This is a genomic window from Streptomyces sp. ICC4 (assembly GCF_003287915.1).
GTDB lineage: Bacteria > Actinomycetota > Actinomycetes > Streptomycetales > Streptomycetaceae > Streptomyces > Streptomyces tritrimontium.
This window is the reverse complement of the sequence record NZ_CP030286.1, coordinates 1,882,747-1,936,928: the sequence shown is the minus strand read 5'-3', so window position 1 is coordinate 1,936,928 and position 54,182 is coordinate 1,882,747. Positions and strand designations below refer to the sequence as shown.

Below are 54,182 nucleotides of genomic sequence, written 5' to 3'. Positions count from 1 at the left end.
GACCCGTCGCTGACCCGCCCTCGCTCGACGGCTTGCCGGATCCCCGTCGGGGCGGGACAGCTCGCGCGGTGGACGCGGCCGAGGAATAGAATGGTGCAGAACGATCAAGGGGCAGGGGGTCGGACAGGGCAGGTGCCGGTATGGGCGAGTCCAGCGCGACGTGTGGTCAGTGTGGGGTAGAGGCCCCGCCCGCCGCTCGCTTCTGCCCCGGCTGCGGCAGAACCCTCCTCGGCGCCCCGGCTGAGCCGACCCCGGGAAATCTCGCGCAGGACGGCAGTTGGAACCCGGACCCCCGACCCGCGAACGGGGGCCACCCACCCCGCCCGGACCGCCCGCCACGCATGGACCCCTCGCAGAGTTCGGGGAACTGGCGGATCAGCGAGGCGATCCAGAGTGCGGTGTCGCCGGAGTTGTGGCCGGCGTTGTGGCCGGTGGTGTCGCCGGCGGTGCGGTCAGGCACGGAGGCTCCCGGGGGAAGAGGGGATGGCGGCGGGCCGGCCGTTGCGCCACAGGCGTCCGGCGCAGACTCCGTCGAACCAGCTCTCGGACGGCGCGACGGCCTCTTCGCACTCGCGCCGGACGGGGCAGGCGGCGCAGGCGCGCAGGGCGGGGGCCGCGTCCTTGGCCCGCCGCGCGAAGACGACGTCCGGGGGGAGGGCGGCGCACGCGGCGGAGGCCTGCCAGGGCGAGGGGGCGGTGTCGGGCGGGGCTGAGTACGGAACAAAGGGCATGGCGACTCCGCGACGGTGGGGCTGCCGTGGCTCACGGCCAGCCCACTGTTACACGTTGCGTGCGAGCACGCAATCAAGATCCCTCTACTTAAGGTGTGCCTAATTGGTGAAGGGTATAATTCTGTGCGCGCAAGCACGGTAGGCTGTGATCTCATGGTGCGGACTGCGGACTTGAGGAGCGGCACATGAGCACTCTCGAATTGGACGCGTTCGCGGCCTGGGTCGAAGGACTGATGCGGCAGCGCGGCTACGACATCGACAACCCCAGGGGCGGCGGCAAGTCGAGGATCGCCGACGAGGCGGGGGTCCACCGGGCCGCCGTCACCCGGCTGCTCCAGCGGCAGAGCATGCCCGACCTGGAGACGATGCGCCGGATCGCCCCGCTGCTGGGCGTCTCCGTGCGCGACATGCTGATCCGGTCCGGCCGGGTCAGCCCCGACGAGCTCCCGCTGGGCTCCCAGGACCTGCCGCCGGGCGGCAAGCCGCCGACCATCGACGACTTCGCCCGGTGGCTCGGGGTCCCCGAGGGCCGGCGCGAGGTCTTCGTCAAGGTCGTCAGCCAGTTCCTGGAGCCGGACGGGGCCGGGGGCGACGCGTCTTCTGATGCGCCGGCCGCCACGGAAGGCCGCCGCCGGGCGCGGGACTGATCCGCTCCGCCCGGGCGGAGCGGGCGGTGTCGGCCGCCCGCCCGCCCCGCCCGGACTTAGCACACGCGCACCACGTGCGCACATCGGAGGGACCACACCCCCGCTTCAGCCTTGTGGCGACTGGTCGGCGGGTCCTTCGCCGTCCTGCGGCGGGGGCTTTTGTTTTGACCGGAGTGGATGCGGTGGGTACGCTCAGACCTTGTGCCTGGGGTGTGCCTGGGCTCCTGTGCGTGTCCATCAACCGCACTTGAGCCGTATCAGCCACCGCGATTCATGCGTTTCCGTGCTTGCGTGGAAGTCCGCCGGATCCGACACACCCGACCGCGTGGGTCGGTAAATGTTCCAGGTTAGCTTCACTACACGGCACACAGAAACCGGAGAAGTAGTGCCTACGATCCAGCAGCTGGTCCGTAAGGGCCGGCAGGACAAGGTCGAGAAGACAAAGACCCCCGCGCTTGAGGCTTCGCCCCAGCGTCGCGGCGTCTGCACGCGTGTGTTCACGACCACCCCGAAGAAGCCGAACTCGGCGCTCCGTAAGGTCGCGCGTGTGCGTCTGACCTCCGGCATCGAGGTCACGGCCTACATTCCGGGTGAGGGACACAACCTGCAGGAGCACTCGATCGTGCTCGTGCGTGGTGGCCGTGTGAAGGACCTGCCGGGTGTTCGTTACAAGATCATCCGCGGTGCGCTTGACACCCAGGCTGTCAAGAACCGCAAGCAGGCCCGCAGCCGCTACGGCGCCAAGAAGGAGAAGTAGAAATGCCTCGTAAGGGCCCCGCCCCGAAGCGCCCGGTCATCATCGACCCGGTCTATGCATCTCCTCTGGTGACGTCGCTCATCAACAAGATCCTCATGAACGGCAAGCGCTCCACCGCCGAGCGCATCGTTTACGGCGCCATGGAAGGCCTCCGCGAGAAGACCGGCAACGACCCGGTCATCACGCTGAAGCGCGCGCTCGAGAACGTCAAGCCGTCCCTCGAGGTCAAGTCCCGCCGTGTCGGTGGCGCCACCTACCAGGTGCCGATCGAGGTCAAGCCCGGTCGCGCGGCGACCCTCTCGCTGCGCTGGATCGTGGGCTACTCCCGCGCCCGTCGCGAGAAGACCATGACCGAGCGCCTCATGAACGAGCTCCTCGACGCCTCGAACGGCCTCGGTGCGGCCGTCAAGAAGCGTGAGGACACGCACAAGATGGCCGAGTCCAACAAGGCCTTCGCGCACTACCGCTGGTAGTCCCAACCCACATCGAGACCGAGAGAAGACTGAGCCGATATGGCTACCACTTCGCTTGACCTGGCCAAGGTGCGCAACATCGGCATCATGGCTCACATCGACGCGGGCAAGACGACCACCACCGAGCGCATCCTGTTCTACACCGGTGTGTCTTACAAGATCGGTGAAGTCCACGACGGCGCTGCCACGATGGACTGGATGGAGCAGGAGCAGGAGCGCGGCATCACGATCACGTCCGCCGCGACGACCTGCCACTGGCCGCTCGAGGACGTCGACCACACCATCAACATCATCGACACCCCGGGTCACGTTGACTTCACGGTCGAGGTGGAGCGTTCGCTCCGCGTCCTCGACGGTGCCGTCACCGTGTTCGACGGTGTCGCCGGTGTGGAGCCGCAGTCCGAGACCGTTTGGCGTCAGGCCGACCGCTACGGCGTGCCGCGCATCTGCTTCGTCAACAAGCTGGACCGCACCGGCGCCGAGTTCCACCGCTGTGTCGAGATGATCAAGGACCGCCTCGGTGCGGTTCCGATCGTCATGCAGCTCCCCATCGGTGCCGAGATGGACTTCCAGGGCGTTGTCGACCTGGTCACCATGAAGGCGTTCGTCTGGTCCGCCGAGGCGACCAAGGGCGAGATGTACGACATCGTCGACATCCCGGACACCCACAAGGAAGCCGCTGAAGAGTGGCACGCCAAGCTGGTCGAGACGGTCGCCGAGAACGACGACCAGATCATGGAGCTGTTCCTGGAGGGCGTCGAGCCCACCGTCGAGCAGCTGCACGCCGCTGTGCGTCGCATCATCATCGGCTCCAAGGGTGACAAGGGCGCCACGATCACCGCGGTGTTCTGTGGCACGGCGTTCAAGAACAAGGGCGTTCAGCCCCTGCTCGACGCCGTCGTCCGCTACCTCCCCTCGCCCCTGGACATCGAGGCCATCGAAGGCCACGACGTCAAGGACGCCGAGGTCGTCGTGAAGCGCAAGCCGTCTGACGAGGAGCCCCTCGCGGCGCTCGCGTTCAAGATCATGCGCGACCCGCACCTCGGCAAGCTCACCTTCGTCCGGGTTTACTCGGGCCGCCTGGAGGCCGGCACTGCGGTGCTGAACTCCGTCAAGGGCAAGAAGGAGCGCATCGGCAAGATCTACCGCATGCACGCGAACAAGCGTGAAGAGATCGAAGCGGTGGGCGCCGGTGACATCGTCGCCGTCATGGGCCTGAAGCAGACCACCACCGGTGAGACGCTGTGTGACGACAAGAACCCGGTCATCCTGGAGTCCATGGACTTCCCGGCTCCGGTCATTCAGGTCGCCATCGAGCCCAAGTCCAAGGGTGACCAGGAGAAGCTGGGTGTCGCCATCCAGTCTCTCGCGGAGGAGGACCCCTCCTTCCACGTTCACTCGGACGAAGAGACCGGCCAGACCATCCTCGGCGGTATGGGCGAGCTGCACCTCGAGGTGCTGGTCGACCGTATGAAGCGCGAGTTCAAGGTCGAGGCCAACGTCGGCAAGCCGCAGGTCGCTTACCGCGAGACGATCCGCCAGACGGTGGAGCGTCACGACTACACCCACAAGAAGCAGACCGGTGGTACCGGTCAGTTCGCCAAGGTGCAGATCGCGATCGAGCCGATCCTCGAGGCCGACGGTCCGGCGTACGAGTTCGTGAACAAGGTCACCGGTGGCCGCATCCCGAGGGAGTACATCCCCTCGGTCGACGCCGGTGCGCAGGAAGCCATGAAGTTCGGCATCCTCGCCGGCTACGAGATGACTGGCGTCCGCGTCATTCTTCTCGACGGTGGCTACCACGAGGTCGACTCCTCCGAGCTCGCGTTCAAGATCGCCGGTTCGCAGGCCTTCAAGGAGGCCGCGCGCAAGGCTTCTCCCGTGCTCCTCGAGCCGATGATGGCCGTCGAGGTCACCACGCCGGAGGAGTCCATGGGTGACGTCATCGGTGACATCAACTCCCGCCGTGGCCAGATCCAGGCCATGGAGGAGCGTCACGGTGCGCGCCTCGTGAAGGGCCTCGTGCCCCTCTCGGAGATGTTCGGCTACGTCGGAGACCTCCGCAGCAAGACCTCGGGTCGCGCCAGCTACTCGATGCAGTTCGACTCCTACGCCGAGGTTCCCCGGAACGTCGCTGAGGAGATCATCGCGAAGGCCAAGGGCGAGTAACTCTTCCGAGTACACGCTTTAGGCTTGTCACCGGAGCCTCTGGGGCAACAGGAGCAACCCTCCCGTTGCCCCGGGGAACCGGCTATCCAGCAAAGATCACCTGGCGCCGATCTGTAAGGCGTACAGAACCACTCTCCAGGAGGACCCCGTGGCGAAGGCGAAGTTCGAGCGGACTAAGCCGCACGTCAACATCGGCACCATCGGTCACATTGACCACGGTAAGACGACCCTCACGGCCGCCATTACCAAGGTGCTGCATGACGCGTACCCGGACCTGAACGAGGCCTCGGCCTTCGACCAGATCGACAAGGCTCCCGAAGAGCGCCAGCGCGGTATCACCATCTCCATCGCGCACGTCGAGTACCAGACCGAGGCGCGTCACTACGCCCACGTCGACTGCCCGGGTCACGCGGACTACATCAAGAACATGATCACCGGTGCCGCGCAGATGGACGGCGCGATCCTCGTGGTCGCCGCCACCGACGGCCCGATGCCGCAGACCAAGGAGCACGTGCTCCTGGCCCGCCAGGTCGGCGTTCCGTACATCGTCGTCGCCCTGAACAAGGCCGACATGGTGGACGACGAGGAGATCCTGGAGCTCGTCGAGCTCGAGGTTCGTGAGCTCCTCTCCGACTACGACTTCCCGGGCGACGACCTTCCGGTCGTCCGCGTCTCCGCGCTGAAGGCGCTCGAGGGCGACAAGGAGTGGGGCGAGAAGCTTCTCGGCCTCATGGCTGCCGTCGACGAGGCCATCCCGACCCCGCCGCGTGACACCGAGCTGCCGTTCCTCATGCCCGTCGAGGACGTCTTCACGATCACCGGTCGCGGTACCGTCGTCACCGGCCGTATCGAGCGTGGTGTCCTGAAGGTCAACGAGACCGTCGACATCATCGGTATCAAGGAGACCAAGACCACCACCACGGTCACCGGTATCGAGATGTTCCGCAAGCTGCTCGACGAGGGCCAGGCGGGCGAGAACGTCGGTCTGCTCCTCCGTGGCATCAAGCGCGAGGACGTCGAGCGCGGCCAGGTCATCATCAAGCCCGGTTCGGTCACGCCGCACACCGAGTTCGAGGCCCAGTCGTACATCCTGTCGAAGGACGAGGGTGGCCGTCACACCCCCTTCTTCAACAACTACCGTCCGCAGTTCTACTTCCGTACCACGGACGTCACGGGTGTCGTCACCCTGCCGGCCGGCACGGAGATGGTCATGCCGGGCGACAACACCGAGATGACGGTCACGCTGATTCAGCCGGTCGCCATGGAGGAAGGCCTCAAGTTCGCCATCCGTGAGGGTGGTCGTACCGTGGGCGCCGGCCAGGTCACCAAGATCACGAAGTAATTTCGTGTTCTGACCTGGCAGCCCGCTCCGGCGGGTGCCTGGTTTGGCAGGGGCCCCTTCCCCGTCGTTCACGCGACGGGGGAGGGGCCCTTCGTCGTACGCCGGCCGGGTGGCGCGGGGCGCGGGCACGCGAAGAGGGCCGCACCCCCCGTGGGTGCGGCCCTCTTCGCGTACGTCGTGCCGAACGCCTCTGCGGTCAGCCCACCCGCAGGGACTCCGTGAACTCCAGGCAGGCGGCGTGGTCGGGCAGCAGTCCCGTCGCGATGGCGTCGGCCAGCGAAGGCGCGGCCTCGTCGCGGGCGGACAGCAGCGGGACGTCCGCGGGCCAGTCGATGCCGAGGTCCGGGTCGAGCGGGTGCACCGAGTGCTCACCGGTCGGGTTGTACGTCTCCGAGCAGAGGTAGGACAGCGTGGCGTCGTCGCTCAGCGCGCAGAAGCCGTGCCCCATGCCCTCGGGGATGTAGACGGCGCGGCGGTCCACGTCGTCCAGCCGGACGCCCTCCCAGCGGCCGAAGGTCGGGGAGCCGACCCGCAGGTCCACGATGACGTCCAGGACGGCGCCCCGTACGCAGGTGACGTACTTGGCCTGGCCGCGCGGCACGTCGGCGAAGTGGATGCCGCGCACCACACCGCGCTGGGAGACCGACAGGTTGGCCTGCGCCAGGTTCAGCGGGTGCCCGACGACCTCGGCGAGGCGGTCGAAGCGGTACCACTCCATGAACATGCCGCGCGGGTCGCCGTGCTGCTGGGGGGTGATCTCGAAGACGCCCTCCATGGAGAGCTCGCGGAACTTCATCGCGCGGCCTCCTCTTCGAGCAGGGTGATCAGGTAGTCGCCGTAGCCGCTCTTGGTGAGGGGCTCGGCCAGCGCGCGCAGCTGCGCGGAGTCGATGAGGCCCGCCCGCCAGGCGGCTTCCTCGATGCAACCGATCTTGAAGCCCTGTCGCTCCTCGATCACGCGCACGAACTCCGAGGCCTGCACCATCGAGACGAAGGTGCCGGTGTCCAGCCAGGCGGTACCGCGGTCGAGGATGGTGACATTCAGCTCACCGGCCTGGAGGTACGCGTCGTTGACCGCGGTGATCTCCAGCTCGCCGCGGGCGCTGGGCTTCAGGCCGCGGGCGATCTCGACGACCCGGTTGTCGTAGAAGTAGAGGCCCGGCACGGCGTAGCGGGACTTGGGCTTGACCGGCTTCTCCTCGATGGAGATGGCCTGGCCGTTCGCGTCGAACTCGACCACGCCGTACGCCGTCGGGTCCGCCACCGGGTACGCGAAGACCCGGCCGCCCTTGGAATCGGTGTGCTCCGCCAGACGCGTGCCGAGGCCGCTGCCGTGGAAGATGTTGTCGCCGAGGATCAGGGCGACGGAGTCGTCACCGATGAAGTCGGCGCCGAGCACGAAGGCCTGGGCGATGCCCTCGGGGCGCTCCTGGACGGCGTACTCCAGCCGGATGCCGAACTGCGAGCCGTCGCCGAGCAGGCGCTCGAACTGGTCGCGGTCGTCCGGGGTGGTGATGACGAGGATCTCGCTGATCCCGGCCATGACCAGCGTCGAGAGCGGGTAGTAGATCATCGGCTTGTCGAAGACGGGCAGCAGCTGCTTCGACACTGCCCGCGTCAGCGGCCAGAGTCGTGATCCGGTGCCGCCGGCCAAGAGAATTCCACGCATGGGCCCAACCCTATGCGAGAGCGCCGGAGGTACCAGTTCCGGGCCGGTAACGGTGTGGGCGGGCGGCCGTGGCCGTGTGGGCGGACGGCTAGACTGTTTGTATTATGCGCATCCTTGTGACCGGCGGCGCCGGCTTCATCGGTTCAGAATTCGTCCGCCAGCAGCTCGGTTCGGACCCCTCGGCCCAGATCACCGTCTTCGACAAGCTGACGTATTCCGGCGTCGAAGCCAACCTCGCCCCGGTCGCGGACCACCCCGGCTACTCCTTCGTCAAGGGCGACATCTGCGACGCGCAGGCCGTCGACCAGGTGATGCCCGGCCACGACGTCGTCGTGCACTTCGCGGCCGAGTCCCACGTGGACCGCTCGATCGCCGGCGCGGGCCCCTTCGTGATGACCAACGTCGTGGGCACCCAGGTCCTCCTGGACGCCGCCCGCAAGCACGGCGTCGGCCGCTTCGTCCACATCTCCACCGACGAGGTGTACGGCTCCATCAGCGAGGGCTCCTGGACCGAGGAGTGGCCGCTGGTGCCCAACTCCCCGTACTCCGCCTCCAAGGCCTCCTCCGACCTGCTCGCGCTGGCCTACGCCCGCACGCACGGCATGGACGTCGTCGTCACGCGCTGCTCCAACAACTACGGGCACTACCAGTTCCCGGAGAAGGTCATCCCGCTGTTCGTCTCGAACCTGATGGACGGCAAGAAGGTCCCGCTGTACGGCAACGGCGGCAACGTGCGCGACTGGCTGCACGTCTCCGACCACTGCCGCGGCATCGACCTGGCGATGCGCAAGGGCCGCGGCGGCGAGGTCTACAACATCGGCGGCGGCGTCGAGCTCACCAACAAGGAGCTCACCGGCGTCCTGCTGGAGGCCGCCGGCCTCGGCTGGGACATGGTCGAGCGCGTCGAGGACCGCAAGGGCCACGACCTGCGCTACTCGATCGACATCAGCAAGATCGGCTCCGAGCTCGGCTACGCCCCGCAGGTCACCTTCGAGGAAGGCATCGCGTCGACCATCGCCTGGTACCGCGAGAACCGCGCCTGGTGGGAGCCCCTGAAGGCCAAGGCAGCGCTGCAGAAGTGAGCGCCGCACAGGGAGCCGACCGCCCCGCGGGCGCGCGCTGGATCGTCACCGGCGCCGCCGGCATGCTCGGCCAGGACGTCCTGGCCGTCCTCAAGGACGCCGGCATCGAGGCCGTCGGCCTCGGCCGCGCCGACCTCGACATCACCGACCCGGCTTCGGTCCGGGCCGCGGTCGAGGGCTGCGCCGTCGTCGTGAACTGCGCCGCCTGGACCGATGTGGACGGTGCCGAGAGCGCCGAAGAGGCCGCCACCACCGTCAACGGCACCGGCGTACGCGTCCTGGCCGGGGCCTGCGCCGCGGCCGGCGCCCGCCTGCTGCACGTCTCCACGGACTACGTGCTGCCCGGCGACGCCTCGCAGCCGTACGCCGAGGACGCCGCGACCGGCCCGGTCAACGCGTACGGCCGCTCCAAGCTGGCCGGCGAGCTGGCCGTGGCCGAACTGCTGCCGCAGGACGGCTACGTGGTCCGCACCGCCTGGCTGTACGGCGAGCACGGCCCGAACTTCGTCGCCACCATGCTCAAGCTGGCCGCCCAGCGGGACACCCTGGACGTCGTCGACGACCAGCACGGCCAGCCCACCTGGTCCTACGCGCTGGCCCGCCGGCTGGTCGAGCTGGGGCAGGCGGCGCTGGACGGCCGCGCCCCCGGCGGGGTCTACCACGGCACCGCGAGCGGCCGGACCACCTGGTTCGGGCTCGCCCGCGAGACCTACCGGCTGAGCGGCCTGGACCCCGAGCGGATCCGGCCGACCGACTCCACCGCGTTCGTGCGCCCCGCGGTCCGCCCGGCGTTCAGCGTGCTCGCGCACGAGCGCTGGGCCGGGGCCGGGCTGGCCCCGCTCGCCGACTGGCGCGAGCAGCTGGCCGAAGCGCTGACCCGCCCCGCCTTCGCCGCGCCCGAGGGCGCGGACCGCAACGGCAGCGCGGGATACGGCAGCACGGGATGAAAAGCCTGCTGGGCAAGATCACCGCGGCGCTGCCGCCGGGCACCGTCGCGGTGGCCGGCGGCACCGTCGTGCTCGGCGCGGCCTCGTACGTCCACCTGGGTGTGGCCGGGCACAGCCTGTCCACGGAGGCCATGGCCAACGTCTCGGTCCTGTGGACGATCGTGATGGCGATCGGGCTCGGCATCTTCTTCCCCGTCGAGCAGGAGCTCACCCGGATCGTCGCCGCCCGCGCGGTCGACGGCCACGGCGCGGCCCCCGTCCTGCGGCGGGCCACCCTGCTCACCGCGGGGATGCTCGGCGCGACCCTGCTCGTCCTCGCCGCGGCCGCGGGCCCCATCGCGGACCTGCTGTTCCACGGCGACCGCGGCCTGGTGGCCGCCCTCGGCGGAGCCTTCGCGGGCATGGCCGTCTGCTACCTCACCCGCGGCGTCCTGGCCGGCCTCGGCCGGTTCGGCGCGTACGGCACCCAGCTCGCCATCGACGGCGGGCTGCGGATCGTCCTCGCCTTCGGCTGCGCGCTCTTCGGACTGAACACCGCGCTCGCCTTCAGCCTCGTACTGGCCGTCGCACCCCTCGTGGCGGCCGTGGTGACGCTGCCCGCGCTGTTGCGCGCGGCGGAGCCCGGCGAGGAGATCGGCTGGCGGGAGCTGTCCGCCGGGCTGGGCCTGCTGATCTGCTCGACCCTGCTCTCCCAGGTCGTGGTCAACGCCGCGGTGATGAGCACCAAGCTGCTCGCGCCCACCGACAGCGTGCTGATCGCGGCCCTGCTCAACGCGCTGGTCCTGGCCCGGGTGCCGCTGTTCGTCTTCGGCTCGCTCCAGGCCTCGCTGCTGAGCGGGCTCAGCGCCGCCTACCAGGCGGGCGACCGGGCCGCCTTCGGCGCGATGCTGCGCCGGATCGGCGTCGTCGTGGGCGCGCTCGGCGTGCTCGGCGGCGTCCCCGCGACCGTGCTCGGCCCCTGGCTGATCGGCGTCCTCTTCGGCGCCAAGCCGGCCCTGGGCTGCTTCGACTTCTTCCTGTTGTCCGCGGGCACCGTGGCGTACATGTTCGCGATGGTGCTCGGCCAGGCGCTGATGGTATTCAAGCGGCACAACCTGCAGTTGCTCTGCTGGGCCGTCGGCACCGCCGTGCTCGTCGGCGTCACCTTCGCCCCGGGTGACGTTGCTCTCCGTGTGATCCTGGCCTACGCACTGGGCTCCCTGGCCACCGTGCTCGCTATGCTGACGGCGCTGCGGCTGGGGTTCCCGGGCGCCGCTCCGGGTGCGGCCGCCGAAGCCGGCGACGCCGTCGAAGCCGTCGATGAGGCGGGCCAGACTGACGCCGCGAGCCCCCAGGGCGCCGCCGCGGGCGGGAAGTGACCATGGCCGCCTCCGAAGTACCACCGATCCCCGTGCACTCAGATGTGCCACGTTCCGCTGGAGTTACCGTGTCCCAATACGACGATGTCTGGCTGGTCATCCCGGCCTATAACGAGGGCCAGGTGATCGCCGATGTCGTCGAGGGAGCACGCAAGACCTTTCCGAACATAGTCGTCGTCGACGACGGCAGCTCGGACGACTCCGCCCGGCACATCACCACCACCGGCGCCCACCTGGTGCAGCACCCGGTCAACCTCGGCCAGGGCGCGGCCCTCCAGACCGGTCTGAAGTACGCGCTCTCGCAGCCGGGCGCCCGCTACTTCGCGACCTTCGACGCGGACGGCCAGCACCAGACCGCCGACGTGGAGAAGATGGTCGCCGTCCTGCGCGGCGGCGAGGCCGACGTGGTGCTCGGCTCCCGCTTCATCGAGCAGAACGGCCAGGTGCCGTGGATCAAGCGGGTCGTGCTGCGCACGGCCGCGGCCGTCAGCCCGACCGCGCGCAAGCTCAACCTCACCGACGCGCACAACGGTCTGCGCGTCCTCGGCCGCGAGGCGGCCGAGCAGCTGCAGATCACGCACAACGGCATGGCCCACGCCTCCGAGATCGTCGGCTACCTGGCCGGCTCGGGGCTGCGTGTCGTCGAGGTCCCGGTGGACATCCTCTACACCGACTACTCGCGCGCCAAGGGTCAGTCCCTGATCAACGGCGTCAACATCCTCTTCGACATCACCCTGCGGGAGCGTGGCCGCCGATGAAGTACTTCTGGATCCAGCTGGTCCTCATCCTGGGCTCCGCCTCGATGGCCCTGATGTTCATACGCAACTGGGACCAGGCGAAGACCCGCGCCTGGAAGCGCATCGCGTTCTCGGTCTTCGTCCTCGTCAACGTCTACGCCGTGCTCCGGCCGACCGACGTCACCTGGCTCGCCCACCAGCTCGGCGTGGGCCGCGGCACCGACCTGGTGCTGTACGTGATGGTCCTGGCCATGGGCTTCCTGACCCTCAACACCTTCCTGCGCTTCCGCTCGCTGGAGAAGAAGATCACCGACCTGGCCCGGACGGTGGCCCTCAGCGAGGGTGCGCGCCACAACGACCAGCGCCTCGGCCCGGACGCCGCCCGCTCCGCCGCCCCGGCCGCTCCCGCGGCCCCCGCGGCACAGGACGAGTCGGACGAGCAGGCCGACCCGGCCCGCTCCGAGGCCGCCGCCGACTCCGTCAAGGCCTGAGGAATCGCCGTGGTGACCTTCGACTTCATGCTCCCCTACTACGGGGACGTCCAGCTGATGCAGGACGCCGTCAACAGCGTCCTGGCGCAGACGGATCCGGACTTCCGGCTCGTCGTCATCGACGACGGCAAGGAGCCGGACGTCCCGGGCTGGTTCGCGGAGCTCGGCGACGAGCGGGTCCAGTACACCCGCAACGAGCAGAACCTCGGCATCAACGAGAACTTCAAGAAGTGCGTGCGCCTCTCCGAGGCCGACTACGTCGTGATCATGGGCTGCGACGACCTGCTCCACCCGCACTACCTGAAGACCGTACGGGGCCTCGCCGAGGCCCACCCGGGCATCGGCATGGTCCAGCCCGGAGTCGAGGTCATCGACGGCGACGGCAAGGCCGCCGAAGGCCTCGCGGACAGCGTCAAGCGCAAGCTCTACGCCCCGCAGGTCGACGGCAGCCGCACCATGGCCGGCGAGGAGCTGGCCGCCAGCGTGCTGCGCGGCAACTGGCTGTACTTCCCGTCCATCGCGTGGCGGGGCGAGGCCCTGCGCACGGTGGGCTTCCAGTCCGAGTACTCGGTGATCCAGGACCTCGCGCTCGTGGTCGACCTGCTCGAACACGGCGAGGAGATGGTGATCGACAACTCGGCCGCCGTCTTCCGCTACCGCCGGCACGCCGTCAGCGAGTCCTCGGTCCAGGCCTTCACCGGAACCCGCTTCACCGAGGCCGCGCGCTACTTCGACGCGGTGGCCGACCGGATGGACGCCCGCGGCTGGCCCAAGGCCGCCCGCGCCGCCCGTTTCCACAGCGGATCCCGCCTGCACGCGATCACGATGATGCCCGGCGCCCTGCGCCGCGGCCAGCGCGCGGGCGTCCGCAACCTGGCCAAGCACGCCTTCACCTCGGGCGTCTGACGGGGGCGCGGCCCTTGTACGGTGGCCGCGATGGGGGACGGGAAAGCGGGTGGCGCGCGGGCGCCGAGGCCGTCGCGGCCTGTGCCCCGCCCCTCCCGACCCGGGAAACGTCGGCCCGACCCAGAGTCGGGCCCTACCCGCGGCCATGTCCCGCGGAGGAGTGTGGACTGAGATGACAGACCTGGCCCCCAGGGCGTCCGGAGGCTCCGCCGCCGCGTCCGGCCGGACCCGGGCCGCGGACGCCGAGCCGCTCACGGCCACGTCAGCGGGCCGGCGACCGTGGACCTCCCGGATCTGGGTGCTCCCGGTCGCCGAGGCCGTGGTCAGCGTCGTGGCGGCACTCGGCTACACGCTGCTGTGCACGCGCATCGGCGTCAACCCGATGAACCGCCTCGGCCAGGTCAGCGGCCTCGCCAGGATGCAGCTGTTCGCGGCCGTGCTCGGCCTGCCGCTGCTCGGAGTCCTCCTCTACACCGCCTACCGGGGGCGGCCGAGCCGCCACCAGCTGGTCAAGCGCCTCGTCTGCGCGGCCCTGGCCGGCCTCGCCACCGGCGTGGTCGCGGGCGGCGTGGTCGTGGCCCTGCGCGGGACGCCCTGGCCGCTCGGCGGCCAGGAGGGCGACCCGAGCGTCCTGGTGGAGATGGCCAACTCCTTCCGGGCCGGCGAGGGCATGTCGGGCATCTACCCGCCCGGCTTCCCGGCCCTGATGGCCGTGTGGTCCAAGGTCCGCTACGGCGACACCATCGGCGGCACCGGCTTCGCCCTGAAGGACATGCAGATCTTCTTCAGCGCCCTGGTCGGCCCGATGGCCTACCTGGCCTGGCGCCTGCTGCTGCGCCCCTTCTGGGCGCTGCTGATCGCGGTGCCGGCCGCCGTGCTCTTCCTGGACCCGATCCGCCCGTACAGCCACGTCGTCATGATCGTGCTGCTGCCGCTGCTCGGCTACTGCCTGCTGGAACTGCGCCGGGCGGGCACCCGCTCGATGAAGTCCCTGATGCTCCGCGGCGCGGGCATGGGCCTGATCTTCGCCGTGCTCTTCCTCTGGTACTCCGGCTGGTACGTGTGGGCCGCGCCGGGCGTGGGCCTGCTCGCGCTCTTCCTCTTCCCGTGGCGGGCCGGCGCCCCCGTCGTCAAGCGGGCCGCCGTGTACGTCGGATCCGTGCTGCTCACGGCCGGCTTCTTCGGAGCCCCGCTGCTCTACCAGATGCTCCGCCTCGGCGCGCAGACCCCGGACCGCTACGCCTACCTCGCGGTGTACGTGGACCCGGCCTACATCATGGGCTTCGCCTCGGACCGCGCGGCCGGCAAGACGTACATGGACTGGCCGGCCTCCGGCGAGATGGCGGGCCAGAGCGGATTCGCGCTGCTCCTGCTGTTCGGCGTGGGCCTCGGCGTCGGCCTGGGCCTGCGCAACGTCATGGTCCGCACCGCGGCGGCCACGCTCGCGGGCGCCTGGCTGGCCCGCTTCTTCTTCGCCTCGCAGATGGCCCAGGAGAAGGCGGTCCAGCTCTACCCGCGGACCACGTGGATCATCCTGTACTGCCTGATGATCCTGTGCGTCATGGGCATGATGGCCGTGGTCCAGCGGGGCTCCGGCTGGGCCGAGCGCACCCTGCGCCCGGCCGGCGGCGACCCGGCGAAGCGGGTCGTCCCGCCCCGGGTGGTGCGGCAGCTGTCGGCCGGACTGCTGTGCGCGCTCGCGCTGTTCGCCACCATGGGCGCCTCCTGGTCGGTCAACCGGTACATGCCGGCGCCCCAATCCACCGACTCCATGGGCCTCGACGCCTGGCGCGCGCACGCCGTGAAGAAGCCGGACGGCACGTGCCCGCGCTTCTCGCCGGTCAAGGAGTGCTCCGACATCAAGGTCAAGCGCTGGAAGCAGTACGAGGACGACCACATGCTCTGGTGCGCGAACGTCGTGGCCAAGGACTGGCCCGCCATCTGCGGCCGCCGGGCGCCGTTCAAGGACAAGTCGGTCGAGTAGCCGCGTACCGGCCGGTACCCGGACGTACGGCCCGCAACGGCGGGGGTCCACCCGGACATTGAATCCGGGGGACCCCCGCCGTTCTCCTTTCGATATCCGGTGAGTAACATCCGGCGGATCAGATGTTGTAGGACAGGCGTTCGTTACAGGGGCGGGGAAACAACTTGAGACTGGGTCGTGTGCGCGGCACCGCGCTGGCCACCGCGCTCGGCGTGGCTGCGGTACTGGGTTTCCAGGGGGTGGCGGGAGGACCCGGATGGGTCTCCTCCGAAGGCAAGGGCGGGGGCGAGGGCAAGGCGGCCGCGAAGGCGTACAGCGCCGGAGCCAAGCAGACCGGTCCCGTGGACGGGGACGTGCGCAAGCTCGCCCTGCAGTCCAAGGGCAGCGGTGAGGCCGTCCTCGCCAAGCAGGGCACCGAGCTCTTCGGCCTCCTGGGCGTGTCCTGGACGGACCCCGCCGCCGAGGTGAAGGGCACCATCGAGGCCCGCAGCCGCAACGCGGAGACCGGGAAGTGGTCCAACTGGATCACCCTCGACCCGGTGCAGGCGGGACTCGACGGCAAGCGCCCTTCCGCGCACGGCGCGACCGAGCCCGTCTGGGTCGGCCCGTCGAACGGCGCTGAGGTGCGCGCGAGCGGCGGCGGCCTCCCCGCGGGCCTGGAGCTGAACCTCGTGGACCCGGGCGCCACCGGCTCCGGGAAGAACGGCGAGTTGAACGCCGAACCGGCGGCCTTCGCCGTCGAAGCGGCGGACCCCGGCCCCGTCTCCACGGCGCCGCAGCCGACGGTCGTCTCCCGGGCCGACTGGCAGGCCGACGAGAGCGTCAACAACGAGTCCCCGGAGTACATGCCGGGCGGCAAGGTCAAGGCCGTCTTCGTCCACCACACGGCGGACGCCGCGGCCTACGACTGCTCGCAGTCCGCGGCCATCGTCCGGGGCATCCACCTGTACCACGTGAAGACCAACGGGTGGAAGGACCTCGGCTACAACTTCCTGGTCGACAAGTGCGGCACGGTCTTCGAGGGCCGCAAGGGCGGCATCGACCAGCCGGTCATCGGCGCGCACACCTACGGCTGGAACACCGAGTCCGAGGGTGTCGCCGTACTCGGCAACTACACGGGCGCCGGGGCCACTGACGCCGCGCGCGACGCGGTCTCCCAGGTCGCGGCCTACAAGCTCGGCCAGTACGACGTGGACATGAACGCCACGACCACGATGACGGCGGGCGCGGACCAGAAGAGCGGTACCGGCGCCACGTTCGTCAAGGGCCAGTCGTACACGTTCAAGACCGTCTCCGGTCACCGCGACGGCTTCAACACCGAGTGCCCGGGCGGCTCGCTCTACGCGCAGCTGGACTCGATCCGCACCTCGGGCCCCGCCGCACGGCTGAAGATAGCCGCGGTCAACGGCACCGCGGCCGTGCCGAACGCCAGTTACAAGTCCAACGGGCCCCTGACCCTCGACTGGACCACCAGCACGGCGAGCGACCGGCTGGCCAAGTTCGACCTGCTCGTGGACGGCGCGTCCGCGTCGACCGCGGACGGTTCGGCCCGCAGCGCGACCGCGGTCCTGGCCTCCGGCACCCACAAGGTCGAGGTCCGGGCGACCGCGCAGAACGGCAAGGTCTCCACGAGCCTCCCGGTCACCGTCGTCGCGGAGGTCTCGGCGCCCAAGGAGGCCAAGTTCGTCCCGGTCACCCCGAAGCGCCTGATGGACACGCGTGCGGGTCTGGGCGTGAAGCAGGAGAAGGTCGGGCCCCAGGGCGTGGTGACCCTCGCGGTCGCCGGCACCAACGGCATCCCGGCCACGGGCGTCACCTCGGTCGTGCTGAACGTGACCGCGACCAACCCGACGGCCCCGAGCTACGTGTCGGTGTACCCGAGCGGTACCGCGCGCTCCAGCGCCTCGAACCTCAACGTCACCCCCGGCCTGACCATCCCGAACCTGGTGGTCGTTCCCGTGGTCGACGGCAAGGTCAACTTCTTCAACAACGACGGCTCCATCGACCTGATCGCCGACATCACGGGCTACTTCACCTCGGCCGGTGAGGGCTCCACGCACCTCAACATCGGCCCGAAGCGGCTGATGGACACGCGTGCGGGTCTGGGTGTGAAGCAGGAGAAGGTCGGGCCTCAGGGTGTGGTGACCCTGCCGGTCGCGGGCACCAACGGCATCCCGGCCGAGGGCGTCACCGCGGTGGTGCTGAACGTGACCGCCACGAACCCGACGGCCGCGAGCTACGTGTCGGTGTTCCCGAGCGGTACGACCCGCTCGAGCGCCTCGAACCTGAACTTCACCCCGGGCAAGACCATCCCGAACCTGGTGGTCGTCCCGGTGGTCGACGGCAAGGTCAGCTTCTACAACAACGACGGCACGGTGGACCTGATCGCCGACATCACCGGCTACTTCACCTCGGCCGGTACGGGTTCCACGCACCTCAACATCGGCCCGAAGCGGCTGATGGACACGCGTGCGGGTCTGGGCGTGAAGCAGGAGAAGGTCGGCGCCCAGGGCGTGGTGACCCTCTCCGTCGCCGGTACCAACGGCATCCCGGCCACGGGCGTCACCGCGGTGGTGCTGAACGTGACCGCCACGAACCCGACGGCCGCGAGCTACGTGTCGGTGTTCCCGAGCGGTACGACCCGCTCGAGCGCCTCGAACCTGAACTTCACGCCGGGCCAGACGATCCCGAACCTGGTGGTCGTCCCGGTCGTGGACGGGAAGGTCAGTTTCTTCAACAACGACGGCAGCGTCGATCTGATCGCTGACATCACGGGCTACTTCACCAAGTAGCACCGAGTTCCATCGGCGGGGGTCTCCTGGACACGGTCCGGGGGACCCCCGCCGCGACATCCAGGGTGGGTACATGGCAAGGAACGACGAGGGCGGACCGTCCGTCTCCGACGACGACTGGGCACGCTTCCAGGAGCAGGCCGGGGCCGGCACCGGCGAGGCGCCGGAGGAGCCGTCCGCGCGGGCCCGCATGGTGACCGCGCGGCTGCGCGCGGAGGAAGCCGCCCGGGGCGGCTCCGGGCAGCCGCCCGGCTGGCGGACCGGTCCCGCCTGGCAGGAAGGGCGGGGGAGGGGCAGGCGGCGCCTCAAGGCGGCGCTGGCCATCGCGTTCGTCGCCGCACTCGCGCTGGTCGCCATCCGGCCGGAGCTGGTCATCGACAAGGTCACCGGCAAGGCCGGGCGGGACGCCGCGGCCCGCGACCCGCTGCCCGCCGAGACCGCGCGGCCGAGCACCCCGCCCACGCCGGTGGACCCGGACCAGCCCACGCTCGCGGACCCCTTCCGTGGCTCCCCGGCCCTGCAGTGGGCCGACGGGGCGGCCGGCATCGAGGTGCCGGAGGCCCAGGCGGTCGGCGGCATGAGCAAGGAGAAGGTCGCCGACGCGCTGGAGAAGGCCAAGCAGTTCCTGGTCACGGCCAACCTGGACCCGGCGACCCTGCGCGGGGAGCGCCCCGCGGCCGCCCTGGACCTCGTCGACCCCAAGCTCAAGAAGCAGCTGGGCGACCTGGAGCAGTCGCTGGTGGCCCCGACCAAGGACAACGACCCGCTGTGGGTCTTCACCCGGACCGATCCGGCCGAGCTGAAGCCCGCGGGCGACGTGGTCAAGGTCCGCGGCCGGATGTGGGTGGAGCCCGACCCGGAGCCCGGCCGGGCCAAGGTGCTGGTCGACTACACCTTCGTGTACCCGTTCGTGAAGGCGAAGCCGGGCGCGCACCAGGTCGAGCGCTCCATCGTGCGGCGCGAGATCACCTTCGCCATCGCGGACCCGCGCAAGTGGGAGGCGACCGCCGGCAAGCTCTGGCTCGAGAGCTTCGACGTGGACCTGTCCAACAGTGCGTGTGACGTCTACGACGGATTCCTGCACCCCGTCTTCGACGAGGACGCGCCGACCGGCCCCACGCCCTCCGGCACCCCGATGGACCCGTACGACCGCAGCCAGGCCATGGAAACCGACAAGCGGGAGGGTTGCGGCACCGTGTCGCGCTCCTGAGCGGGCGCCGGACGGGGGACCGGGATCCCCGCCGCGTGGTGCAGTTTGACCACTCAGCGTGGCGGGGTATTCTCTTCCGCCCGATTGGCGCAGTACGTGTCTCGTATGGCAGACTACTCAAGTTGCTCGGCTGAGTGCCGATGCTGCGCGCCTCCCGCCGGGAGGACCGGAAGCGAGTCCCACAGTACTCGTCGCCCTATCTGCCCTCCGGGGCAGCAATGGGGCGGACGTACGGGAATCTTCTGGGAAGCGTCAGCACGGTGCCTACCAGGCATTCGGTGGGTGTTTTCCCCCGAACCGCGGTCTTGGGACCGCACCCCCTTGGACGAGGGAATTTCCGTATGGGAATTTTCTGTAGAGGGAGTGCGACACGCCCGACCGCGTGGGTCGGAGGAAAGCGGCGGAGCGATCCGCAGCCGCCCGAAATGCCAGAGCGTTTCCACAACAGACAGGACTACGGAGTAGCCATGGCGGGACAGAAGATCCGCATCCGGCTCAAGGCCTACGACCACGAGGTCATCGATTCGTCGGCGAAGAAGATCGTCGAGACGGTGACGCGCACTGGTGCGTCGGTCGCGGGCCCGGTGCCGCTGCCCACTGAGAAGAACGTGTACTGCGTCATCAAGTCGCCGCACAAGTACAAGGACTCGCGCGAGCACTTCGAGATGCGCACTCACAAGCGCCTGATCGACATCCTCGACCCGACTCCCAAGACCGTTGACTCGCTGATGCGCCTGGACCTTCCGGCCGGCGTTGACATCGAGATCAAGCTCTGAGAGGCGTCGAGAAGATGGCAAAGCAGATCAAGGGCGTCCTGGGCGAGAAGCTCGGCATGACCCAGGTCTGGGACGAGAACAACCGTGTCGTCCCGGTGACCGTCGTCAAGGCCGGGCCCTGCGTCGTTACCCAGGTCCGCAAGAACGAAATCGATGGCTACGAGTCGGTCCAGATCGCCTTCGGCGAGATTGACCCGCGCAAGGTGAACAAGCCCCTCAAGGGTCACTTCGCCAAGGCTGACGTAACCCCGCGCCGCCACCTGGTGGAGCTCCGTACCTCCGACGCCAGCGAGTACACGCTCGGCCAGGAGATCACGGCTGCCGTGTTCGAGTCCGGCGTCAAGGTTGACGTCACGGGCAACAGCAAGGGCAAGGGCTTCGCCGGTGTCATGAAGCGTCACAACTTCAAGGGCCTCGGCGCCGGTCACGGCGTGCAGCGCAAGCACCGCTCCCCCGGTTCGATCGGTGGCTGCGCCACCCCTGGGCGTGTCTTCAAGGGCATGCGCATGGCCGGTCGTATGGGCAACGAGCGCGTCACCACCCAGAACCTGACCATCCACGCGGTTGACGCGGAGAAGGGTCTGCTCCTCATCAAGGGTGCGGTCCCCGGTCCGAACGGCGGCCTCGTCCTGGTCCGTACCGCGGCCAAGGGGGCTTGAGGTAATGAGCACCATTGACATCCTTTCGCCGGCAGGCGACAAGGCCGGTACCGTCGAGCTCCCCGCGGAGATCTTCGACGCGAAGACCAGCATTCCGCTGATCCACCAGGTCGTTGTCGCTCAGCTGGCTGCTGCCCGTCAGGGCACGCACAAGACCAAGCGTCGTGGCGAAGTCCGTGGTGGTGGCCGCAAGCCGTACCGCCAGAAGGGCACCGGCCGCGCACGCCAGGGTTCCACCCGCGCTCCGCAGTTCGTAGGCGGTGGCGTCGTCCACGGCCCGCAGCCGCGTGACTACTCGCAGCGGACCCCGAAGAAGATGAAGGCCGCCGCTCTCCGCGGTGCCCTCTCGGACCGCGCGCGCCACTCCCGCATCCACGTCGTCACCGGCGTGGTCGAGGGTGCTGCCTCCACGAAGGCCGCCAAGACGCTGTTCGGCAAGATCTCGGAGCGCAGGAACCTGCTCCTGGTCGTCGAGCGCGCCGACGAGGCCGCGTGGCTGTCCGCCCGCAACCTGCCCCAGGTTCACATCCTGGAGCCGGGCCAGCTGAACACGTACGACGTGATCGTCTCTGACGACGTGGTCTTCACTCAGGCCGCTTTCGAGTCCTTCGTGTCTGGCCCCAAGGCCGATGAGACCGAAGGGAGCGACGCCTGATGTCTGAGGCGACCGTTACCAGCAAGACCTTCACTGACCCGCGCGACCTGCTGATCAAGCCGGTTGTCTCGGAGAAGAGCTACGCGCTGCTGGACGAGAACAAGTACACGTTCATCGTCGCGCCTGGCTCCAACAAGACTCAGATCAAGCAGGCCGTCGAGGCGGTCTTCGGGGTCAAGGTCACCGGGGTCAACACGATCAACCGTCAGGGTAAGCGCAAGCGCACCAAGACCGGTTTCGGCAAGCGCGCTGACACCAAGCGCGCCATCGTGACCCTCGCTGAGGGCGACCGAATCGACATCTTCGGCGGCCAGGCCTCCTAACGGAGGTCTAGTCGTCCGGAATCGGACGAGGACTGAGAAATGGGTATCCGCAAGTACAAGCCGACGACCCCGGGCCGTCGTGGCTCCAGCGTCGCCGACTTTGTCGAGATCACGCGGTCCACGCCGGAGAAGTCGCTGGTCCGCCCCCTGCACAGCAAGGGCGGCCGTAACAACACCGGTCGGATCACGGTTCGACACCAGGGTGGCGGCCACAAGCGCGCCTACCGTGTGATCGACTTCCGTCGTCACGACAAGGACGGCGTGCCGGCGAAGGTCGCGCACATCGAGTACGACCCCAACCGCACTGCGCGCATCGCGCTCCTGCACTACGCCGACGGTGAGAAGCGCTACATCATTGCGCCGAAGAACCTGAAGCAGGGTGACCGGATTGAGAACGGCCCCACGGCCGACATCAAGCCCGGTAACAACCTGGCGCTCCGCAACATCCCGGTCGGTACCACGATCCACGCGATCGAGCTCCGTCCCGGTGGTGGCGCGAAGTTCGCCCGCTCCGCTGGTGCCTCCGTGCAGCTGCTGGCGAAGGAGGGCACCATGGCCCACCTTCGTATGCCGTCCGGTGAGATCCGTCTCGTCGACGCGCGCTGCCGCGCCACCGTCGGTGAGGTCGGCAACGCCGAGCAGTCGAACATCAACTGGGGCAAGGCCGGCCGCATGCGCTGGAAGGGCGTTCGCCCCTCCGTCCGCGGTGTCGCGATGAACCCGGTCGACCACCCGCACGGTGGTGGTGAGGGTAAGACCAGTGGTGGTCGCCACCCGGTCTCCCCGTGGGGTCAGAAGGAGGGTCGTACTCGCTCGCCGAAGAAGGCTTCGAGCAAGTACATCGTCCGCCGCCGCAAGACGAACAAGAAGCGCTAGGAGCGGGTTTAGATGCCGCGCAGTCTCAAGAAGGGACCCTTCGTCGACGGACACCTCATTAAGAAGGTGGACGTTCAGAACGAAGCCGGTACCAAGACCGTCATTAAGACCTGGTCCCGTCGCTCGATGATCATCCCGGCCATGCTGGGTCACACCATCGCGGTGCACAACGGCAAGATCCACGTCCCGGTGTTCGTCACCGAGTCGATGGTCGGCCACAAGCTCGGCGAGTTCTCGCCGACTCGCACCTTCCGCGGCCACGTCAAGGACGACCGGAAGTCGAAGCGCCGCTAAAGGCGGGGTGGTTATGACTATGACTTACACCGAAGGGACAACCATGGAAGCCAGGGCCCAGGCGCGGTACATCCGCGTCACGCCCATGAAGGCCCGCCGAGTGGTGGACCTTATCCGTGGCATGGATGCCACGGAGGCTCAGGCGGTCCTGCGTTTCGCCCCGCAGGCCGCGAGCGTGCCGGTTGGCAAGGTGCTGGACAGCGCCATTGCCAATGCCGCACACAACTACAACCACCCGGACGCCTCCACGCTGGTCATCAGCGAGGCGTTCGTGGACGAGGGCCCGACCCTGAAGCGGTTCCGTCCGCGTGCGCAGGGCCGTGCCTACCGGATCCGCAAGCGGACCAGCCACATCACCGTGGTCGTCAGCAGCAAGGAAGGTTCCCGGTAATGGGCCAGAAGGTAAACCCGCACGGGTTCCGGCTCGGCATCACCACCGACTTCAAGTCGCGTTGGTACGCCGACAAGCTGTACAAGGACTACGTCAAGGAAGACGTCGCCATCCGCAGGATGATGACGTCCGGCATGGAGCGCGCCGGCATCTCGAAGGTTGAGATCGAGCGCACCCGTGACCGCGTGCGTGTGGACATCCACACCGCTCGTCCGGGCATCGTCATCGGCCGCCGTGGCGCCGAGGCCGACCGCATCCGCGGTGACCTCGAGAAGCTGACGGGCAAGCAGGTCCAGCTGAACATCCTCGAGGTCAAGAACCCCGAGGTCGACGCTCAGCTGGTTGCCCAGGCCGTTGCCGAGCAGCTCTCCTCCCGCGTCTCCTTCCGTCGCGCCATGCGTAAGAGCATGCAGGGCACGATGAAGGCCGGCGCCAAGGGCATCAAGATCCAGTGTGGCGGTCGCCTCGGCGGCGCCGAGATGTCCCGCTCCGAGTTCTACCGCGAAGGCCGTGTGCCGCTGCACACCCTGCGCGCGAACGTGGACTACGGCTTCTTCGAGGCCAAGACCACCTTCGGCCGTATCGGTGTGAAGGTCTGGATCTACAAGGGCGACGTCAAGAACATCGCCGAGGTTCGCGCCGAGAACGCTGCGGCCCGTGCGGGTAACCGCCCGGCCCGTGGTGCCGCAGGCGCTGGCGACCGTCCCGCCGGCCGTGGTGGCCGTGGTGGCGAGCGCGGCGGCCGTGGTGGCCGCAAGCCGCAGCAGGCTGCTGGTGCCGAGGCCCCCAAGGCCGACGCTCCCGCCGCCGCTCCGGCCGAGAGCACCGGAACGGAGGCCTGACCGACATGCTGATCCCTCGTAGGGTCAAGCACCGCAAGCAGCACCACCCGAAGCGCAGCGGTATGGCCAAGGGCGGTACTGAGGTCTCGTTCGGCGAGTACGGCATCCAGGCGCTGACCCCGGCTTACGTGACGAACCGCCAGATCGAGGCGGCTCGTATCGCGATGACCCGCCACATCAAGCGTGGCGGCAAGGTCTGGATCAACATCTACCCGGACCGTCCCCTGACGAAGAAGCCTGCCGAGACCCGCATGGGTTCCGGTAAGGGTTCTCCCGAGTGGTGGATCGCGAACGTGCACCCGGGCCGGGTCATGTTCGAGCTGTCCTACCCGAACGAGAAGATTGCTCGTGAGGCGCTCACCCGCGCTGCTCACAAGCTTCCGATGAAGTGCCGGATTGTTCGGCGCGAGGCAGGTGAGTCGTGATGGCGACGGGAACCAAGGCGTCCGAGCTGCGTGAGCTCGGTAACGAGGAGCTCGTTGGCAAGCTGCGCGAGGCCAAGGAAGAGCTGTTCAAGATGCGCTTCCAGGCGGCCACGGGTCAGCTGGAGAACAACGGCCGGCTCAAGTCCGTCCGTAAGGACATCGCTCGCATCTACACCCTGATGCACGAGCGTGAGCTCGGTATCGAGACGGTGGAGAGCGCCTGATGAGCGAGAAGAACGTGACTGAGACGACTGACCGCGGCTTCCGCAAGACCCGTGAGGGTCTCGTCGTCAGCGACAAGATGGACAAGACCGTCGTCGTCGCTGTCGAGGACCGCGTGAAGCACGCGCTGTACGGCAAGGTCATCCGCCGTACGAACAAGCTCAAGGCGCACGACGAGCAGAACGCTGCCGGCGTCGGCGACCGCGTCATCATCATGGAGACGCGTCCGCTGTCGGCGAGCAAGCGCTGGCGCATCGTCGAGATCCTCGAGAAGGCCAAGTAATTATCTGAGGCCCCGGGCAGCATGCCCGGGGGCCCCTCAGGTTCGTTCCGCCAGGCTCGGTGGGGGCGGTAGCTCTTCGGAGTGATGCCCCCGCCGGGAACCGGCAGACAAACAGGAGATAGACGTGATCCAGCAGGAGTCGCGACTGCGTGTCGCCGACAACACTGGTGCCAAGGAGATCCTTTGCATCCGTGTTCTCGGTGGCTCGGGTCGCCGCTACGCGGGCATCGGTGACGTCATCGTTGCCACCGTCAAGGACGCGATCCCCGGTGGCAACGTGAAGAAGGGTGACGTCGTCAAGGCGGTCATCGTTCGCACCGTGAAGGAACGCCGCCGCCAGGACGGCTCGTACATCCGCTTCGACGAGAACGCCGCCGTCATTCTGAAGAACGACGGCGACCCTCGTGGCACCCGTATCTTCGGCCCGGTGGGCCGTGAGCTGCGCGAGAAGAAGTTCATGAAGATCATCTCGCTCGCGCCGGAGGTGCTGTAAGCATGAAGATCAAGAAGGGCGACCTGGTTCAGGTCATCACCGGTAAGGACAAGGGCAAGCAGGGCAAGGTCATTCTGGCCATCCCTACTGAGAACCGTGTCCTCGTCGAGGGTGTCAACCGGGTCAAGAAGCACACCAAGGCCGGTCAGACCGCTGGTGGCTCGCAGACCGGCGGCATCGTGATCGTCGAGGCGCCGATCCACGTCAGCAACGTTCAGCTGGTTGTGGAGAAGGACGGCCAGAAGGTCGTTACCCGCGTCGGTTTCCGCTTCGATGACGAGGGCAACAAGATCCGCGTTGCCAAGCGGACGGGTGAGGACATCTGATGGCTACCACTCCGCGTCTCAAGACGAAGTACCGCGAGGACATCGCGGGCAAGCTGCGTGAAGAGTTCTCCTACGAGAACGTCATGCAGATTCCCGGCCTCGTGAAGATCGTGGTCAACATGGGTGTGGGCGACGCCGCCCGCGACTCCAAGCTGATCGACGGCGCCATCAAGGACCTGACGACGATCACCGGTCAGAAGCCGGCCGTCACGAAGGCCCGCAAGTCCATCGCGCAGTTCAAGCTGCGCGAGGGTCAGCCGATCGGCTGCCACGTCACCCTCCGTGGTGACCGCATGTGGGAGTTCCTGGACCGTACGCTGTCGCTCGCGCTGCCGCGTATCCGTGACTTCCGTGGTCTGTCGCCGAAGCAGTTCGACGGCCGTGGCAACTACACCTTCGGTCTCACGGAGCAGGTCATGTTCCACGAGATCGACCAGGACAAGATCGACCGTACCCGGGGTATGGACATCACCGTGGTTACCACGGCGACCAACGACGACGAGGGCCGCGCCCTCCTTCGTCACCTCGGCTTCCCCTTCAAGGAGGCGTAAGCGAGATGGCGAAGAAGGCTCTCATCGCGAAGGCTGCCCGCAAGCCCAAGTTCGGTGTGCGTGCGTACACCCGCTGCCAGCGCTGCGGTCGCCCCCACTCCGTGTACCGCAAGTTCGGCCTGTGCCGCGTCTGCCTTCGTGAGATGGCTCACCGTGGCGAGCTGCCGGGCGTGACCAAGAGCTCCTGGTAATTCCCTCTCGTCCGCAAGGACTTGGGAACTTCCAGGCACTCTCGGTAAGCATCTGGACGGCAGGTGCCCGGCCGCGCATGCCTTAGGCTTGTGTGGTTGGGCGTCTGCCGCCCATAACGACTTACTACGCCGTAGGTCCCCGCACCGCACCCGTCCCGCCACTGAGTGGGGAGAGGGATGGCGCATACAGGAAACCCCGGCGAGAGAGGCCGAAGGCCACTTCATGACCATGACTGACCCGATCGCAGACATGCTCACGCGTCTGCGTAACGCTAACTCGGCGTACCACGACACCGTCGTGATGCCGCACAGCAAGATCAAGTCGCACATCGCAGAGATCCTCAAGCAGGAGGGTTTCATCACCGGCTGGAAGGTCGAGGATGCCGAGGTCGGCAAGAACCTCGTCCTCGAGCTGAAGTTCGGGCCGAACCGCGAGCGCTCCATTGCGGGCATCAAGCGGATCTCGAAGCCCGGTCTGCGCGTGTACGCAAAGTCCACCAACCTGCCGAAGGTGCTCGGCGGCCTGGGCGTGGCGATCATCTCCACGTCCCACGGTCTGCTCACCGGCCAGCAGGCAGGCAAGAAGGGCGTAGGTGGGGAAGTCCTCGCCTACGTCTGGTAGTCGGGAACGGAGGAAAAGCAATGTCGCGAATCGGCAAGCTCCCCATCCAGGTTCCCGCCGGTGTGGACGTCACCATCGACGGCCAGGCTGTGGCTGTGAAGGGCCCCAAGGGTTCCCTCGCGCTCACCGTCAAGGCGCCGATCGAGATCGTCAAGGGTGAGGACGGCGTCCTGAACGTCATCCGCCCCAACGACGAGCGTCAGAACAAGGCCCTGCACGGCCTGTCCCGCACGCTGGTGGCGAACATGATCACCGGCGTGACCACGGGTTACGTCAAGGCTCTCGAGATCAGCGGTGTCGGTTACCGCGTCGCCGCGAAGGGCTCCAACCTGGAGTTCCAGCTTGGTTACAGCCACCCGATCCTGATCGAGGCGCCTGAGGGCATCTCCTTCAAGGTCGAGTCGCCCACCAAGTTCTCGGTCGAGGGCATCGACAAGCAGAAGGTCGGCGAGGTCGCCGCCAACATCCGCAAGCTGCGGAAGCCCGACCCGTACAAGGCCAAGGGTGTCAAGTACGCCGGCGAAGTCATCCGCCGCAAGGTCGGAAAGGCTGGTAAGTAGCCATGGCATACGGTGTAAAGATCGCCAAGGGCGACGCGTACAAGCGTGCCGCCAAGGCCCGCCGCCACATCCGCATCCGCAAGAACGTCTCGGGTACGGCGGAGCGTCCGCGCCTCGTCGTGACGCGTTCCAACCGCAACATCGTTGCTCAGGTCATCGACGACCTCCAGGGTCACACCCTGGCGTCCGCGTCGACCCTGGACACCTCGATCCGCGGTGGTGAAGGCGACAAGAGCGCCCAGGCCCAGGCCGTCGGCGCACTCGTCGCCGAGCGCGCCAAGGCCGCGGGTGTCGAGACCGTCGTGTTCGACCGCGGTGGCAACCGATACGCCGGGCGCATTGCCGCTCTGGCTGACGCCGCCCGCGAAGCCGGGCTGAAGTTCTAAGCCCCGTTTTCCGGGACTCACGGACGTAACAGAGAGAGGTAATCCAATGGCTGGACCCCAGCGCCGCGGAAGCGGTGCCGGTGGCGGCGAGCGGCGGGACCGGAAGGGTCGCGACGGTGGCCCTGCCGCCGAGAAGACCGCTTACGTTGAGCGCGTTGTCGCGATCAACCGCGTCGCCAAGGTTGTCAAGGGTGGTCGCCGCTTCAGCTTCACCGCGCTGGTCGTGGTGGGCGACGGTGACGGCACTGTAGGTGTCGGTTACGGCAAGGCCAAGGAAGTTCCCGCGGCCATCGCCAAGGGTGTCGAGGAAGCCAAGAAGTCCTTCTTCAAGGTTCCGCGCATCCAGGGCACCATCCCTCACCCGATCACGGGCGAGCGTGCCGCGGGCGTCGTGCTGCTGAAGCCGGCCGCCCCCGGTACCGGCGTTATCGCCGGTGGCCCGGTGCGCGCCGTTCTGGAGTGCGCCGGCGTTCACGACATCCTGTCGAAGTCCCTCGGTTCTTCGAACGCGATCAACATCGTGCACGCGACCGTGGCGGCCCTCAAGGGCCTGCAGCGTCCCGAGGAGATCGCGGCTCGCCGTGGTCTGCCCCTCGAGGACGTCGCCCCCGCGGCTCTGCTCCGTGCACGTGCTGGGGCGGGTGCGTAATGGCTCGCCTCAAGGTCACGCAGATCAAGTCGTACATCGGCAGCAAGCAGAACCACCGCGACACGCTGCGTTCGCTCGGGCTCAAGCGCCTGAACGACGTCGTCGTCAAGGAGGACCGCCCCGAGTTCCGCGGAATGGTTCACACCGTCCGCCACCTCGTGACGGTTGAGGAGGTTGACTAACATGGCTGAGAGCAGCCCGCTGAAGGCCCACAACCTCCGTCCCGCCCCCGGCGCCAAGACCGCGAAGACCCGTGTCGGTCGTGGTGAGGCGTCGAAGGGTAAGACGGCTGGTCGTGGTACGAAGGGCCAGAAGGCCCGCTACCAGATCCCGGTGCGCTTCGAGGGTGGGCAGATGCCCCTCCACATGCGCCTGCCGAAGCTCAAGGGCTTCAAGAACCCGTTCCGCACCGAGTTCCAGGTCGTGAACCTGGACAAGCTCGGCGCTCTCTACCCCGAGGGTGGAGAAGTCACGGTGGCCGACCTGGTCGCCAAGGGCGCGGTTCGCAAGAACAGCCTCGTCAAGGTCCTGGGCCAGGGCGAGATCTCCGTGGCGCTGCAGGTTTCGGTTGACGCCGTCTCCGGCTCCGCCAAGGAGAAGATTGCCGCCGCTGGTGGCACCGTGACCGAGCTCGTCTAAGACGAACTCAGTGACAAATAGCTAGAAACCCGACCGGGGATGCCTCACATATGGGGCATCCCCGGTTGGTCGTTCCACGGAAGGTGCAGACGCCGGTAAGGTGGCCTGCACCTTTGCTTGTACACATTCGTCGATCCCTCAGACCGTCACCTCTGACGCAGTAGCGCGGGGGTCGCAGGAGGCACCGTGCTCACCGCGTTCGCCCGGGCGTTCAAGACGCCCGACCTGCGCAAGAAGCTGCTCTTCACGCTCGGCATCATCGTGCTGTATCGGCTCGGGTCCCATGTACCGGTACCCGGCGTGAGCTACAAGAACGTTCAGATCTGTGTCGACTCGATGGGCAGCAGCAACAGCCTCTTCGGTCTCGTCAACATGTTCAGCGGCGGTGCGCTGCTGCAGATCACGATCTTCGCGCTCGGCATCATGCCCTACATCACTGCGAGCATCATTCTGCAGCTGCTGACCGTGGTCATCCCGAAGCTGGAGACCCTCAAAAAAGAGGGTCAGTCCGGCACGTCGAAGATCACTCAGTACACGCGCTATTTGACGGTCGCGCTCGCGATCCTGCAGGGCACCGGCCTCGTGGCCACTGCCCGCAGCGGCGCCCTGTTCCAGGGCTGCGCGGTCAAGGACCAGATCGTTCCGGACCGGTCGATCTTCACCACCGTCACCATGGTCATCACCATGACCGCGGGCACCTGCCTGGTCATGTGGCTCGGTGAGCTCATCACCGACCGTGGCATCGGCAACGGCATGTCGATCCTGATGTTCATCTCGATCGCCGCGGGCTTCGTCGGAGCCCTCTGGCAGATCAAGCTCCAGGGCAAGATCGCGGACGGCTGGGTCGAGTTCGGCGTGGTCATGCTGGTCGGTCTCGCGATGGTGGGCTTGGTGGTCTTCGTCGAACAGGCGCAGCGCCGGATCCCGGTCCAGTACGCGAAGCGCATGATCGGCCGCCGTGCGTACGGCGGTACCTCGACCTACATCCCGCTCAAGGTGAACCAGGCGGGCATCATCCCCGTCATCTTCGCCTCGTCGCTGCTGTACATCCCGGCACTGGTCGTGCAGTTCAGCGGTTCCACCGCCGGCTGGGCCACGTGGATCCAGAAGCACTTCGTCAAGGGCGACCACCCGTACTACATCGCCGTCTACTTCCTCCTGATCGTTTTCTTCGCGTTCTTCTACGTGGCGATCTCGTTCAACCCCGAGGAAGTTGCGGACAACATGAAGAAGTATGGTGGGTTCATCCCGGGCATCCGCGCCGGTCGGCCCACCGCCGAGTACCTCAGCTACGTACTCAACCGGATCACCTGGCCGGGGTCGCTGTACCTGGGTCTCATCGCTCTTGTGCCGACGATGGCGTTGGCGGGCTTCGGGGCGAACCAGAACTTCCCGTTCGGCGGGACGAGCATCCTGATCATCGTGGGTGTGGGTCTGGAAACCGTGAAGCAGATCGAGAGCCAGCTCCAGCAGCGTAATTACGAAGGGTTCCTCCGCTGATGCGAATCGTCCTCGTCGGCCCGCCCGGTGCGGGCAAGGGAACGCAGGCGACTGTCCTTGCCAAGACCTTGTCGATCCCGCACATCTCCACGGGCGACCTGTTCCGGGCCAACATCAGCCAGGGAACCGAGCTGGGCCGTCGCGCGAAGGCGTTCATGGACGCGGGTGACCTCGTCCCGGACGAGATCACCATCGGCATGGCCAAGGACCGCATGGAGCAGGAGGACGCCGCCGGCGGTTTCCTGCTCGACGGGTTCCCGCGCAACGTCTCCCAGGCGGAAGCCCTCGACGTGATGCTGAAGGCCGAGGGCATGAACCTCGACGCCGTCCTCGACCTGGAGGTCGAGGAGGACGAGGTCGTCAAGCGTCTCGCCGGCCGGCGCACCTGCCGAAACGACGGCGGGCACGTCTTCCACGTCGCGTACCAGCCGCCGAAGGTCGAGGGTGTCTGCGACATCTGCGGCGGCGAGCTGTACGTGCGCGAGGACCAGTCCGAGGACGCGGTCCGCAACCGCCTGGACGTCTACCACACGCAGACCGAGCCGATCATCGACTACTACAAGGCCCAGGGCCTCGTATCGACGATCCCGGCGCTGGGTGAGGTCAAGGACGTCACGCAGCGCGCGATGGACGCGCTGAAGAAGTAGCTCCCCCGTAGTGCAGCCACGGCCGCGGTGTCCCCAGGACGCCGCGGCCGTACTGTTGATGCGACCCCGAACCGAAGGTGGAAGGCAATCCCCATGGTCCAGATCAAGACCCCCGAGCAGATCGTGAAGATGCGCGAGGCGGGGCTGGTCGTCGCGGCGATCCACGCGGCGACCCGTGAGGCGGCCGTACCGGGCGCCACGACGCGCGATCTGGACATGGTCGCCCGCAAGGTCATCGCGGACGCCGGCGCCAAGTCGAACTTCCTCGGCTACGGCGGCTTCCCCGCGACCATCTGCACCTCGGTCAACGAGGTCGTCGTCCACGGCATCCCCGACGACAAGACGGTCCTGGGGGACGGCGACATCATCTCGATCGATGCCGGCGCCATCGTCGACGGCTGGCACGGCGACGCCGCGTACACCGCCTTCGTGGGCACTGGGCACGCCCCTGAGCTCGTGGAGCTCTCCCGGGTGACCGAGGAGTCCATGTGGGCCGGGATCGCCGCCATGAAGCTCGGCAACCGCCTCGTGGACATCTCGAAGGCGATCGAGACGTACATCAAGCGCCAGCCGCGCCCGACCACCGGTGAGCACAGCCTCGGCAAGTTCGGGATCATCGAGGACTACGGCGGCCACGGCATCGGGACCGAGATGCACATGGACCCGCACCTGCTGAACTACGTCTCGCGCAAGCGGGGCAAGGGCATCAAGCTCGTTCCGGGCATCTGCCTGGCGATCGAGCCGATGGTCTCCCTGGGCACGGCCCAGACGGAGGTCCTGGCGGACGACTGGACGGTCATCACCACGGACGGGACCTGGTCCTCCCACTGGGAGCACTCCATCGCCCTGACCGAGGAGGGCCCGATCGTGCTGACCTCGCCGGACTGCGGCAAGGCGAAGCTGGCGGAGTACGGCGTGTCCACCGCGCCCGACCCGCTGGGCTGAGCCGCGGCGGGGGTCACGGGCCGGGGCGGCCCGGCTGGGCCGACCGGTATGGGCAGGATTGATGATCTATCCTGTAGGGCACACTTTCCGGATTCGTCTTTCGGTGGGCCCTGACGTAGACTGACTCGTCGGCTCCTTTGCACCCGCATGTCCTCATGCGAAGCGGGGGAGCTGATCAAGGTAGCCGATTCGAAAGGCGAAGCGTGGCCAAGAAGCAAGGTGCCATCGAAATCGAGGGCACCGTGATCGAGTCCCTCCCGAACGCGATGTTCCGGGTGGAACTCCAGAACGGTCACAAGGTCCTCGCGCACATCAGCGGCAAGATGCGCATGCACTACATCCGCATCCTTCCTGATGACCGGGTTGTCGTGGAGCTCTCTCCGTACGACCTGACGCGTGGCCGGATCGTCTACCGATACAAGTAGATCTTGTCTTCACTCCCGTCCGGACGTCCTGTCCCGGCGCGGGTGGTGGCACTGACCCGGAGAACCTCACCAACATGAAGGTCAAGCCGAGCGTCAAGAAGATCTGCGACAAGTGCAAGGTGATCCGCCGTCACGGTCGGGTCATGGTCATCTGCGACAACCTGCGCCACAAGCAGCGCCAGGGCTGACGCACGCCGACCGACCTGCACTACGCAGTTCTTCGCGCGACGTAAGAAAACGTACATACGCAGAACCCGCCCAGTCCTGACCAGGACCGGCGGCACCTCCGGCGGGGGCCGGGGACCCGGGCGTACCACCACCCAACAGGTGTGGTCGGCGGTCGGGGTTCGGTTCTGCGGAAGACCCCCGAACACACAGGAGCCATTGAATGGCACGCGTTTCCGGTGTTGACATCCCGCGCGAAAAGCGTGTGGAGATCGCACTTACCTACGTCTTCGGTGTCGGTCGCACCCGGTCCAAGGAAATCCTTGCGGCCACCGGTGTGAACCCCGACACCCGCGTTCGTGACCTGGCCGAAGAGGACCTGGTCAAGATCCGCGAGTACGTGGACGCCAACCTCCGCACCGAGGGTGACCTCCGCCGCGAGATCCAGGCCGACATCCGCCGCAAGGTCGAGATCCAGTGCTACCAGGGTGTTCGCCACCGTCGTGGCCTGCCCGTGCACGGTCAGCGCACCAGCACGAACGCCCGTACCCGCAAGGGTCCGCGTCGCGCGATCGCCGGTAAGAAGAAGCCGGGCAAGAAGTAGTCCTGTTCAGCGGTCTTGCGCTGTAGGACCGACCACCTCCCGTAGGAGATTTAGATGCCCCCCAAGGGTCGTCAGGGCGCTGCCAAGAAGGTGCGCCGCAAGGAAAAGAAGAACGTCGCTCATGGGCACGCCCACATCAAGAGCACGTTCAACAACACCATCGTCTCGATCACGGACCCCGCGGGCAACGTGATCTCCTGGGCCTCCGCCGGCCACGTCGGCTTCAAGGGCTCGCGCAAGTCCACCCCCTTCGCCGCGCAGATGGCCGCTGAGTCGGCCGCCCGTCGCGCGCAGGAGCACGGCATGCGCAAGGTCGACGTCTTCGTCAAGGGTCCCGGCTCCGGCCGTGAGACCGCGATCCGCTCCCTCCAGGCCACCGGCCTCGAGGTCGGCTCGATCCAGGACGTCACCCCCACCCCGCACAACGGCTGCCGTCCGCCCAAGCGTCGCCGCGTCTGATTCGGCGCGCTCAGGCTTCGCACCTGTGCGTCTTTGAGTGTCCGGGCGGTACGAACCCCTCACGGGGGACGTACCGCCCGTACCCTTGTAGTTCGCAGCCCCGTGCATTCATCGGGGTCGCATCCGTCGGGCGTCAAATAGTGGGCGTCCACGACTGAAGGAATCCACATGCTTATCGCTCAGCGCCCCTCGCTGACCGAAGAGGTCGTAGACGAGTACCGCTCGCGGTTCGTGATCGAGCCGCTCGAGCCGGGCTTCGGCTACACCCTCGGCAACTCGCTCCGCCGTACGCTCCTGTCCTCGATCCCGGGTGCCGCTGTCACCAGCATCCGCGTGGACGGCGTCCTGCACGAGTTCACCACCGTGCCGGGTGTCAAGGAAGACGTCACCGACATCATCCTCAACATCAAGCAGCTGGTCGTCTCCTCGGAGCACGACGAGCCGGTCGTGATGTACCTGCGCAAGCAGGGTCCCGGCCTGGTCACCGCTGCCGACATCGCGCCCCCGGCCGGTGTCGAGGTGCACAACCCGGACCTCGTCCTCGCCACGCTCAACGGCAAGGGCAAGCTGGAGATGGAGCTGACCGTCGAGCGCGGTCGCGGCTACGTCTCCGCCGTCCAGAACAAGCAGCTGGGCCAGGAGATCGGTCGCATCCCGATCGACTCCATCTACAGCCCGGTCCTCAAGGTCACCTACAAGGTCGAGGCGACCCGAGTCGAGCAGCGCACCGACTTCGACAAGCTGATCGTCGACGTCGAGACCAAGCAGGCCATGCGCCCGCGCGACGCCATGGCGTCCGCCGGCAAGACCCTGGTCGAGCTGTTCGGCCTGGCGCGCGAGCTCAACATCGACGCCGAGGGCATCGACATGGGCCCCTCGCCGACGGACGCGGCCCTGGCCGCTGATCTCGCCCTGCCGATCGAGGAGCTCGAGCTCACCGTTCGGTCGTACAACTGCCTCAAGCGCGAGGGCATCCACTCCGTGGGTGAGCTCGTCGCCCGCTCCGAGGCCGACCTGCTCGACATCCGCAACTTCGGTGCGAAGTCGATCGACGAGGTCAAGGCGAAGCTGGCCGGCATGGGCCTGGCCCTCAAGGACAGCCCGCCCGGATTCGACCCGACCGCTGCCGCCGACGCCTTCGGCGCCGACGACGACGCGGACGCCGGTTTCGTCGAGACCGAGCAGTACTAAGCACCACCAGTTACTTTCCCGGGGCGTCCGCCCCGGGGGAACTGACACCGGTACCTGACACGGCCGGTGCAGATATGAAGGAGTATGACCATGCCGCGTCCCGCAAAGGGTGCCCGTCTGGGCGGCAGCGCCGCGCACGAGAAGCACCTCCTCGCGAACCTCGCGAAGGCGCTCTTCGAGCACGGCCGCATCACCACCACCGAGGCCAAGGCCCGCCGCCTGCGTCCCTACGCCGAGCGTCTGGTGACCAAGGCCAAGAAGGGCGACATCCACAACCGTCGCCTGGTGCTGCAGACGATCACGGACAAGAGCATCGTGCACACGCTGTTCACCGAGATCGCCCCGCGCTACGAGAACCGCCCCGGTGGTTACACGCGCATCACCAAGATCGGCAACCGTCGTGGCGACAACGCCCCGATGGCCGTGATCGAGCTGGTCGAGGCCCTTACGGTCGCCCAGCAGGCCACCGGTGAGGCCGAGGCCGCCACCAAGCGCGCGGTCAAGGAGGCGGAGGCTGTCGAGACCCCCGCCGAGGAGACCAAGGAGGCCTGATCCCGCTTCGGGATCGAGCTCGCTTGATCGGCTCTGAACGGGTCCGCCCCCTTACCGGGGCGGGCCCGTTCTGCATTCGTGCCGAAGACACAGCTGAGAGAGGATCTGTCACGTGAGTGACGAGGTGGAGCCCGGGCACGTCCGGGTGCGGCTGGACCTGAGCTACGACGGCAAGGACTTCTCCGGCTGGGCGAAGCAGCGCGTGCTGCGGACCGTGCAGGGGGAGCTGGAGTCGGCCCTGCGGACCGTGATGCGGCTGCCCGACCCGGTGGAGCTGACCGTGGCCGGCCGGACCGACGCCGGAGTGCACGCGCGCGGGCAGGTCGCGCAGTTCGACGTGCGCGACGAGGTGTGGGCCGAGCACCAGGACAAGCTGCTGCGCCGCCTCGCCGGGCGGCTGCCGCACGACGTACGGGTGTGGAAGGCCGCCGAGGCCCCCGCCGGCTTCAACGCGCGGTTCTCCGCGATCTGGCGCCGCTACGCCTACCGCGTCGGCGACCACCAGGCCGGGGTCGACCCGCTGCGCCGCGGCCACGTGCTCTGGTACCAGTGGCCGCTCGACGCGGACGCCATGAACGAGGCCGCCGCCGCGCTGGTCGGCGAGCACGACTTCGCCGCGTACTGCAAGAAGCGCGAGGGGGCCACGACGATCCGCACCCTCCAGCAGCTCAGCTGGGAGCGCGGCGAGGACGGGATCCTCACCGCGACCGTCCGCGCCGACGCCTTCTGCCACAACATGGTCCGCTCGCTGGTCGGCGCGATGCTGCACGTCGGCGACGGCCACCGGCCGACCGACTGGCCCGGGAAGGTGCTGGCCGCGGCCGTACGGGACTCCTCGGTGCACGTGGTCAAACCGCACGGGCTGACGCTGGAGGAGGTCGGCTACCCGGCCGACGAGCTGCTGGCCGCGCGGAGCAAGGAAGCGCGGAACCTGCGGACGCTGCCCGGAGCGGGCTGCTGCTAGGCCTCGTGTCCGGGTAACTCGTTTGGGCGGAACGGCGCCGGACCGGGACAATGCCCGGCATGGGACATCTCGAAGCCAGCCACCTGGAGTACTACCTTCCCGACGGGCGGGTCCTGCTCCCCGACGTCTCCTTCCGGGTGGGGGAGGGGTCGGTCGTCGCCCTGGTCGGGGCGAACGGGGCCGGCAAGACCACCCTGCTGAAGATGATCTCCGGTGACCTGCAGCCGCACGGCGGCTCGGTCACCGTCAGCGGCGGCCTGGGCGTGATGTCGCAGTTCGTGGGCTCGGTCCGCGACGAGACGACCGTACGTGACCTGCTGGTCTCGGTGGCCCAGCCGCGGATCCGGGAGGCCGCGAAGGCGGTGGACCGGGCCGAGCAGCTGATCCTGACGGTGGACGACGAGCCCGCCCAGATGGCCTACGCGCAGGCGCTGAGCGACTGGGCCGACGTGCAGGGGTACGAGGCGGAGACGCTGTGGGACGTCTGCACGATGGCCGCGCTGGCGATCCCGTACGACTCGGCGCAGTTCCGCGAGGTGCGCACGCTGTCGGGCGGTGAGCAGAAGCGGCTGGTCCTGGAGGCGCTGCTGCGCGGGCCGGACGAGGTGCTGCTGCTCGACGAGCCGGACAACTACCTGGACGTCCCGGGCAAGCGGTGGCTGGAGGAGCAGCTGGCGGCCACCCGCAAGACGGTGCTCTTCGTCAGCCACGACCGGGAGCTGCTGACCCAGGCCGCCGAGAAGATCATCAGCCTGGAGGCGAGCCCGAACGGCTCCGACGTCTGGGTGCACGGCGAGGGCTTCGGCACGTTCCACGCTGCCCGCAAGGAGCGCTTCGCGCGCTTCGAGGAGCTCAAGCGGCGCTGGGACGAGGAGCACGCCCGGCTGAAGGCCCTGGTGCTGCGACTGCGCGGCCAGGCCGCGATCAGCCCGGACATGGCCTCGCGGTACCACGCGATGCAGACCCGCTTCAAGAAGTTCGAGGAGGCCGGCCCGCCGCCGGAGCCGCCGCGCGAGCAGGACATCCGGATGCGCCTCAAGGGCGGCCGTACGGGCGTGCGCGCCCTCACGGTCGAGAACCTGGAGCTGACCGGCCTGATGAAGCCGTTCTCCCTGGAGGTCTTCTACGGGGAGCGGGTCGCGGTCCTGGGCTCGAACGGCTCCGGGAAGTCGCACTTCCTGCGGCTGATGGCGGGCGAGGACGTCAAGCACACGGGTACGTGGAAGCTCGGCGCCCGCGTGGTCCCCGGCCACTTCGCGCAGACGCACGCGCACCCGGAGCTGTTCGGCCGTACCCTCGTGGACATCCTGTGGACGGAGTCGGCGAAGCCGCTGGGCGCCGCGATGGGCGCCCTGCGCCGCTACGAGCTGGAGCGGCAGGGCGAGCAGCCCTTCGAGAAGCTGTCGGGCGGCCAGCAGGCGCGCTTCCAGATCCTGCTGCTGGAGCTGGCGGGTACGACGGCGCTGCTGCTGGACGAGCCGACGGACAACCTGGACCTGGAGTCCGCCGAAGCGCTGCAGGACGGGCTGGAGGCGTACGACGGAACTGTGTTGTGCGTCACGCACGACCGGTGGTTCGCCCGCACATTTGACCGTTACCTGGTCTTCGGTTCAGACGGTGTTGTGCGGGAGACTACGGAGCCCGTCTGGGACGAACGTAGGGTCGAACGCAAGCGCTAGGGGTAGACGGCCCCCGGCTGGTCGAGGGGACTTCGTTGTGGGGCTGCGGCCTAGCGTCTGGGTCATGAAGTGGGACAGCCCGTCCTCCTGGGACCGTCGGGTGGAGTGGCTGCTGAGGCCCGCCCCCCGGTCCTGGCGGGCGGTGGGTCTGCTGATCCTGCTGTCCGTGGCGGTCTCGGCGAGCCTGCGGGTGAACTGGGGCTCGGACAACGCCTTCGTGGTCAAGGCCGCGGACGCCCTGCTCGCGGGGGTCTCCCCGTACGAGGACAAGCGGTTCCTCTACCTCCCCAGTGCCGTGGTCATGGCGATCCCGGAGGCACTGCTGCCGGCCCCACTGCTGCGCTGCGTGCTGCCGCTGGGGATGACCGGTCTGGTGGGCCTGGGCTGGTGGGCCTCGCTGCGGCTGTTCTCGGTGCCGGTGCGCTCGCGGCTCGCGGTCGGCGGTTTCGGACTGTTCGCGCTGCTCTACAAGCCGTACATCAACCTGGTGCTGATCGGGAACTGGACGGCCATCTCGGCCGCGGCCCTGCCGGTGGCGCTGCTGCTGGCGCACCGGCGGTCCTGGGTGGCGGCCGGGCTGGTGGTGGGGCTCGCCATCGCGTGCAAGCCGATGCTGGTGCCGATCGGGCTGCTCTTCGTACTGGCCCGGCAGTGGCGGGCGCTGGCCGTGGCGGTCGGCGTCCCGGTGGCGCTCTCGCTGGCGGGGGCGCTGATGATGCCGCGCCCGATGCTGTTCTTCACCAAGACGCTGCCGTTCCTGCTGCAGGGCCAGGACTCCTACGCGCTGCCGTGGGACGCCTCGCCGATCGCCGCGCTGCCGCGGCTGGGGGTGCCGGAGCCGCTGGCGGTGCTGGTGGCCTTCGCCGGGGCCGGCTGCGGGCTGTGGGCGGCCTGGCGGCGCTGGCGGCGCCCGGTCGCCGTGGACGGCGACGGCGGCGAGCTGCGGCTGGTGGAGACGGCCTGCATGGTGATGCTCGCCGCGTTCCTGGTGTCGCGGCCGTCCTTCGACCACTACCTGCTCGTCGTGCTTCCGCTGCTGCTGGCTTCGGGGGTGCGGACGGGCTCGATGCCGCGCTCGCCCTGGTTCTGGGTGGCCCTGCTGCCCCAGACGGCGGGCGTCCCGTGGCCGTCGGAGCTGGACCACAAGAGGCGCGCCTTCAAGGACATGGCGACCCTGTGCGGACTGGCCGGTCTGCTCGCGCGTCGTTCTTTGCGCCCGGTCCGGGTTATGGTTGCAGTCGTACGAACTACGGGGTCCCCAACCAGGACCGAACCGGAGTGCGCCGCAACCCCCGTCGAGACGGGATCGCGGACCGCGTTTTGACCCTTCGAGGTCTTCAGGGATACCCTGCTGGTTCGTTATGCGTATTGGCTTGCTCATTCTCACGTGAATTTGCCTTACGCCGGTCCACCGGGCCGATGACCAGCGGTACACACGGGTTGCGTCTCCGATGTGAACCAGGGCTGTCGTGATCGTCCGTGGTGACCCATGTCAGGACCCGTCCCTCGGGCTCACCCCCCGGGGATGACCCACCACTGAAGAAGCGAAGGCATACGCGTGCGTACGTTCAGCCCCAAGCCCGGCGACATCTCGCGCCAGTGGCACGTCATCGACGCCCAGGACGTTGTCCTCGGCCGTCTGGCGACCCAGGCCGCTACCCTCCTGCGGGGTAAGCACAAGCCGACTTACGCCCCCCACATGGACATGGGCGACTTCGTCATCATCATCAACGCCGACAAGGTTCACCTGTCCGGCAACAAGGCGACCCAGAAGATGGCGTACCGCCACTCCGGTTTCCCGGGTGGTCTGCGTTCGGTCCGTTACGACGACCTCCTGGCGAACAACCCGGAGAAGGCCGTCGAGAAGGCCATCAAGGGCATGATCCCCAAGAACACCCTGGGCCGTCAGATGCTCTCGAAGCTGAAGGTCTACTCGGGCGATGTGCACCCCCACGCTGCCCAGCAGCCGGTGCCGTTCGAGATCACCCAGGTCGCGCAGTAGTTCCGGCCACCACACCCCCTAAGACAAGAAACTTCTGAGGAGCATCGTGGCCGAGACCACCGCCGAGACGACCCCCGTCGACGAGTTCGAGGGCAACGTCGAGGAGTACACCACCGAGTCTGTGGAAGCCGTTGAGGGCGACTACACCTCCGAGTCCCTTGCCGGTCGCTTCGGTGACCCCCAGCCGGCCGCCGGCCTGGGCCGTCGCAAGAACGCCATCGCCCGCGTCCGGATCGTTCCGGGCACCGGCAAGTGGAAGATCAACGGTCGCACCCTTGAGGACTACTTCCCCAACAAGGTGCACCAGCAGGAAGTCAACGAGCCGTTCAAGCTGCTCGAGCTCGACAACCGCTACGACGTCATCGCCCGCATCTCGGGTGGCGGCGTTTCCGGCCAGGCCGGCGCCCTGCGCCTCGGTGTGGCCCGTGCGCTGAACGAGGCGGATGTCGACAACAACCGCGCGGCACTGAAGAAGGCCGGCTTCCTTTCCCGCGACGACCGTGCGGTCGAGCGCAAGAAGGCCGGTCTCAAGAAGGCCCGTAAGGCTCCGCAGTACAGCAAGCGTTAATCTGCGCCTGCTGTTCAGCACGAAACCGCCCCGGCAGCACTCTTTGTGCTGTCGGGGCGGTTCGTTTACCGCCACAAGCGGCAAATAGATGGCACAAGCGGTCACAAGCGATGCGAACACTCGGGAGGACAACAGTGGGACGACTCTTCGGGACGGACGGTGTACGAGGCGTCGCCAACGCGGATCTGACGGCTGAGCTCGCGCTCGGCCTCTCCGTGGCGGCGGCGCACGTACTGGCCGAGGCGGGCACCTTCGCGGGCCATCGGGCCACCGCGGTGGTCGGCCGGGACCCCCGGGCCTCGGGCGAGTTCCTGGAGGCCGCAGTCGTCGCGGGCCTCGCGAGCGCGGGCGTGGACGTCCTGCGCGTCGGTGTGCTGCCCACCCCGGCGGTGGCGTATCTCACCGGTGCGCTGGGCGCCGACCTCGGCGTGATGCTCTCGGCCAGCCACAACGCCATGCCCGACAACGGCATCAAGTTCTTCGCGCGCGGCGGCCACAAGCTCGCCGACGAGCTGGAGGACCGCATCGAGTCCGTCTACGAGGACCACCGCACGGGCGCTCCGTGGGACCGGCCGACGGGCGCCGGTGTCGGCCGCGTCTCCGACTACACCGAGGGCTTCGACAAGTACGTCGCCCACCTCATGGGTGTCCTGCCCAACCGCCTCGACGGCCTGAAGGTGGTCCTCGACGAGGCGCACGGCGCGGCCGCCTTCGTCTCGCCGGAGGCCTTCACCCGGGCCGGCGCCGAGATCGTCACGATCGGCGCGGAGCCCGACGGGCTGAACATCAACGACGGCTGCGGCTCCACCCACCTCGGCCTGCTCAAGCAGGCCGTCATCGAGCACGGGGCCGACCTCGGCATCGCGCACGACGGGGACGCCGACCGCTGCCTCGCCGTGGACGCGAACGGCGCCGAGGTCGACGGGGACCAGATCCTCGCCGTGCTGGCGCTGGCCATGCGCGAGTCCGGGCACCTGCGCGAGGACACCGTGGTCGGCACCGTGATGTCGAACCTGGGCTTCAAGCTGGCGATGGAGTCCGAGGGCATCAACGTCGTGCAGACGGGTGTCGGCGACCGGTACGTCCTGGAGTCGATGAAGGAGCACGGCTACGCGCTGGGCGGCGAGCAGTCCGGCCACGTGATCATCCTCGACCACGCCACCACCGGCGACGGCACCCTGACCGGGCTGATGCTGGCGGCGCGGATCGCGGCCACCGGCAAGACGCTGGCGGAGCTGGCGGGGGTCATGACCCGGCTCCCGCAGGTGCTGGTCAACGTCCCCGACGTGGACAGGTCCCGGGTGACGACCTCGGGCGAGCTGGCCGCGGCCGTCGCCGAAGCGGAGCGGGAGCTGGGCTCGACCGGGCGCGTACTGCTGCGTCCCTCGGGCACGGAGCCGCTCGTCCGCGTGATGGTGGAGGCCGCCGACATCGAGCAGGCCCGCGCCGTCGCGGGCCGCCTCGCGGACGTGGTGAAGTCGGCGCTGGGCTAGACCGCCCCGCCCTGCTGTGAGCCGGCCCCGCCGTACGAAGCCTCGTACGGCGGGGCCGTTTGCGTACCCGCTGCCGTTGCCCGTTCCCGTTCCCGTTCCCGTTCCCGTTCCCGTTCCTCCTCCCGTTCCCGTTCGCGGGGCCCCGGGCGGGCTCAGGTCTTCGGCTGGGGCGTCCTGCGGTGCCAGCGGCCGCGCTGGGTGCGCCACAGCAGCTTCTGGCCGGTCAGGGTCAGCACACCGGCCAGGATGATCCCGCACAGGTTCAGCAGCAGCTGTTCCGCCGAGCCCCACATCTGGCCGAACTCGCCGTAGCTCAGGGCCACGGCCGCGTTGGCGGCCGCCGGGACGGTGGTCACCGAGATCGCGACGCCGACCAGCGCGCCGGACTTCGCGGAGGTCAGCGAGAGCACCCCGGCCACACCGGCGAGCAGGGCCACGACGAACGAGAACGGGTCCGGCTGCCAGATGAAGCTGGTGTTCGGGCGGGGCTTGTCCAGCATTCCCGCGTGGAACAGGCCGAGGGCGTCCATCACCAGGCTGAAGACGGTGGTGGCGACCATCGCGGCGGCGAAGCCCACGAGCAGGGCGAACAGGGAGCGGGCGGCCAGCTTCGGGGCGCGCCGCACCAGGCCGGTGCAGACTCCGGCGAGCGGCCCGAACTCGGGGCCGACCGCCATCGCGCCCACGATCAGGACGGCGTTGTCGAGGACGACGCCGCAGGCCGCGATCATGGTCGCGATGATCATGAAGGCGCTGTAGGTGATGCTGAGGTTGGACTCCTCGTGGGTGGCCTCGCTCAGCTGCTCCCACAGCACGGCGTCGGCGCCTTCTCCCGGAGCCTCCTCCTCGGCCCGGTCGGCGCGCTCCGACAGGGAGAGGTCGATGTTCTCGACCGCGATCGAGCCGTCCTTGTCGATACCGAGCCCGCGCAGCTCGTGCAGGAGCGCGTCGCCCGCCTCGCGCGCCACGTCGCACAGCACGATGTCGCCCGGCGGAATGCGGGCCGCACCGGGGAACACCGCCAGATGGGTGGTGCCGACGGTCCCCTCGACGATCCGGACCACGGCGTCCGTCCGGTCGGACGGGGTGATCATCCGTAGATGCAGCATGGCCGCACAGTAGCGTCAGAGCTTGCGCAGGCTCAGCTTCTGCACCTTGTGGTCGGGGCCCTTGCGCACGACGAGGGTGGCCCGGCCGCGGGTCGGGGCCACGTTCTCCAGCAGGTTGGGCCTGTTGATGGTCCGCCACATCGTCTGCGCGTACTCCAGCGCCTCCTCCTCGGAGACCTGCGTGTACTTGCGGAAGTAGGAGAACGGGTTCTGGAAGGCCGTCTCGCGCAGCTTGCGGAACCGGTTGAGGTACCAGCGCTCGATGTCCTCGGGGCGCGCGTCCACGTACACGCTGAAGTCGAAGTAGTCGGCCAGGCCCACCCGGGTGCGGCCGTCCTTGCCGGGCAGGGCCGGCTGCAGGACGTTGAGGCCCTCGACGATCAGGATGTCCGGGCGGCGCACGACGAGCTGCTCCCCGGGGACGATGTCGTAGATCAGGTGCGAGTAGACCGGGGCCGTGACCTCGTCCTTGCCCGCCTTGATGTCGGCGACGAAGCGGGTCAGCGCGCGGCGGTCGTAGGACTCGGGGAAGCCCTTGCGGGCGGTCAGGCCGCGCCGCTGGAGCTCCTTCATCGGGTACAGGAAGCCGTCCGTGGTGACCAGCTCCACGCGCGGGTGCTCCGGCCAGCGGGCGAGGAGGGCCTGGAGGAGGCGGGCCACCGTGGACTTGCCGACGGCGACGGAACCGGCGACCCCTATGACGAAGGGGGTGCCCTGCTGCGCGCCGTGGCCGTTGCCGGCGTCGCCGAGGAAGGTGTTGAGGGTGCCGCGCAGGTTGCTCGTGGCTTCCACGTACAGGTTCAGCAGCCGGGAGAGCGGCAGGTAGACGTCGCGGACCTCGTCGAGGTCGATGACGTCGCCCAGGCCCCGAAGCCGCTCGACCTCGTCGGCCGTGAGCGGGAGCGGGGTGCGCTCGCGCAGGGCGCTCCACTCGGCGCGGGTGAGGTCGACGTAGGGGGACGCGTCGGACCGGCGGTGGGGGCGCTCCGGGCGGTCGGTGCGCTCCGTTGCGCGGTCCGGCGTGCTTCGTGGCGGCGAAGTGATCACAGGGCCATTGTCGGGGCTCGGAGGCCGTTGTGGGTGGTGTGGTCGGTCACGTGGGATGGGGTCGTATGTCCCGGGCCGGGCGGGTTGTACGGGGGCCGGTATCGATTGGAGGCAGCTGCGGTCTCATCGGGATCACGATGCGCGGGGCGGCCGGTAAACGTGGACGGGGCGGTGCGGGGGCCCCGTACGGTGTTGATCACCGCAGCTCTTCAGGCCGCTCCCTTTCCGGGGGCCGCCGCGCGCTGCCCTTTTCACCGAATTTCCTGTGGGGGGAAAATCATCATGCGCACCGCATTCGTACGCCGTACCGTCCTGTCCGCCGCGGCCCTGTCCCTGGCGCTGCTCGCCACCGCCTGCGGCGGCTCCGACAAGGCGGACGCGAAGGACGACACCAAGCCGTCCGCCCCGGCCAAGGTGTACCGGACGACTTCCTCGCCGCCCGCCCCGGCCCCCGCGCCGTACGGGCAGCAGCCGCAGCCCTCGTACGGCCAGGTCCCCGGACAGGCTCCCGGCCAGTTCCCCGGCCAGCAGCCGCCCCCGTACGGCCAGCAGCCCCCCGGCTACGGCCAGCCCATGCAGGCGGCTCCCGCCGCCGGCGCCGGACTCGCCGCCGCCCTCCAGCCGTACAAGGAAGCCCCCACGGGCGCCCGCTGGACCCCGCAGAACCAGCAGCTCATGCGCGTCGACCTGTCGATGGGCGGTCAGGCCGTCCTCGCCCGGCAGGGCAGCATGGTCCTCTACCAGGGCAAGGTCGACTTCAGCTACAAGGGCGCGGGCTTCGCCGGCCGCATCGTCGGCAACGCCACCGGCCAGGAAATGCAGCTGATGCGCTGCACCGGCCGCGGCCAGGTCTTCCTCGCGGAGACCGGCGCCCACCTGCACGCCATCGAGCTCCAGGGCGACGGCATCTGCGTCTCCGCCGAGAGCGTCCTCGCCTTCGACGAGTCGCTCCAGCACGAGGTCCGCCGCATCGAGGGCCACGGCATCCCCGGCGGCGCGCTGTTCACCATGCAGTTCCAGGGCACCGGCACGGTGATCGTCAAGACGCACGGCGTGCCCGTCGTCCTGCCCGTCACCCCGACCACCTTCGCCGACAGCAACGCCATCGTCGCGTGGTCCTCCGCCGCCCAGGTGATCATCTCCAGCCAGGTCCGGCTGCGCCGCAACGCCTACCCCGGCCACAGCGGGGAGACCGTGAACCTCCAGTTCCGCGGCGCTCCCGGCAACTTCATCGTCGTCCAGCCGTACGAGGTCTGAGGGAGCCCCACATGAATGCCATGAACGCAATGAACCAGCAGCTCGCGGGCTACGCCCCGACCCCCGTCACGGCCCGCATGGAGAACCACGGCCGGGCCATGCTCAAGGTCGCCATGCAGAGCGGCCAGGACCTCTTCGCGCGCACCGGATCGATGGTCGCCTACGAGGGCTTCGTGCAGTACGAGCCCAACCCGCCGGCCGTCCGCCAGATGGCCTCGCAGTGGCTCACCGGCGAGGGCGCCCCGCTGATGAAGTGCACGGGCGACGGCCTGCTCTACCTCGCCGACTACGGCGCGGACGTCGTCGTCATCAACCTCAACAACGACTCGCTCTCGGTGAACGGCACCAGCCTCCTCGCCTTCGACGCCCACCTCCAGTGGGGCGTCGAGCGGGTCAAGGGCATGGCCAAGTTCGCCGGCCAGGGCCTGTTCAACGTCTCGGTCGCCGGCACCGGCTGGGTCGCCATCACCTCGCGCGGCACCCCGATCGTGGTCGACTGCGGCCGCGGCGAGGACGAGACCTACGTCGACCCCGACGCGCTCGTCGCCTGGTCCCCGAACCTCAAGGTCAAGGGCAAGCGCAGCTTCAAGGCCTCGTCGATGATCGGCCGGGGCAGCGGGGAGGCCTACCAGATGGCCTTCTCAGGCCAGGGCATCGTCGTCGTACAGCCCAGCGAGGACAGCACCGACCGGCTCCGGGCCCGGGGCTGAGGGGGAGAAGACACATCATGCAGAGCTCACTTTTCGCCCACTCCGAGGCACAGTCCCAGGAGCGGTACGCCGTCCAGAACCCGCAGCTGCTGCGGGTCTCGCTCAGCGGCTCCGACGACGTGCTCGCCCGCAAGGGCGCCATGGTCGCCTACCAGGGGATCATCGACTTCGACGGCGAGTACCAGAGCACCGGCCAGCGAAACGCCCGCAGCCGCACCGGCGAGGGCCTGGACCTCATGCGCTGCTCCGGGCAGGGCACGGTCTACCTGGCCAACCTGGCGCAGTACGTCCACGTCCTGGACGTGGACCAGGACGGCCTCACCGTCGACAGCAGCTACGTGCTGGCCCTGGACTCCACCCTGCACACCGAGGTCATCGCGGTGGACAGCCAGTACGGGATCTCCGGCTCCGGCAAGTACCAGCTCAACATCACCGGCCGCGGCAAGGTCGCGCTGATGACCTCCGGGCAGCCGCTGATGATGCAGGTCACGCCCGACAAGTACGTCAACGCCGACGCGGACGCCATCGTCGCCTGGTCCACCTCGCTGCGCGTGCAGATGCAGGCCCAGACGCACTCCACCGGCGTGTGGCGGCGGCGCGGCAACACCGGCGAGGGCTGGGAGCTCAGCTTCCTCGGCACCGGCTTCGCGCTGGTCCAGCCCAGCGAGATGCTCCCGCCGCAGAACGCCCAGATCGGCCAGGGCGCGGCCGCGCAGTTCGGCATGGGCCAGCAGGGCGCCCACGCGCAGAACCAGAACAACGCCTGGAACTGATCCGCGGCAGGCTCGCGGACACGGAAGAGGGGCGGCCCCGCATCGGTGGGCCCGCCCCTCTTCCACGTCCGGCCGGCGCCGGCTCAGAGCCGCGCCAGGGTCGCCTCCAGCAGCCGCACCACCGAGGCGTCGGCCACCGCCGCCACCTCTCCGTACGGGAACCAGCGCAGGTCCAGCGACTCCTCGCTGATCGCTTCGACCGCCTCGGCGGGCGCCAGCGCCGCGTACTGCACGTCCAGGTGCCAGTTGCACGGGGCCGGGATCGGGTGCCGGTCGAGCCGCACCGGGCCGCCGGGCAGCAGCGTCAGCCCCTGCGCGATGCCCGACTCCTCGACGGCCTCGCGCAGGGCGACCCCGGCGAGCGTGGTGTCACCGGGCTCGCAGTGCCCGCCCATCTGGAGCCACATCCCGAGCTTCTTGTGCAGGGTCAGCAGTACGCGGCCCCGCGCCGGGTCGATCACCAGCGCGCTCCCGGTGATGTGCCCGGCCTGACAGGGCTTGTAGACCCCGTCCGGATGCGCGGCCAGGTGGTCCAGGTACAGGTCGCGCAGCTCGGGCTGGTCCCCGTAGGACTTCAGGACCGCCGCCGCTTCGTCGTGCAGGCTCACTTCTTGTCTTCGCCGTCCTGCTCGTCGCCGTCCTGTTCGCGCTTCTGGGCGGCGGCCTCACCGAGCATCTTGTCGATCTCGGAGAAGTCGAGCTGCTCCCGGTGCACGAACCCGTCCGGATCGTCCAGGTCGGAGGCGGTCGGCAGCATGTCGGGGTGCTCCCACAGCCCGTCGCGCCCGTCCACGCCGCGCGCGTCGGTGAGCGAGGCCCACAGCCGCGAGGCGTCGCGCAGCCGGCGCGGCCGCAGTTCCAGCCCGATCAGCGTCGCGAAGGTCTGCTCCGCCGGGCCGCCGGAGGCGCGCCGCCGGCGCATGGTCTCGCGCATGGCGTCCGCCGAGGTCAGCCGGGGCTTGGCCGCCTCGTGCACGACCGCGTCCACCCAGCCCTCGACCAGCGCGAGCGCCGTCTCGAGGCGGGCCAGCGCGGCCTTCTGCTCCGGGGTGTCCTGCGGCTGGAACATGCCGCCCTGGAGGGCTTCCTGCAACTGCTCCGGGTTCGACGGGTCGAGCTGGCCGACCACGTCCTCCAGCTTGGAGGTGTCGACCTTGATGCCCCGCGCGTACCCCTCGACCGCGCCGAACAGGTGCGAGCGCAGCCACGGCACGTGGGCGAAGAGCCGCGCGTGGGCGGCCTCGCGCAGCGCCAGGTACAGCCGGACCTCGTCCGAGGAGACGCCCAGGTCCTTGCCGAAGCTCTCGATGTTCAGCGGCAGCAGCGCGGCCTTGCCGGCCGGCCCCAGCGGCAGCCCGATGTCGGTCGAGCCGACGACCTCGCCCGCGAGGGTGCCCACGGCCTGGCCGATCTGCTGGCCGAACATGGCCCCGCCCATGGAGCGCATCATGCCGAGCAGCGGGCCCGCCATGGCCTGCATCTCCTCGGGCAGCACGCCGCCCATGGCCGCGCCGACGCGCTCGGCGACCGGGTCCACGAGCTCCTTCCACACCGGGAGGGTCTGCTCGACCCACTCGGCGCGGCTCCACGCGACGGCCGTCGCGGCGCCCGACGGCAGCGAGGTGACGTCATCGAGCCAGTGGTCGGCCAGCCGCATGGCCTCCTCGACCGCGGACTTCTCGGCGATGCCCACGCTGGCGTCCTTGACGCCGTCCGAGGTGCCCTGGGCCACGGTCTGGCGGGCGATGTCCTTGGCCATGTCCCAGTTGACCGGCCCGCCCTCGTAGCTCAGCATTTGGCCGAGCTGCTGGAAGGCGGCGCCCAGGTCGTTCGGGTTCATCGAGCCGAACATCGCCGCGAACGGATTGTCGGCGCCCCCGGGCAGGCCGGCGCCTCCGGGCAGGCCCGTGCCGAACCCGAACGGGTCCGGGCCGCTCTGACCTCCCTGATTGCCCTTCTTCTTGCCTTCGTCGCCGCTTTCCGGCTCCTCCGGCGGAAGGCCGAATCCGAATGGGGTGTCGCTCACGGGTTTCCTCGGCTCGTAGGGCCGCCGGCGGGGGCCGGCGGGCAATGGTCGGACAACACCACCCAGCGTAGACACCAGACCCGCTTGCGGGCTCGGTGCTCCGTCGGCTCCCGGCCTGCGGCAGGATGGACATCACCTGGTAGGTACGCGTCACGGCGCGCCCCTACTGAAGACAACCGCTGGAGACGCCTGGTGAGTTCCCCGGATCCGCACGCTTTGGACAATCACGGCTCGGACGAGTACGGCCGAGGGTCGCACGAGGCCGAATCCCGTGCTGGGCACGGTGACGGCGCCCAGGGCGTTCGCCAGCCGCGTAACCCGGACGGTTCCTCGCGGCGCAGCCCCGTGATCGCCGTGACCGGAGCCGCGTCGGGCGTCGGCGCCGCACTGGTGAGCCGGCTGGCCGCGTCCGACGAGGTCAAGCAGGTCGTCGCGATCGACGAGCGGCGCGGGGACTGCGCGGCCGCGCAGTGGCACCTCCTGGACGTCCGGGACCCGGCGATCGCGGAGAAGCTGCGCGGCGCGGACGTCGTGGTGCACCTGGCGCTCGACCTCGACCTGGAGACGGACCCGGCGGCCCGTACGGCGTACAACGTGCGCGGGACCCAGACCGTGCTCACCGCCGCCGCGGCGGCCGGGGTGCACCGGGTCGTGCTCTGCACCTCGGCGATGGTCTACGGGGCCCTGCCGGACAACGACATCCCGCTCTCCGAGGACGCCGAGCTGCGGGCCACCGCCGAGGCGACCGGCGTGGGCGACCTGCTGGAGATCGAGCGGCTGGGCCGCCGGGCGCCGCGCGCCCACCCCGGCCTGAACGTCACCGTGGTCCGTCCGGCGGTGCTGGTCGGCGGCACGGACACCGCGCTGACCCGGTACTTCGAGTCCCCGCGCCTGCTGGTGGTGGCCGGGTCCCGCCCGACGTGGCAGTTCTGCCACGTGGAGGACCTGGTCAGCGCGCTGGAGTACGCGGCGCTGGAGAAGGTCGAGGGCGAGCTGGCCGTGGGCTGCGAGGGCTGGCTGGAGCAGGAGGAGGTCGAGGAGCTGAGCGGGATCCGCCGCATGGAGCTCCCGTCCGCCGTCGCCCTGGGCGCGGCCGCCCGGCTGCACCGGATCGGACTGACCCCGTCCCCGGCCGGGGACCTGGCGTACACGATGCACCCGTGGGTGGTCAGCGTCAGCGGGCTGCACGCGGCGGGCTGGCGGCCGCGCTGGACGAACGAGGAGGTGCTCGCGGAGCTCCTCCAGGAGGTCGCGGGCCGGCACACGGTCGCGGGCCGCCGGCTGGGGCGCAAGGACGCCACCGCGGCGGGTGCGGCCGGTGCGACGGTCGCGCTGCTGGGCGCCGCCGCCGCGATCCGCGCCGCCCGCAGGCGCCGGGGCATCTGACGGGGCCCGGGCCGACGCGGCCCGGGCCGGGCCCGGTCCTCCCGGGCGGCGGACCCGGTTCCTGTAGGAGGCTCCCAAGGGCGCGGGCGCGGCCCGGGTGAAACGGCTATTCCGCCGAGTCGGCGGTCTAGGGCACGATGGAAGGTATGGCACCGCACTTCGACCACCCCGGCGAGCAGGCCGCTCCGGACCCGATCCGGCTCCTCGCGATCCGTGACACCCCGCTCTCGATCGACGAGGTCTTCCAGGCCGTCGGCGACGATGCGACGGGCGGCACGACGCTCTTCGTCGGCACGGTGCGCAACCACGACAGCGGGGCGGACGTCGACCAGCTCGGCTACTCCTGCCACCCGTCGGCCGAGGCCGAGATGCGCCGCGTCGCCGAGCGCGTCGTGGCGAAGTACCCGGTCCGAGCCCTCGCCGCCGTCCACCGCGTCGGCGACCTCGCCGTCGGCGACCTCGCGGTCGTCGTGGCCGTCTCCTGCCCGCACCGCGGCGAGGCCTTCGAGGCCTGCCGGATGCTGATCGACGACCTCAAGCACGAGGTCCCGATCTGGAAGCACCAGACGTTCGCGGACGGCACGGAGGAGTGGGTCGGCGCCTGCTGACACCCACAGACCACCCTTTTTCCCCCATTCGGACGCGCAACACGCCCTCGATTTGCGTAACCCCCTCCCGGGTACCAGCGTTGAAGCCACCAGACACACGTACTTCGGGGTAGGGAGGCACGCCCATGGCGTCACTGGCGTGGTTGCTGATTCCGCTGTTCGCCGCGGTCGGAGCGGCGATATGGGGCAGCTGGGCGGCACGCGACCGTACCGCGGGCGACATATCCGAGCTCGCGGGCTACGCGAGATTCCGCGAGGCCATGGGCAGGGAAGAACAGACCCGGGCGAAGGCGGACGCGCACTCCGGCCCCGACGCCGTCTGAGGCGCCCGGCCCCGCCTGAGGCGCCCCGGCCCCGTACGGACCGGCCCCGCAGGCCGCCCGCCAGGGCCGTCCCGTACTGTCGATCCATGCCACGCCGCACTGCGACGATGCTCGCTTCCACCCTGCTGCTCTTCGCCCTGCTCTGCGCAGGGGTGTTCATGAGGGTCCCGTACTCCGAGATGAGTCCGGGCCCGACCGTGAACACGCTGGGGGACTCGCACGGCGAGCCCGTCCTGAACATCTCGGGGCACAAGACCTACCCGACGACGGGGCACCTGAACATGACGACGGTCCGCGTCACCGGCGCGGACTACGACATGAACCTGCTCGAGGCGGTCTACGGCTGGGCGGCCGGCGACAACATCGTCGTACCGCACGAGAACCTGTACCCGAACGGCAAGACCGACCGGGAGTCCACGCAGGAGAACGCCGAGGAGTTCAGCCAGTCGCAGGAGAGCGCGAAGGTGGCCGCCCTCCAGCAGGTCGGCATCCCGGTCTCCTCCCGCGTGGTCGTCGCCACCGTGGTCAAGGACAGCCCCTCCGAGGGCAAGCTGCACGCCGGCGACGTGATCAAGGCAGTGGACGGCACCCCGGTCAACGCCCCCGGCGACGTGGCCAAGCTCGTCACCAAGCACAAGGCCGGCGAGCCGGTCGAATTCACCGTCGTGCCCGCCGCCGAGGCCGCCGAGGCCGAGAAGGCCCACCGCGAGCCCACCGGCACGACGAAGGTCACGATCACCTCGGCCAAGGCCGAGGACGACGGCCACGCCATCGTCGGCATCCGGGCCGACACCGACCACACCTTCCCGTTCACGATCGACATCAAGCTCGCCGACGTGGGCGGCCCCAGCGCCGGCCTGATGTTCGCGCTCGGCATCGTCGACAAGCTCACCCCGGAGAACCTGACCGGCGGCAAGTTCATCGCCGGCACCGGCACCATCGACGACGCGGGCAAGGTCGGCCCGATCGGCGGCATCCAGATGAAGACCATCGGCGCCCGCCAGGCCGGGGCCCAGTACTTCCTGACGCCCGCCGAGAACTGCGCCTCCGCCGCGGCCGACGTGCCCGACGGGCTGACGCTGGTGAAGGTCTCCACCATCGACGACGCGGTCAAGGCACTGGAGAAGATCGGCAAGGGGGACGCGGCCGGACTGCCGCAGTGCACGAAGTCCTGACCGCGCCCCCGAGCTCCCGGGCCCCCGGCCCGGACGGGACCTAGTCGAGGAACGTCGCGGACAGTGCCTCCGCGAGCCCCGGAACCAGGGTCGCGCCGGTCAGCACGTCGTTCGCCGAGTCCTTCTCCCGCAGCCGTACGGCCGACTCCCGCGATCCGTCGCGCAGGACGCCCACGGTCAGCCGCACCTCCTGCCGGTCCGGGTGGGCGGCGACCCACTGGGCCAGCTGCTTGTCGCTGAGCCCCTCCGGTACGGCGGACTCCGCGGACGGCGGCAGCATCAGGCGCTCGACGGTCAGCGCGCAGCCGAGGATCGACGGGGGCCAGGCGATCGTTCCCAGGAACTTGTCCAGCGGGGTCCCGGCCGGCACCTCGTCCTGCTCGATCGGGGTGAGCTGGTTCTTGCCCGTGTCGTCCTGGTCGAGGCCGAGCTGGCGGGCGACTCCCGGCGCCTCCTTGCGCAGCTTGGCCGTGTCGACCAGGGCGAACAGCCGCGCGGGCTTGTCCCAGCCGAGGGTGGAGGCGTACTCGTCGATTTCGAGGACGGCACGGGTCAGCGGGCTTGCCGCCATAGGGGTGCCGGGGGACGGCGAAAGGTTGGACATGGACAACATCCTGCCTCCTTTCCACCGGATACCGGGAACTGACTAAAGCCTCAGTAAGTTGCATGAGTGGGCCCTACGATCGGGGGCCCATGCTTTGAAGAAATCTGAGCATCACTTACACACAGCGACTTTCGAGGTGCGCACCTTGGCTTTCCAGATGCCGGACCGCGGCGGAGGCCCCTCCGGGCCACGGATGAGAGTCGGCCGCCCGTCCCGGCGCGCCCGGACTCTTCTGATGACCTTGGGCGTCCTGGCCGTGCTGGCCATGGCGTTCATCATGTTCGCGGGCTTCTGGACCGACTGGCTCTGGTTCCGCTCCGTCAAGTACTCCACCGTCTTCACCACGACCCTGTGGACCAAGGTCGGCCTCTTCGCCGTCTTCGGCCTGCTGATGGCCGGTGCCGTCGGGCTGAACATCTGGCTGGCCTACCGGCTGCGCCCGCCGCTCAGCGCGATGTCGATGGAGCAGCAGAGCCTCGACCGCTACCGGATGAGCGTCGCGCCGTACCGCAA

At 68.9% G+C, this 54,182-nt stretch carries 66 protein-coding genes and 1 pseudogene (2 of these 67 only partly in view); 59 read left to right on the top strand and 8 right to left on the bottom strand.

Annotation, left to right across the window (positions count from 1 at the left end):
* A protein-coding gene (locus DRB89_RS08900; protein WP_112447802.1) for a hypothetical protein crosses the window boundary here: on the top strand, window positions 1-2 show a 2-nt sliver of it. Its footprint begins 439 nt before the window's first position; just 2 of its 441 coding nucleotides fall inside the window; the start codon falls outside the window, past its left edge; its stop codon straddles the left edge of the window (only 2 of its three bases are visible, at window positions 1-2).
* Between the two features lie 450 nt (window positions 3-452).
* Here the strand turns inward: DRB89_RS08900 and DRB89_RS08895 are convergent, their stop codons facing one another.
* On the bottom strand, window positions 453-731 hold the full coding sequence (locus tag DRB89_RS08895; protein WP_112447764.1) for a WhiB family transcriptional regulator: 279 nt from the start codon (window positions 729-731) through the stop codon (window positions 453-455).
* A gap of 185 nt (window positions 732-916) precedes the next feature.
* Between DRB89_RS08895 and DRB89_RS08890 the strand changes: the two genes are divergently transcribed.
* The 5 genes from DRB89_RS08890 to tuf all read left to right on the top strand — a co-directional run bounded on the left by DRB89_RS08890 (window position 917) and on the right by tuf (window position 6,119).
* Window positions 917-1,378: a helix-turn-helix transcriptional regulator gene (locus DRB89_RS08890; RefSeq protein WP_112447763.1), complete on the top strand. Its 462-nt coding sequence runs from the start codon at window positions 917-919 to the stop codon at window positions 1,376-1,378.
* A gap of 385 nt (window positions 1,379-1,763) precedes the next feature.
* Window positions 1,764-2,135 (top strand): 30S ribosomal protein S12, encoded by a 372-nt coding sequence (gene rpsL, locus DRB89_RS08885; protein ID WP_007265893.1) that lies wholly within the window; start codon window positions 1,764-1,766, stop codon window positions 2,133-2,135.
* Between the two features lie 2 nt (window positions 2,136-2,137).
* Entirely contained in the window at window positions 2,138-2,608 is a 471-nt protein-coding gene (gene rpsG, locus DRB89_RS08880) for a 30S ribosomal protein S7 (RefSeq protein ID WP_112447762.1), read from the top strand.
* A 39-nt stretch (window positions 2,609-2,647) separates the two neighbouring features.
* Window positions 2,648-4,777: an elongation factor G gene (fusA, locus tag DRB89_RS08875; RefSeq protein ID WP_112447761.1), complete on the top strand. Its 2,130-nt coding sequence runs from the start codon at window positions 2,648-2,650 to the stop codon at window positions 4,775-4,777.
* A gap of 148 nt (window positions 4,778-4,925) precedes the next feature.
* Window positions 4,926-6,119 carry an elongation factor Tu gene (tuf, locus tag DRB89_RS08870; RefSeq protein WP_112447760.1) on the top strand — a complete coding sequence of 398 codons (1,194 nt, stop codon included), beginning with the start codon at window positions 4,926-4,928 and terminating at the stop codon, window positions 6,117-6,119.
* 196 nt (window positions 6,120-6,315) lie between these two features.
* Here tuf and rfbC read toward each other — a convergent pair whose 3' ends face one another.
* On the bottom strand, window positions 6,316-6,915 hold the full coding sequence (gene rfbC / locus DRB89_RS08865; protein ID WP_112447759.1) for a dTDP-4-dehydrorhamnose 3,5-epimerase: 600 nt from the start codon (window positions 6,913-6,915) through the stop codon (window positions 6,316-6,318).
* Window positions 6,912-7,787, bottom strand: coding sequence for a glucose-1-phosphate thymidylyltransferase RfbA (gene rfbA / locus DRB89_RS08860; RefSeq protein WP_112447758.1), 876 nt, complete (start codon window positions 7,785-7,787; stop codon window positions 6,912-6,914). The genes rfbC and rfbA overlap by 4 nt, the downstream gene beginning before the upstream one ends.
* Window positions 7,788-7,891: 104 nt before the next feature.
* Between rfbA and rfbB the strand changes: the two genes are divergently transcribed.
* The 45 genes from rfbB (at window position 7,892) to glmM (ending at window position 42,651) form a co-directional block, all read left to right on the top strand.
* Window positions 7,892-8,869: a dTDP-glucose 4,6-dehydratase gene (rfbB, locus tag DRB89_RS08855; protein WP_112447757.1), complete on the top strand. Its 978-nt coding sequence runs from the start codon at window positions 7,892-7,894 to the stop codon at window positions 8,867-8,869.
* The gene (rfbD, locus tag DRB89_RS08850; protein ID WP_275431886.1) at window positions 8,866-9,816 is read left to right on the top strand and encodes a dTDP-4-dehydrorhamnose reductase; all 951 of its coding nucleotides are present in this window, start codon (window positions 8,866-8,868) and stop codon (window positions 9,814-9,816) included. Before rfbB ends, rfbD begins: the two co-directional genes overlap by 4 nt.
* Window positions 9,813-11,174: a hypothetical protein gene (locus tag DRB89_RS08845; protein ID WP_204357675.1), complete on the top strand. Its 1,362-nt coding sequence runs from the start codon at window positions 9,813-9,815 to the stop codon at window positions 11,172-11,174. Before rfbD ends, DRB89_RS08845 begins: the two co-directional genes overlap by 4 nt.
* Before the next feature lie 68 nt (window positions 11,175-11,242).
* On the top strand, window positions 11,243-11,932 hold the full coding sequence (locus DRB89_RS08840) for a glycosyltransferase family 2 protein (protein ID WP_204357674.1): 690 nt from the start codon (window positions 11,243-11,245) through the stop codon (window positions 11,930-11,932).
* Entirely contained in the window at window positions 11,929-12,402 is a 474-nt protein-coding gene (locus DRB89_RS08835) for a DUF2304 domain-containing protein (protein WP_112447755.1), read from the top strand. The genes DRB89_RS08840 and DRB89_RS08835 overlap by 4 nt, the downstream gene beginning before the upstream one ends.
* 9 nt (window positions 12,403-12,411) lie before the next feature.
* The gene (locus tag DRB89_RS08830) at window positions 12,412-13,308 is read left to right on the top strand and encodes a glycosyltransferase family 2 protein (protein WP_112447754.1); all 897 of its coding nucleotides are present in this window, start codon (window positions 12,412-12,414) and stop codon (window positions 13,306-13,308) included.
* A gap of 172 nt (window positions 13,309-13,480) precedes the next feature.
* The gene (locus DRB89_RS08825) at window positions 13,481-15,292 is read left to right on the top strand and encodes a hypothetical protein (protein ID WP_112447753.1); all 1,812 of its coding nucleotides are present in this window, start codon (window positions 13,481-13,483) and stop codon (window positions 15,290-15,292) included.
* Window positions 15,293-15,456: 164 nt separating this feature from the next.
* Complete coding sequence (locus tag DRB89_RS08820) at window positions 15,457-18,084, top strand: peptidoglycan recognition protein (RefSeq protein WP_162688507.1); 2,628 nt, start codon at window positions 15,457-15,459, stop codon at window positions 18,082-18,084.
* Window positions 18,085-18,157: 73 nt separating this feature from the next.
* Window positions 18,158-19,294, top strand: a complete 1,137-nt coding sequence (locus DRB89_RS08815; RefSeq protein ID WP_112447751.1) for a hypothetical protein — start codon at window positions 18,158-18,160, stop codon at window positions 19,292-19,294.
* Window positions 19,295-19,761: 467 nt separating this feature from the next.
* Window positions 19,762-20,070, top strand: a complete 309-nt coding sequence (gene rpsJ, locus DRB89_RS08810) for a 30S ribosomal protein S10 (RefSeq protein ID WP_003948644.1) — start codon at window positions 19,762-19,764, stop codon at window positions 20,068-20,070.
* Between the two features lie 14 nt (window positions 20,071-20,084).
* Window positions 20,085-20,729 (top strand): 50S ribosomal protein L3, encoded by a 645-nt coding sequence (rplC, locus tag DRB89_RS08805; RefSeq protein ID WP_112447750.1) that lies wholly within the window; start codon window positions 20,085-20,087, stop codon window positions 20,727-20,729.
* 4 nt (window positions 20,730-20,733) lie between these two features.
* On the top strand, window positions 20,734-21,384 hold the full coding sequence (gene rplD, locus DRB89_RS08800) for a 50S ribosomal protein L4 (RefSeq protein ID WP_112447749.1): 651 nt from the start codon (window positions 20,734-20,736) through the stop codon (window positions 21,382-21,384).
* Window positions 21,384-21,707: a 50S ribosomal protein L23 gene (gene rplW, locus DRB89_RS08795; protein ID WP_030154694.1), complete on the top strand. Its 324-nt coding sequence runs from the start codon at window positions 21,384-21,386 to the stop codon at window positions 21,705-21,707. The genes rplD and rplW overlap by 1 nt, the downstream gene beginning before the upstream one ends.
* 39 nt (window positions 21,708-21,746) lie before the next feature.
* Entirely contained in the window at window positions 21,747-22,583 is an 837-nt protein-coding gene (rplB, locus tag DRB89_RS08790) for a 50S ribosomal protein L2 (RefSeq protein WP_112447748.1), read from the top strand.
* Between the two features lie 12 nt (window positions 22,584-22,595).
* Window positions 22,596-22,877: a 30S ribosomal protein S19 gene (gene rpsS / locus DRB89_RS08785; RefSeq protein WP_112447747.1), complete on the top strand. Its 282-nt coding sequence runs from the start codon at window positions 22,596-22,598 to the stop codon at window positions 22,875-22,877.
* Between the two features lie 43 nt (window positions 22,878-22,920).
* A complete protein-coding gene (gene rplV, locus DRB89_RS08780) occupies window positions 22,921-23,268 on the top strand; it encodes a 50S ribosomal protein L22 (RefSeq protein WP_037792011.1) in 348 nt (115 codons plus the stop codon).
* The gene (rpsC, locus tag DRB89_RS08775) at window positions 23,268-24,110 is read left to right on the top strand and encodes a 30S ribosomal protein S3 (RefSeq protein WP_112447746.1); all 843 of its coding nucleotides are present in this window, start codon (window positions 23,268-23,270) and stop codon (window positions 24,108-24,110) included. Before rplV ends, rpsC begins: the two co-directional genes overlap by 1 nt.
* 5 nt (window positions 24,111-24,115) lie before the next feature.
* Window positions 24,116-24,535, top strand: a complete 420-nt coding sequence (rplP, locus tag DRB89_RS08770) for a 50S ribosomal protein L16 (protein WP_112447745.1) — start codon at window positions 24,116-24,118, stop codon at window positions 24,533-24,535.
* Window positions 24,535-24,759, top strand: coding sequence for a 50S ribosomal protein L29 (gene rpmC / locus DRB89_RS08765; RefSeq protein ID WP_112453280.1), 225 nt, complete (start codon window positions 24,535-24,537; stop codon window positions 24,757-24,759). Before rplP ends, rpmC begins: the two co-directional genes overlap by 1 nt.
* Window positions 24,759-25,040, top strand: a complete 282-nt coding sequence (gene rpsQ, locus DRB89_RS08760) for a 30S ribosomal protein S17 (protein WP_112447744.1) — start codon at window positions 24,759-24,761, stop codon at window positions 25,038-25,040. Before rpmC ends, rpsQ begins: the two co-directional genes overlap by 1 nt.
* 124 nt (window positions 25,041-25,164) lie before the next feature.
* A complete protein-coding gene (gene rplN / locus DRB89_RS08755; RefSeq protein ID WP_003956455.1) occupies window positions 25,165-25,533 on the top strand; it encodes a 50S ribosomal protein L14 in 369 nt (122 codons plus the stop codon).
* 2 nt (window positions 25,534-25,535) lie between these two features.
* The gene (rplX, locus tag DRB89_RS08750; protein WP_112447743.1) at window positions 25,536-25,859 is read left to right on the top strand and encodes a 50S ribosomal protein L24; all 324 of its coding nucleotides are present in this window, start codon (window positions 25,536-25,538) and stop codon (window positions 25,857-25,859) included.
* A complete protein-coding gene (rplE, locus tag DRB89_RS08745) occupies window positions 25,859-26,410 on the top strand; it encodes a 50S ribosomal protein L5 (protein ID WP_030388859.1) in 552 nt (183 codons plus the stop codon). Before rplX ends, rplE begins: the two co-directional genes overlap by 1 nt.
* Window positions 26,411-26,415: 5 nt before the next feature.
* On the top strand, window positions 26,416-26,601 hold the full coding sequence (locus DRB89_RS08740; RefSeq protein ID WP_003956452.1) for a type Z 30S ribosomal protein S14: 186 nt from the start codon (window positions 26,416-26,418) through the stop codon (window positions 26,599-26,601).
* Window positions 26,602-26,824: 223 nt separating this feature from the next.
* Complete coding sequence (rpsH, locus tag DRB89_RS08730) at window positions 26,825-27,223, top strand: 30S ribosomal protein S8 (protein ID WP_007265911.1); 399 nt, start codon at window positions 26,825-26,827, stop codon at window positions 27,221-27,223.
* Window positions 27,224-27,243: 20 nt separating this feature from the next.
* On the top strand, window positions 27,244-27,783 hold the full coding sequence (rplF, locus tag DRB89_RS08725) for a 50S ribosomal protein L6 (RefSeq protein WP_112447742.1): 540 nt from the start codon (window positions 27,244-27,246) through the stop codon (window positions 27,781-27,783).
* A gap of 2 nt (window positions 27,784-27,785) precedes the next feature.
* Window positions 27,786-28,169 (top strand): 50S ribosomal protein L18, encoded by a 384-nt coding sequence (gene rplR, locus DRB89_RS08720; protein ID WP_008739696.1) that lies wholly within the window; start codon window positions 27,786-27,788, stop codon window positions 28,167-28,169.
* A gap of 46 nt (window positions 28,170-28,215) precedes the next feature.
* Window positions 28,216-28,818 (top strand): 30S ribosomal protein S5, encoded by a 603-nt coding sequence (gene rpsE / locus DRB89_RS08715; protein WP_008739695.1) that lies wholly within the window; start codon window positions 28,216-28,218, stop codon window positions 28,816-28,818.
* Complete coding sequence (gene rpmD, locus DRB89_RS08710; protein WP_112447741.1) at window positions 28,818-29,000, top strand: 50S ribosomal protein L30; 183 nt, start codon at window positions 28,818-28,820, stop codon at window positions 28,998-29,000. Before rpsE ends, rpmD begins: the two co-directional genes overlap by 1 nt.
* Window position 29,001: 1 nt before the next feature.
* The gene (gene rplO / locus DRB89_RS08705; protein WP_112447740.1) at window positions 29,002-29,457 is read left to right on the top strand and encodes a 50S ribosomal protein L15; all 456 of its coding nucleotides are present in this window, start codon (window positions 29,002-29,004) and stop codon (window positions 29,455-29,457) included.
* 186 nt (window positions 29,458-29,643) lie between these two features.
* Complete coding sequence (secY, locus tag DRB89_RS08700; RefSeq protein WP_112447739.1) at window positions 29,644-30,957, top strand: preprotein translocase subunit SecY; 1,314 nt, start codon at window positions 29,644-29,646, stop codon at window positions 30,955-30,957.
* Window positions 30,957-31,604 carry an adenylate kinase gene (locus DRB89_RS08695; protein ID WP_112447738.1) on the top strand — a complete coding sequence of 216 codons (648 nt, stop codon included), beginning with the start codon at window positions 30,957-30,959 and terminating at the stop codon, window positions 31,602-31,604. The genes secY and DRB89_RS08695 overlap by 1 nt, the downstream gene beginning before the upstream one ends.
* Before the next feature lie 93 nt (window positions 31,605-31,697).
* Window positions 31,698-32,549 carry a type I methionyl aminopeptidase gene (map, locus tag DRB89_RS08690; RefSeq protein ID WP_112447737.1) on the top strand — a complete coding sequence of 284 codons (852 nt, stop codon included), beginning with the start codon at window positions 31,698-31,700 and terminating at the stop codon, window positions 32,547-32,549.
* A gap of 203 nt (window positions 32,550-32,752) precedes the next feature.
* The gene (gene infA / locus DRB89_RS08685) at window positions 32,753-32,974 is read left to right on the top strand and encodes a translation initiation factor IF-1 (RefSeq protein ID WP_014047798.1); all 222 of its coding nucleotides are present in this window, start codon (window positions 32,753-32,755) and stop codon (window positions 32,972-32,974) included.
* Window positions 32,975-33,048: 74 nt separating this feature from the next.
* Window positions 33,049-33,162, top strand: a complete 114-nt coding sequence (gene rpmJ / locus DRB89_RS08680) for a 50S ribosomal protein L36 (RefSeq protein ID WP_003956441.1) — start codon at window positions 33,049-33,051, stop codon at window positions 33,160-33,162.
* Window positions 33,163-33,362: 200 nt separating this feature from the next.
* Complete coding sequence (gene rpsM / locus DRB89_RS08675) at window positions 33,363-33,743, top strand: 30S ribosomal protein S13 (protein WP_053682609.1); 381 nt, start codon at window positions 33,363-33,365, stop codon at window positions 33,741-33,743.
* Window positions 33,744-33,797: 54 nt separating this feature from the next.
* A complete protein-coding gene (gene rpsK, locus DRB89_RS08670) occupies window positions 33,798-34,202 on the top strand; it encodes a 30S ribosomal protein S11 (RefSeq protein ID WP_006376016.1) in 405 nt (134 codons plus the stop codon).
* Window positions 34,203-34,370: 168 nt separating this feature from the next.
* Complete coding sequence (locus tag DRB89_RS08665) at window positions 34,371-35,393, top strand: DNA-directed RNA polymerase subunit alpha (RefSeq protein WP_008739666.1); 1,023 nt, start codon at window positions 34,371-34,373, stop codon at window positions 35,391-35,393.
* Between the two features lie 90 nt (window positions 35,394-35,483).
* Window positions 35,484-35,945: a 50S ribosomal protein L17 gene (rplQ, locus tag DRB89_RS08660; RefSeq protein ID WP_030154710.1), complete on the top strand. Its 462-nt coding sequence runs from the start codon at window positions 35,484-35,486 to the stop codon at window positions 35,943-35,945.
* Window positions 35,946-36,057: 112 nt separating this feature from the next.
* Window positions 36,058-36,909 carry a tRNA pseudouridine(38-40) synthase TruA gene (gene truA, locus DRB89_RS08655; protein WP_112447736.1) on the top strand — a complete coding sequence of 284 codons (852 nt, stop codon included), beginning with the start codon at window positions 36,058-36,060 and terminating at the stop codon, window positions 36,907-36,909.
* Between the two features lie 59 nt (window positions 36,910-36,968).
* Complete coding sequence (locus DRB89_RS08650) at window positions 36,969-38,588, top strand: ATP-binding cassette domain-containing protein (protein ID WP_112453279.1); 1,620 nt, start codon at window positions 36,969-36,971, stop codon at window positions 38,586-38,588.
* Between the two features lie 64 nt (window positions 38,589-38,652).
* Window positions 38,653-39,912, top strand: a complete 1,260-nt coding sequence (locus DRB89_RS08645; protein WP_112447735.1) for a glycosyltransferase family 87 protein — start codon at window positions 38,653-38,655, stop codon at window positions 39,910-39,912.
* Between the two features lie 234 nt (window positions 39,913-40,146).
* A complete protein-coding gene (gene rplM / locus DRB89_RS08640; RefSeq protein WP_112447734.1) occupies window positions 40,147-40,590 on the top strand; it encodes a 50S ribosomal protein L13 in 444 nt (147 codons plus the stop codon).
* Window positions 40,591-40,636: 46 nt separating this feature from the next.
* Window positions 40,637-41,158 carry a 30S ribosomal protein S9 gene (gene rpsI / locus DRB89_RS08635; RefSeq protein ID WP_112447733.1) on the top strand — a complete coding sequence of 174 codons (522 nt, stop codon included), beginning with the start codon at window positions 40,637-40,639 and terminating at the stop codon, window positions 41,156-41,158.
* A gap of 134 nt (window positions 41,159-41,292) precedes the next feature.
* A complete protein-coding gene (gene glmM, locus DRB89_RS08630) occupies window positions 41,293-42,651 on the top strand; it encodes a phosphoglucosamine mutase (RefSeq protein ID WP_112447732.1) in 1,359 nt (452 codons plus the stop codon).
* Between the two features lie 152 nt (window positions 42,652-42,803).
* On the opposite strand, the gene DRB89_RS08620 is transcribed toward glmM, so the two are convergent.
* Together DRB89_RS08620 and coaA are read right to left on the bottom strand one after the other, a co-directional pair.
* Window positions 42,804-43,760, bottom strand: a complete 957-nt coding sequence (locus DRB89_RS08620) for a DUF389 domain-containing protein (RefSeq protein ID WP_112447730.1) — start codon at window positions 43,758-43,760, stop codon at window positions 42,804-42,806.
* 15 nt (window positions 43,761-43,775) lie between these two features.
* Window positions 43,776-44,807: a type I pantothenate kinase gene (gene coaA, locus DRB89_RS08615; RefSeq protein ID WP_112447729.1), complete on the bottom strand. Its 1,032-nt coding sequence runs from the start codon at window positions 44,805-44,807 to the stop codon at window positions 43,776-43,778.
* Between the two features lie 435 nt (window positions 44,808-45,242).
* Here coaA and DRB89_RS08610 point away from each other — a divergent pair.
* The 3 genes and pseudogenes from DRB89_RS08610 to DRB89_RS08600 all read left to right on the top strand — a co-directional run.
* Window positions 45,243-46,064, top strand: a pseudogene (locus DRB89_RS08610) (AIM24 family protein); the annotation flags it as partial.
* Window positions 46,065-46,093: 29 nt separating this feature from the next.
* Window positions 46,094-46,774, top strand: a complete 681-nt coding sequence (locus DRB89_RS08605) for an AIM24 family protein (protein WP_112447765.1) — start codon at window positions 46,094-46,096, stop codon at window positions 46,772-46,774.
* A 17-nt stretch (window positions 46,775-46,791) separates the two neighbouring features.
* On the top strand, window positions 46,792-47,547 hold the full coding sequence (locus tag DRB89_RS08600) for an AIM24 family protein (protein ID WP_112447766.1): 756 nt from the start codon (window positions 46,792-46,794) through the stop codon (window positions 47,545-47,547).
* Between the two features lie 83 nt (window positions 47,548-47,630).
* On the opposite strand, the gene DRB89_RS08595 is transcribed toward DRB89_RS08600, so the two are convergent.
* Together DRB89_RS08595 and DRB89_RS08590 are read right to left on the bottom strand one after the other, a co-directional pair.
* On the bottom strand, window positions 47,631-48,155 hold the full coding sequence (locus DRB89_RS08595; RefSeq protein ID WP_112447767.1) for an NUDIX hydrolase: 525 nt from the start codon (window positions 48,153-48,155) through the stop codon (window positions 47,631-47,633).
* A complete protein-coding gene (locus DRB89_RS08590) occupies window positions 48,152-49,573 on the bottom strand; it encodes a zinc-dependent metalloprotease (protein WP_112447768.1) in 1,422 nt (473 codons plus the stop codon). Before DRB89_RS08590 ends, DRB89_RS08595 begins: the two co-directional genes overlap by 4 nt.
* Before the next feature lie 216 nt (window positions 49,574-49,789).
* Here DRB89_RS08590 and DRB89_RS08585 point away from each other — a divergent pair, with 216 nt between their 5' ends.
* The 4 genes from DRB89_RS08585 (at window position 49,790) to DRB89_RS08570 (ending at window position 53,065) form a co-directional block, all read left to right on the top strand.
* Window positions 49,790-50,959 (top strand): SDR family oxidoreductase, encoded by a 1,170-nt coding sequence (locus tag DRB89_RS08585; protein WP_112447769.1) that lies wholly within the window; start codon window positions 49,790-49,792, stop codon window positions 50,957-50,959.
* 146 nt (window positions 50,960-51,105) lie between these two features.
* The gene (locus tag DRB89_RS08580; RefSeq protein WP_112447770.1) at window positions 51,106-51,567 is read left to right on the top strand and encodes a molybdenum cofactor biosynthesis protein MoaE; all 462 of its coding nucleotides are present in this window, start codon (window positions 51,106-51,108) and stop codon (window positions 51,565-51,567) included.
* Between the two features lie 125 nt (window positions 51,568-51,692).
* Window positions 51,693-51,890, top strand: coding sequence for a hypothetical protein (locus DRB89_RS08575; protein WP_112447771.1), 198 nt, complete (start codon window positions 51,693-51,695; stop codon window positions 51,888-51,890).
* Window positions 51,891-51,976: 86 nt separating this feature from the next.
* Window positions 51,977-53,065 (top strand): PDZ domain-containing protein, encoded by a 1,089-nt coding sequence (locus DRB89_RS08570; RefSeq protein WP_112447772.1) that lies wholly within the window; start codon window positions 51,977-51,979, stop codon window positions 53,063-53,065.
* Window positions 53,066-53,105: 40 nt separating this feature from the next.
* Here DRB89_RS08570 and DRB89_RS08565 read toward each other — a convergent pair whose 3' ends face one another.
* A complete protein-coding gene (locus tag DRB89_RS08565) occupies window positions 53,106-53,678 on the bottom strand; it encodes a PPA1309 family protein (protein ID WP_204357676.1) in 573 nt (190 codons plus the stop codon).
* Between the two features lie 148 nt (window positions 53,679-53,826).
* Between DRB89_RS08565 and DRB89_RS08560 the strand changes: the two genes are divergently transcribed.
* Window positions 53,827-54,182, top strand: the beginning of a protein-coding gene (locus DRB89_RS08560; RefSeq protein ID WP_239516759.1) for a UPF0182 family protein. Its footprint extends 2,527 nt past the window's final position; only the first 356 of its 2,883 coding nucleotides appear in the window; its start codon is at window positions 53,827-53,829; its stop codon lies off the right edge, out of view.

Coding starts and splice junctions, on each gene's coding strand:
- DRB89_RS08895 (WP_112447764.1), bottom strand. CDS start 731: ATGCCCTTTGTTCCGTACTCAGCCCCGCCCGACACCGCCCCCTCGCCC.
- DRB89_RS08890 (WP_112447763.1), top strand. CDS start 917: ATGAGCACTCTCGAATTGGACGCGTTCGCGGCCTGGGTCGAAGGACTG.
- rpsG (WP_112447762.1), top strand. CDS start 2,138: ATGCCTCGTAAGGGCCCCGCCCCGAAGCGCCCGGTCATCATCGACCCG.
- fusA (WP_112447761.1), top strand. CDS start 2,648: ATGGCTACCACTTCGCTTGACCTGGCCAAGGTGCGCAACATCGGCATC.
- rfbC (WP_112447759.1), bottom strand. CDS start 6,915: ATGAAGTTCCGCGAGCTCTCCATGGAGGGCGTCTTCGAGATCACCCCC.
- rfbA (WP_112447758.1), bottom strand. CDS start 7,787: ATGCGTGGAATTCTCTTGGCCGGCGGCACCGGATCACGACTCTGGCCG.
- rfbB (WP_112447757.1), top strand. CDS start 7,892: ATGCGCATCCTTGTGACCGGCGGCGCCGGCTTCATCGGTTCAGAATTC.
- DRB89_RS08845 (WP_204357675.1), top strand. CDS start 9,813: ATGAAAAGCCTGCTGGGCAAGATCACCGCGGCGCTGCCGCCGGGCACC.
- DRB89_RS08835 (WP_112447755.1), top strand. CDS start 11,929: ATGAAGTACTTCTGGATCCAGCTGGTCCTCATCCTGGGCTCCGCCTCG.
- DRB89_RS08825 (WP_112447753.1), top strand. CDS start 13,481: ATGACAGACCTGGCCCCCAGGGCGTCCGGAGGCTCCGCCGCCGCGTCC.
- DRB89_RS08815 (WP_112447751.1), top strand. CDS start 18,158: ATGGCAAGGAACGACGAGGGCGGACCGTCCGTCTCCGACGACGACTGG.
- rpsJ (WP_003948644.1), top strand. CDS start 19,762: ATGGCGGGACAGAAGATCCGCATCCGGCTCAAGGCCTACGACCACGAG.
- rplC (WP_112447750.1), top strand. CDS start 20,085: ATGGCAAAGCAGATCAAGGGCGTCCTGGGCGAGAAGCTCGGCATGACC.
- rplD (WP_112447749.1), top strand. CDS start 20,734: ATGAGCACCATTGACATCCTTTCGCCGGCAGGCGACAAGGCCGGTACC.
- rplW (WP_030154694.1), top strand. CDS start 21,384: ATGTCTGAGGCGACCGTTACCAGCAAGACCTTCACTGACCCGCGCGAC.
- rplB (WP_112447748.1), top strand. CDS start 21,747: ATGGGTATCCGCAAGTACAAGCCGACGACCCCGGGCCGTCGTGGCTCC.
- rpsS (WP_112447747.1), top strand. CDS start 22,596: ATGCCGCGCAGTCTCAAGAAGGGACCCTTCGTCGACGGACACCTCATT.
- rplV (WP_037792011.1), top strand. CDS start 22,921: ATGGAAGCCAGGGCCCAGGCGCGGTACATCCGCGTCACGCCCATGAAG.
- rpsC (WP_112447746.1), top strand. CDS start 23,268: ATGGGCCAGAAGGTAAACCCGCACGGGTTCCGGCTCGGCATCACCACC.
- rplP (WP_112447745.1), top strand. CDS start 24,116: ATGCTGATCCCTCGTAGGGTCAAGCACCGCAAGCAGCACCACCCGAAG.
- rpmC (WP_112453280.1), top strand. CDS start 24,535: ATGGCGACGGGAACCAAGGCGTCCGAGCTGCGTGAGCTCGGTAACGAG.
- rpsQ (WP_112447744.1), top strand. CDS start 24,759: ATGAGCGAGAAGAACGTGACTGAGACGACTGACCGCGGCTTCCGCAAG.
- rplX (WP_112447743.1), top strand. CDS start 25,536: ATGAAGATCAAGAAGGGCGACCTGGTTCAGGTCATCACCGGTAAGGAC.
- rplE (WP_030388859.1), top strand. CDS start 25,859: ATGGCTACCACTCCGCGTCTCAAGACGAAGTACCGCGAGGACATCGCG.
- DRB89_RS08740 (WP_003956452.1), top strand. CDS start 26,416: ATGGCGAAGAAGGCTCTCATCGCGAAGGCTGCCCGCAAGCCCAAGTTC.
- rpsH (WP_007265911.1), top strand. CDS start 26,825: ATGACCATGACTGACCCGATCGCAGACATGCTCACGCGTCTGCGTAAC.
- rplF (WP_112447742.1), top strand. CDS start 27,244: ATGTCGCGAATCGGCAAGCTCCCCATCCAGGTTCCCGCCGGTGTGGAC.
- rplR (WP_008739696.1), top strand. CDS start 27,786: ATGGCATACGGTGTAAAGATCGCCAAGGGCGACGCGTACAAGCGTGCC.
- rpsE (WP_008739695.1), top strand. CDS start 28,216: ATGGCTGGACCCCAGCGCCGCGGAAGCGGTGCCGGTGGCGGCGAGCGG.
- rpmD (WP_112447741.1), top strand. CDS start 28,818: ATGGCTCGCCTCAAGGTCACGCAGATCAAGTCGTACATCGGCAGCAAG.
- rplO (WP_112447740.1), top strand. CDS start 29,002: ATGGCTGAGAGCAGCCCGCTGAAGGCCCACAACCTCCGTCCCGCCCCC.
- DRB89_RS08695 (WP_112447738.1), top strand. CDS start 30,957: ATGCGAATCGTCCTCGTCGGCCCGCCCGGTGCGGGCAAGGGAACGCAG.
- map (WP_112447737.1), top strand. CDS start 31,698: ATGGTCCAGATCAAGACCCCCGAGCAGATCGTGAAGATGCGCGAGGCG.
- rpmJ (WP_003956441.1), top strand. CDS start 33,049: ATGAAGGTCAAGCCGAGCGTCAAGAAGATCTGCGACAAGTGCAAGGTG.
- rpsM (WP_053682609.1), top strand. CDS start 33,363: ATGGCACGCGTTTCCGGTGTTGACATCCCGCGCGAAAAGCGTGTGGAG.
- rpsK (WP_006376016.1), top strand. CDS start 33,798: ATGCCCCCCAAGGGTCGTCAGGGCGCTGCCAAGAAGGTGCGCCGCAAG.
- DRB89_RS08665 (WP_008739666.1), top strand. CDS start 34,371: ATGCTTATCGCTCAGCGCCCCTCGCTGACCGAAGAGGTCGTAGACGAG.
- rplQ (WP_030154710.1), top strand. CDS start 35,484: ATGCCGCGTCCCGCAAAGGGTGCCCGTCTGGGCGGCAGCGCCGCGCAC.
- DRB89_RS08650 (WP_112453279.1), top strand. CDS start 36,969: ATGGGACATCTCGAAGCCAGCCACCTGGAGTACTACCTTCCCGACGGG.
- DRB89_RS08645 (WP_112447735.1), top strand. CDS start 38,653: ATGAAGTGGGACAGCCCGTCCTCCTGGGACCGTCGGGTGGAGTGGCTG.
- DRB89_RS08620 (WP_112447730.1), bottom strand. CDS start 43,760: ATGCTGCATCTACGGATGATCACCCCGTCCGACCGGACGGACGCCGTG.
- DRB89_RS08605 (WP_112447765.1), top strand. CDS start 46,094: ATGAACCAGCAGCTCGCGGGCTACGCCCCGACCCCCGTCACGGCCCGC.
- DRB89_RS08600 (WP_112447766.1), top strand. CDS start 46,792: ATGCAGAGCTCACTTTTCGCCCACTCCGAGGCACAGTCCCAGGAGCGG.
- DRB89_RS08580 (WP_112447770.1), top strand. CDS start 51,106: ATGGCACCGCACTTCGACCACCCCGGCGAGCAGGCCGCTCCGGACCCG.
- DRB89_RS08575 (WP_112447771.1), top strand. CDS start 51,693: ATGGCGTCACTGGCGTGGTTGCTGATTCCGCTGTTCGCCGCGGTCGGA.
- DRB89_RS08570 (WP_112447772.1), top strand. CDS start 51,977: ATGCCACGCCGCACTGCGACGATGCTCGCTTCCACCCTGCTGCTCTTC.
- DRB89_RS08565 (WP_204357676.1), bottom strand. CDS start 53,678: ATGTTGTCCATGTCCAACCTTTCGCCGTCCCCCGGCACCCCTATGGCG.